57 protein-coding genes (2 of these 57 cut by a window edge) are annotated in these 57,671 nt (G+C 42.0%); 18 read left to right on the plus strand and 39 right to left on the minus strand.

What is annotated here, in order from left to right:
• The 3 genes from AC57BQ_RS16610 to AC57BQ_RS16620 form a co-directional block, all read left to right on the plus strand.
• On the plus strand, window positions 1-258 hold the 3' portion of the coding sequence (locus tag AC57BQ_RS16610; protein ID WP_496407355.1) for a RelA/SpoT family protein. It extends 1,965 nt beyond the left edge of the window; 258 of the gene's 2,223 nt are visible here — the last part of the coding sequence; the start codon falls outside the window, past its left edge; it ends in the stop codon at window positions 256-258.
• A 155-nt stretch (window positions 259-413) separates the two neighbouring features.
• The gene (locus AC57BQ_RS16615) at window positions 414-881 is read left to right on the plus strand and encodes a Fur family transcriptional regulator (protein ID WP_076374169.1); all 468 of its coding nucleotides are present in this window, start codon (window positions 414-416) and stop codon (window positions 879-881) included.
• Window positions 882-919: 38 nt separating this feature from the next.
• Window positions 920-2,197 carry an adenylosuccinate synthase gene (locus AC57BQ_RS16620; RefSeq protein WP_496407356.1) on the plus strand — a complete coding sequence of 426 codons (1,278 nt, stop codon included), beginning with the start codon at window positions 920-922 and terminating at the stop codon, window positions 2,195-2,197.
• 62 nt (window positions 2,198-2,259) lie between these two features.
• Here the strand turns inward: AC57BQ_RS16620 and AC57BQ_RS16625 are convergent, their stop codons facing one another.
• A complete protein-coding gene (locus AC57BQ_RS16625) occupies window positions 2,260-2,754 on the minus strand; it encodes a CPBP family intramembrane glutamic endopeptidase (RefSeq protein ID WP_496407357.1) in 495 nt (164 codons plus the stop codon).
• Between the two features lie 89 nt (window positions 2,755-2,843).
• Between AC57BQ_RS16625 and AC57BQ_RS16630 the strand changes: the two genes are divergently transcribed.
• A complete protein-coding gene (locus AC57BQ_RS16630; protein WP_496407358.1) occupies window positions 2,844-4,109 on the plus strand; it encodes an anthranilate synthase component I family protein in 1,266 nt (421 codons plus the stop codon).
• A 179-nt stretch (window positions 4,110-4,288) separates the two neighbouring features.
• Here the strand turns inward: AC57BQ_RS16630 and AC57BQ_RS16635 are convergent, their stop codons facing one another.
• From AC57BQ_RS16635 to AC57BQ_RS16655, 5 genes are all read right to left on the minus strand, one after another.
• Window positions 4,289-5,014, minus strand: coding sequence for a YqjF family protein (locus tag AC57BQ_RS16635; protein ID WP_496407359.1), 726 nt, complete (start codon window positions 5,012-5,014; stop codon window positions 4,289-4,291).
• Between the two features lie 88 nt (window positions 5,015-5,102).
• Window positions 5,103-5,903 (minus strand): M48 family metallopeptidase, encoded by an 801-nt coding sequence (locus AC57BQ_RS16640; RefSeq protein ID WP_496407360.1) that lies wholly within the window; start codon window positions 5,901-5,903, stop codon window positions 5,103-5,105.
• A gap of 5 nt (window positions 5,904-5,908) precedes the next feature.
• Window positions 5,909-6,556: a glycerol-3-phosphate 1-O-acyltransferase PlsY gene (plsY, locus tag AC57BQ_RS16645; RefSeq protein WP_076374174.1), complete on the minus strand. Its 648-nt coding sequence runs from the start codon at window positions 6,554-6,556 to the stop codon at window positions 5,909-5,911.
• A 106-nt stretch (window positions 6,557-6,662) separates the two neighbouring features.
• Complete coding sequence (nadC, locus tag AC57BQ_RS16650) at window positions 6,663-7,505, minus strand: carboxylating nicotinate-nucleotide diphosphorylase (RefSeq protein ID WP_496407361.1); 843 nt, start codon at window positions 7,503-7,505, stop codon at window positions 6,663-6,665.
• A 153-nt stretch (window positions 7,506-7,658) separates the two neighbouring features.
• Window positions 7,659-8,054 (minus strand): DUF4783 domain-containing protein, encoded by a 396-nt coding sequence (locus AC57BQ_RS16655; RefSeq protein ID WP_496407362.1) that lies wholly within the window; start codon window positions 8,052-8,054, stop codon window positions 7,659-7,661.
• A 190-nt stretch (window positions 8,055-8,244) separates the two neighbouring features.
• On the opposite strand from AC57BQ_RS16655, the gene gpmI reads away from it, so the two are divergent.
• Together gpmI and AC57BQ_RS16665 are read left to right on the plus strand one after the other, a co-directional pair.
• Entirely contained in the window at window positions 8,245-9,768 is a 1,524-nt protein-coding gene (gene gpmI, locus AC57BQ_RS16660; protein ID WP_496407363.1) for a 2,3-bisphosphoglycerate-independent phosphoglycerate mutase, read from the plus strand.
• A gap of 1 nt (window position 9,769) precedes the next feature.
• On the plus strand, window positions 9,770-10,324 hold the full coding sequence (locus AC57BQ_RS16665) for a hypothetical protein (protein WP_496407364.1): 555 nt from the start codon (window positions 9,770-9,772) through the stop codon (window positions 10,322-10,324).
• Window positions 10,325-10,573: 249 nt separating this feature from the next.
• Here AC57BQ_RS16665 and AC57BQ_RS16670 read toward each other — a convergent pair whose 3' ends face one another.
• A complete protein-coding gene (locus tag AC57BQ_RS16670; RefSeq protein WP_496407365.1) occupies window positions 10,574-11,215 on the minus strand; it encodes a tetratricopeptide repeat protein in 642 nt (213 codons plus the stop codon).
• Window positions 11,216-11,584: 369 nt separating this feature from the next.
• Here AC57BQ_RS16670 and lon point away from each other — a divergent pair, with 369 nt between their 5' ends.
• On the plus strand, window positions 11,585-14,059 hold the full coding sequence (gene lon / locus AC57BQ_RS16675) for an endopeptidase La (protein WP_496407366.1): 2,475 nt from the start codon (window positions 11,585-11,587) through the stop codon (window positions 14,057-14,059).
• A gap of 97 nt (window positions 14,060-14,156) precedes the next feature.
• A complete protein-coding gene (locus AC57BQ_RS16680; RefSeq protein ID WP_496407367.1) occupies window positions 14,157-15,107 on the plus strand; it encodes a lipid A deacylase LpxR family protein in 951 nt (316 codons plus the stop codon).
• Window positions 15,108-15,283: 176 nt separating this feature from the next.
• Here the strand turns inward: AC57BQ_RS16680 and arfB are convergent, their stop codons facing one another.
• A complete protein-coding gene (arfB, locus tag AC57BQ_RS16685) occupies window positions 15,284-15,691 on the minus strand; it encodes an alternative ribosome rescue aminoacyl-tRNA hydrolase ArfB (protein ID WP_090467416.1) in 408 nt (135 codons plus the stop codon).
• A gap of 154 nt (window positions 15,692-15,845) precedes the next feature.
• Here arfB and cmk point away from each other — a divergent pair, with 154 nt between their 5' ends.
• Window positions 15,846-16,520 carry a (d)CMP kinase gene (gene cmk, locus AC57BQ_RS16690; RefSeq protein WP_496407368.1) on the plus strand — a complete coding sequence of 225 codons (675 nt, stop codon included), beginning with the start codon at window positions 15,846-15,848 and terminating at the stop codon, window positions 16,518-16,520.
• Here the strand turns inward: cmk and AC57BQ_RS16695 are convergent.
• The 3 genes from AC57BQ_RS16695 to AC57BQ_RS16705 form a co-directional block, all read right to left on the minus strand.
• A complete protein-coding gene (locus AC57BQ_RS16695; RefSeq protein WP_496407369.1) occupies window positions 16,517-16,858 on the minus strand; it encodes a DHCW motif cupin fold protein in 342 nt (113 codons plus the stop codon). The two genes, cmk and AC57BQ_RS16695, sit on opposite strands and share 4 nt — an antisense overlap.
• 18 nt (window positions 16,859-16,876) lie before the next feature.
• On the minus strand, window positions 16,877-17,329 hold the full coding sequence (locus tag AC57BQ_RS16700) for a deoxycytidylate deaminase (RefSeq protein ID WP_496407370.1): 453 nt from the start codon (window positions 17,327-17,329) through the stop codon (window positions 16,877-16,879).
• A 92-nt stretch (window positions 17,330-17,421) separates the two neighbouring features.
• Window positions 17,422-19,053, minus strand: coding sequence for an MFS transporter (locus AC57BQ_RS16705; RefSeq protein WP_496407371.1), 1,632 nt, complete (start codon window positions 19,051-19,053; stop codon window positions 17,422-17,424).
• A gap of 170 nt (window positions 19,054-19,223) precedes the next feature.
• Between AC57BQ_RS16705 and AC57BQ_RS16710 the strand changes: the two genes are divergently transcribed.
• A complete protein-coding gene (locus AC57BQ_RS16710; RefSeq protein ID WP_172336328.1) occupies window positions 19,224-19,880 on the plus strand; it encodes a LysE family translocator in 657 nt (218 codons plus the stop codon).
• Window positions 19,881-20,033: 153 nt separating this feature from the next.
• Here AC57BQ_RS16710 and AC57BQ_RS16715 read toward each other — a convergent pair whose 3' ends face one another.
• From AC57BQ_RS16715 to ubiE, 27 genes are all read right to left on the minus strand, one after another.
• Window positions 20,034-21,941, minus strand: a complete 1,908-nt coding sequence (locus AC57BQ_RS16715) for an amidophosphoribosyltransferase (protein WP_496407372.1) — start codon at window positions 21,939-21,941, stop codon at window positions 20,034-20,036.
• Between the two features lie 205 nt (window positions 21,942-22,146).
• Window positions 22,147-24,123, minus strand: coding sequence for an amidohydrolase family protein (locus AC57BQ_RS16720; protein ID WP_496407373.1), 1,977 nt, complete (start codon window positions 24,121-24,123; stop codon window positions 22,147-22,149).
• A 480-nt stretch (window positions 24,124-24,603) separates the two neighbouring features.
• The gene (locus AC57BQ_RS16725; protein ID WP_496407374.1) at window positions 24,604-25,224 is read right to left on the minus strand and encodes an alpha-ketoglutarate-dependent dioxygenase AlkB family protein; all 621 of its coding nucleotides are present in this window, start codon (window positions 25,222-25,224) and stop codon (window positions 24,604-24,606) included.
• A gap of 361 nt (window positions 25,225-25,585) precedes the next feature.
• A complete protein-coding gene (locus AC57BQ_RS16730; RefSeq protein WP_496407375.1) occupies window positions 25,586-26,893 on the minus strand; it encodes an ammonium transporter in 1,308 nt (435 codons plus the stop codon).
• A gap of 104 nt (window positions 26,894-26,997) precedes the next feature.
• A complete protein-coding gene (locus tag AC57BQ_RS16735) occupies window positions 26,998-28,497 on the minus strand; it encodes an NADH-quinone oxidoreductase subunit N (protein WP_496407376.1) in 1,500 nt (499 codons plus the stop codon).
• Between the two features lie 5 nt (window positions 28,498-28,502).
• Entirely contained in the window at window positions 28,503-30,503 is a 2,001-nt protein-coding gene (locus AC57BQ_RS16740; protein WP_496407377.1) for a mucoidy inhibitor MuiA family protein, read from the minus strand.
• A 3-nt stretch (window positions 30,504-30,506) separates the two neighbouring features.
• A complete protein-coding gene (locus AC57BQ_RS16745) occupies window positions 30,507-32,111 on the minus strand; it encodes a complex I subunit 4 family protein (protein ID WP_496407378.1) in 1,605 nt (534 codons plus the stop codon).
• Between the two features lie 109 nt (window positions 32,112-32,220).
• Entirely contained in the window at window positions 32,221-34,275 is a 2,055-nt protein-coding gene (gene nuoL, locus AC57BQ_RS16750) for an NADH-quinone oxidoreductase subunit L (RefSeq protein ID WP_496407379.1), read from the minus strand.
• A 1-nt stretch (window position 34,276) separates the two neighbouring features.
• Window positions 34,277-35,014, minus strand: coding sequence for a hypothetical protein (locus tag AC57BQ_RS16755; RefSeq protein ID WP_496407380.1), 738 nt, complete (start codon window positions 35,012-35,014; stop codon window positions 34,277-34,279).
• Between the two features lie 2 nt (window positions 35,015-35,016).
• Window positions 35,017-35,322: an NADH-quinone oxidoreductase subunit NuoK gene (gene nuoK / locus AC57BQ_RS16760; protein ID WP_496407381.1), complete on the minus strand. Its 306-nt coding sequence runs from the start codon at window positions 35,320-35,322 to the stop codon at window positions 35,017-35,019.
• Window positions 35,319-35,867, minus strand: coding sequence for an NADH-quinone oxidoreductase subunit J family protein (locus tag AC57BQ_RS16765; RefSeq protein WP_496407382.1), 549 nt, complete (start codon window positions 35,865-35,867; stop codon window positions 35,319-35,321). Before AC57BQ_RS16765 ends, nuoK begins: the two co-directional genes overlap by 4 nt.
• Window positions 35,864-36,451 carry a NuoI/complex I 23 kDa subunit family protein gene (locus tag AC57BQ_RS16770; protein WP_496407383.1) on the minus strand — a complete coding sequence of 196 codons (588 nt, stop codon included), beginning with the start codon at window positions 36,449-36,451 and terminating at the stop codon, window positions 35,864-35,866. The genes AC57BQ_RS16765 and AC57BQ_RS16770 overlap by 4 nt, the downstream gene beginning before the upstream one ends.
• A 155-nt stretch (window positions 36,452-36,606) precedes the next feature.
• The gene (locus AC57BQ_RS16775) at window positions 36,607-37,677 is read right to left on the minus strand and encodes a complex I subunit 1/NuoH family protein (RefSeq protein WP_496407384.1); all 1,071 of its coding nucleotides are present in this window, start codon (window positions 37,675-37,677) and stop codon (window positions 36,607-36,609) included.
• A gap of 176 nt (window positions 37,678-37,853) precedes the next feature.
• Window positions 37,854-38,696 (minus strand): glutamate racemase, encoded by an 843-nt coding sequence (gene murI, locus AC57BQ_RS16780; protein ID WP_496407385.1) that lies wholly within the window; start codon window positions 38,694-38,696, stop codon window positions 37,854-37,856.
• Window positions 38,697-38,763: 67 nt separating this feature from the next.
• Window positions 38,764-39,276, minus strand: a complete 513-nt coding sequence (locus AC57BQ_RS16785; RefSeq protein ID WP_496407386.1) for an OmpH/Skp family outer membrane protein — start codon at window positions 39,274-39,276, stop codon at window positions 38,764-38,766.
• A 47-nt stretch (window positions 39,277-39,323) separates the two neighbouring features.
• Window positions 39,324-39,854, minus strand: coding sequence for an OmpH/Skp family outer membrane protein (locus AC57BQ_RS16790; protein ID WP_496407387.1), 531 nt, complete (start codon window positions 39,852-39,854; stop codon window positions 39,324-39,326).
• A 15-nt stretch (window positions 39,855-39,869) separates the two neighbouring features.
• Window positions 39,870-42,422: an outer membrane protein assembly factor BamA gene (bamA, locus tag AC57BQ_RS16795; protein ID WP_496407388.1), complete on the minus strand. Its 2,553-nt coding sequence runs from the start codon at window positions 42,420-42,422 to the stop codon at window positions 39,870-39,872.
• 63 nt (window positions 42,423-42,485) lie between these two features.
• Window positions 42,486-43,226 (minus strand): undecaprenyl pyrophosphate synthase, encoded by a 741-nt coding sequence (gene uppS / locus AC57BQ_RS16800; RefSeq protein ID WP_090467739.1) that lies wholly within the window; start codon window positions 43,224-43,226, stop codon window positions 42,486-42,488.
• A 392-nt stretch (window positions 43,227-43,618) separates the two neighbouring features.
• Complete coding sequence (locus tag AC57BQ_RS16805) at window positions 43,619-44,146, minus strand: ExbD/TolR family protein (RefSeq protein ID WP_496407389.1); 528 nt, start codon at window positions 44,144-44,146, stop codon at window positions 43,619-43,621.
• Window positions 44,147-44,277: 131 nt separating this feature from the next.
• On the minus strand, window positions 44,278-45,057 hold the full coding sequence (gene porG / locus AC57BQ_RS16810; protein ID WP_496407390.1) for a type IX secretion system protein PorG: 780 nt from the start codon (window positions 45,055-45,057) through the stop codon (window positions 44,278-44,280).
• Window positions 45,058-45,066: 9 nt separating this feature from the next.
• Window positions 45,067-45,948, minus strand: coding sequence for an NAD kinase (locus AC57BQ_RS16815; protein ID WP_090467465.1), 882 nt, complete (start codon window positions 45,946-45,948; stop codon window positions 45,067-45,069).
• Window positions 45,949-46,004: 56 nt separating this feature from the next.
• Window positions 46,005-46,667: a CBS domain-containing protein gene (locus AC57BQ_RS16820; protein WP_496407391.1), complete on the minus strand. Its 663-nt coding sequence runs from the start codon at window positions 46,665-46,667 to the stop codon at window positions 46,005-46,007.
• A 4-nt stretch (window positions 46,668-46,671) separates the two neighbouring features.
• Entirely contained in the window at window positions 46,672-47,433 is a 762-nt protein-coding gene (locus AC57BQ_RS16825) for an alpha/beta fold hydrolase (RefSeq protein ID WP_496407392.1), read from the minus strand.
• A gap of 211 nt (window positions 47,434-47,644) precedes the next feature.
• The gene (locus AC57BQ_RS16830) at window positions 47,645-48,094 is read right to left on the minus strand and encodes a GatB/YqeY domain-containing protein (RefSeq protein ID WP_076374204.1); all 450 of its coding nucleotides are present in this window, start codon (window positions 48,092-48,094) and stop codon (window positions 47,645-47,647) included.
• A 106-nt stretch (window positions 48,095-48,200) separates the two neighbouring features.
• On the minus strand, window positions 48,201-48,959 hold the full coding sequence (locus tag AC57BQ_RS16835) for an SDR family oxidoreductase (protein ID WP_496407393.1): 759 nt from the start codon (window positions 48,957-48,959) through the stop codon (window positions 48,201-48,203).
• Window positions 48,960-49,111: 152 nt separating this feature from the next.
• A complete protein-coding gene (gene porT, locus AC57BQ_RS16840) occupies window positions 49,112-49,855 on the minus strand; it encodes a type IX secretion/gliding motility protein PorT/SprT (RefSeq protein ID WP_496407394.1) in 744 nt (247 codons plus the stop codon).
• A 1-nt stretch (window position 49,856) separates the two neighbouring features.
• Window positions 49,857-50,588, minus strand: a complete 732-nt coding sequence (gene ubiE / locus AC57BQ_RS16845; RefSeq protein ID WP_090467475.1) for a bifunctional demethylmenaquinone methyltransferase/2-methoxy-6-polyprenyl-1,4-benzoquinol methylase UbiE — start codon at window positions 50,586-50,588, stop codon at window positions 49,857-49,859.
• 317 nt (window positions 50,589-50,905) lie between these two features.
• Between ubiE and AC57BQ_RS16850 the strand changes: the two genes are divergently transcribed.
• From AC57BQ_RS16850 to AC57BQ_RS16865, 4 genes are all read left to right on the plus strand, one after another.
• Entirely contained in the window at window positions 50,906-52,276 is a 1,371-nt protein-coding gene (locus AC57BQ_RS16850) for a Gfo/Idh/MocA family protein (RefSeq protein WP_496407395.1), read from the plus strand.
• A 116-nt stretch (window positions 52,277-52,392) separates the two neighbouring features.
• On the plus strand, window positions 52,393-53,127 hold the full coding sequence (locus tag AC57BQ_RS16855) for a 3-keto-disaccharide hydrolase (RefSeq protein ID WP_496407396.1): 735 nt from the start codon (window positions 52,393-52,395) through the stop codon (window positions 53,125-53,127).
• 6 nt (window positions 53,128-53,133) lie between these two features.
• On the plus strand, window positions 53,134-53,964 hold the full coding sequence (locus AC57BQ_RS16860) for a TlpA family protein disulfide reductase (protein WP_496407397.1): 831 nt from the start codon (window positions 53,134-53,136) through the stop codon (window positions 53,962-53,964).
• Window positions 53,965-54,150: 186 nt separating this feature from the next.
• Window positions 54,151-54,879 carry a hypothetical protein gene (locus AC57BQ_RS16865; protein WP_496407398.1) on the plus strand — a complete coding sequence of 243 codons (729 nt, stop codon included), beginning with the start codon at window positions 54,151-54,153 and terminating at the stop codon, window positions 54,877-54,879.
• A 60-nt stretch (window positions 54,880-54,939) separates the two neighbouring features.
• Here AC57BQ_RS16865 and AC57BQ_RS16870 read toward each other — a convergent pair whose 3' ends face one another.
• A complete protein-coding gene (locus tag AC57BQ_RS16870) occupies window positions 54,940-55,428 on the minus strand; it encodes a VOC family protein (RefSeq protein ID WP_496407399.1) in 489 nt (162 codons plus the stop codon).
• A 149-nt stretch (window positions 55,429-55,577) separates the two neighbouring features.
• Between AC57BQ_RS16870 and yihA the strand changes: the two genes are divergently transcribed.
• The 4 genes in view from yihA to AC57BQ_RS16890 are tightly spaced (at most 57 nt apart) and all read left to right on the plus strand, a layout consistent with a single transcriptional unit that may run on beyond the window.
• Window positions 55,578-56,219 carry a ribosome biogenesis GTP-binding protein YihA/YsxC gene (gene yihA / locus AC57BQ_RS16875; RefSeq protein WP_496407400.1) on the plus strand — a complete coding sequence of 214 codons (642 nt, stop codon included), beginning with the start codon at window positions 55,578-55,580 and terminating at the stop codon, window positions 56,217-56,219.
• Between the two features lie 56 nt (window positions 56,220-56,275).
• Window positions 56,276-56,677: an endonuclease domain-containing protein gene (locus AC57BQ_RS16880; RefSeq protein WP_496407401.1), complete on the plus strand. Its 402-nt coding sequence runs from the start codon at window positions 56,276-56,278 to the stop codon at window positions 56,675-56,677.
• A gap of 57 nt (window positions 56,678-56,734) precedes the next feature.
• Window positions 56,735-57,589: a UbiA-like polyprenyltransferase gene (locus tag AC57BQ_RS16885; RefSeq protein WP_496407402.1), complete on the plus strand. Its 855-nt coding sequence runs from the start codon at window positions 56,735-56,737 to the stop codon at window positions 57,587-57,589.
• Window positions 57,577-57,671, plus strand: the beginning of a protein-coding gene (locus AC57BQ_RS16890; RefSeq protein ID WP_496407403.1) for a Crp/Fnr family transcriptional regulator. The gene runs 511 nt beyond the window's last position; 95 of the gene's 606 nt are visible here — the first part of the coding sequence; the start codon lies at window positions 57,577-57,579; its stop codon lies beyond the right edge, outside the window. The genes AC57BQ_RS16885 and AC57BQ_RS16890 overlap by 13 nt, the downstream gene beginning before the upstream one ends.

The following is a 57,671-nucleotide window of genomic DNA, read 5'->3' on the forward strand; positions in this document are numbered from 1 at the left end:
GCATTTTTAACCGGCTTGCGTATTACAGGTATTGACGATGTGGGCCTGATCAATAAACTCACCACGGTAATATCACAGGATTTTAAGGTGAATATCCGTTCCATCACAGTTGATAGTGATAATGGCATTTTTGAAGGCTCGTTAATGGTATACGTAAATGATACCGAGCATTTGGATAACCTGATCAAAAACCTAAAAATGGTTAAGGGTATAACCGCTGTAAACCGTTTCGATTCGGCAATTGAAAAAGCTTCATAAGCAAGAGTCAAGAATCAAGAGATAAGAGTCAGGATGCTTTAAAAACAACATCCTTGTCTCTTGATTCTCATATCTTGATTCTTGACTCTCGTCTCTTGATTCTTATTTCCTGATTCTATCTTTTATTAATAACTTTGGCTCTTTAATAGACAACTATGCCTCAACAGGATACAATAGCGTTGGTTAAAAAAATTTTCGAAGCTTATCTCGAAAACAAAAACCTGCGTAAAACGCCCGAGCGTTTTGCTATACTTGAAGAAATTTATTCACGTACCGATCACTTTGATGTGGAGTCATTGTACATCCACATGAAAAATAAAAAATACCGTGTAAGTCGCGCCACTGTATATAATACCCTGGAGTTGCTGGTATCATGTGACCTGGTGACCAAACACCAGTTTGGTAAAAACATGGCCCAATTTGAAAAATCATACGGCTATAAGCAGCATGATCATATCATTTGCATTGACTGCGGTAAGGTTGTTGAGTTTTGCGACCCGCGCATACAGCAGATACAAAGCATGATGGGCGACATCCTGAAATTTGAGATCAAACACCACTCCCTTAATCTTTACGGCAATTGCACCAAATTAAGAGAGGGTAATTGTGACAGAAAAGCATAACTTTGCCCCCCTTAATATCATACTCTGAATTTACATAAATGGCTGTTGACGTATTATTAGGCCTCCAATGGGGCGATGAAGGTAAAGGAAAAATTGTTGATGTGCTTAGCGCAGGTTATGACCTGATAGCACGTTTCCAGGGCGGCCCAAATGCCGGGCATACTTTGGAATTTGACGGTAAAAAATTTGTTTTAAATACCATTCCTTCAGGTATATTTTTTGAGAACACCATGAACCTGATCGGTAATGGTGTAGTGATCGACCCGATCACGCTGAAAAAAGAATTAGAAAAACTGAAAGATGCCGGGCATGATCTATTAGCGAAAAAGAATTTGCTGATAGCTAAAAAGGCTCACCTTATATTACCAACGCACCAATTGCTTGATGCCGCTAATGAAAAAAAGATGGGCGATGGCAAAATTGGTTCTACCTTAAAAGGTATCGGTCCAACTTACATGGATAAAACCGGTCGTAATGGTTTACGTATAGGTGATATTACTCTGCCCGATTTTAAAGAACGTTACCAGAAACTGGTTGATAAGCATGTATCCATGCTGCAAGCGTTATACGGAGAAGTTGCCGATTTTTCTGAACGCGAAACCGCATTTTTTGAAGCGCTTGATCTGTTACGTCAATTCCCATTGGTTGACTCTGAGCATTTAGTCAACAACTACATCAAACAAGGTAAAAAAGTATTGGCCGAAGGTGCACAGGGAGCTATGCTGGATATTGATTTTGGCTCATACCCTTTTGTTACTTCGTCAAATACAACCGCTGCCGGAGCCTGTACAGGTTTGGGTATAGCACCGCAACAAATTGGCGAGGTGATAGGTATTTTTAAAGCTTATTGCACACGTGTTGGCGGTGGCCCCTTCCCTACCGAACTGGAGGACGAAACAGGCGAAGAATTACGCCGTATAGGCCATGAATTTGGAGCAACCACCGGAAGGCCACGCCGTACGGGATGGATCGATCTGCCGGCTTTAAAATACGCTATAATGCTTAATGGCGTTACCCAGCTGGTAATGACCAAAGCCGATGTATTAAGCGGCTTTGATAAAATATATGCCTGTACCCACTACAACTATCTGGGCGAAAAGATCGATTACATGCCCTACGATATTTGCTCGGTAAGCCCCGACCCAATTTTGAAAGAAATTGACGGCTGGAAAGAAGATCTGACCGGTATTACCGAATTAAACCAGATCCCTGCCAGACTACAATCATATATTGATTATTTAGAGGCAGAACTCGGCGTTCCTGTTAAATATCTATCCGTAGGGCCAGACAGGAAACAAACGCTGGTAATGCACTAATTGCATCAGCTATTCAAAAGCCCTGCATCTTATAGATGCAGGGCTTTTTTTGTTATTTATGGTTAAAGGTATCTGGCTAAAACAGCATACAGGTTATATAAGGCATGCAACAACACAACATATAAAAATGCCTGACGGCCGTTCTTTATCCGCTTGCAATAAATGTAAAGAAAACTCATGATCACTCCGCTAAAAAACATAGCGATCATATAAAGCGGATTATAATAATGGTTTACTCCAAATAATAATGCGGGGATAATGATCAGCAGATATAAACTTTTTATCCCGAATTTGTTCATCAGCTGATTGGGCAAACTGATAAACAACCAGGTTTCCAGCAGTGGCGCAAAAATGCAAGCTACCAACAACTGCTCGGGAACGGACTCTTTATCGATAGGGTTATTGAGCAAGTCAGCCTCTGGAAAATAATGGTCTGCAATAAAGGCAAAGAAAAAACTATTCAGAAAAGATAAAATCAAACAAGCCAAAAAAACATAGTAAAATTTGATCCTACCCGAGATCAGCCCTTCTTTAAAATGATATGCCCGTAATTGCATTGAATAAGCTTTGCATTTATTCACCCAATATAGGATAACAAAAAGACACTTCATGCAGCCTTTTTACTTTACTTGCTTATTTTTGCCGGGTGATTATTCCTGTTCAAGATCTTCCCCTGTTTAAACAAAAAGCGCTGCAATGGGCCTCATCATTTGATGCCGTCTGCTACCTGGAATCCAACGGGTTTAATGACCCCTATGGTAAATTTGACACGCTGATAGCTGTCGGGGAAAAAGATGCAGTAACGGCACAATCAGGGAACGCTTTTGATCAACTGGAAGCTTTCCGACAAAATAACCCGGGATGGATAAGCGGTTTTTTCGGTTACGACCTGAAGAATGAAACAGAACAGCTATCATCTGCCAATCCGGATGGATTACAGTTTCCGGATCTTTATTTTTTTGCGCCTCTACATCTAATTATCATTAAGGATGGCAAAGTGGAGTTCATTAGTGACGAGCCTGAGCAGGTTTTTGACCTGATTGATCAACAAGAGTTAATTATCTATAAGGAACAGCCCGCTATAGCATTAAAATCCCGCTTTAGCCGGCAAGAATATATTGATGCCGTAAAGGGTATTCAGGAACACATTAACCGGGGTGATATATATGTTACCAATTTTTGCCAGGAGTTTTTTGCCGAACATACCACGATAGATCCGCTGGCCATATTTACACAGCTAAATAAGGTTTCACCGAACCCTTTCAGCACCTTTTTTAAGTGGAAAAACAACTATATACTGGGGGCGTCGCCCGAGCGTTTCCTGGCCAAACGTGGCACTAAACTGATATCGCAGCCCATAAAAGGCACCGCCAAAAGGGATGCAGATATACAGGCTGACGAATTGATCAAACAACAGCTACGTAACCACCCCAAAGAGCTGCAGGAAAACGTAATGATAGTTGACCTGGTACGGAATGACCTGACCCGCTCTGCCAAGCAGGGCACTGTGAAAACAGAAGAGTTATTTGGTATACACAGTTTTCAATATGTGCATCAAATGATATCAACCGTGGTATGTGAGCTACAGGAAGGCTTATCGACAGTACAAGCCATTAAAAATACCTTTCCGATGGGCAGCATGACCGGTGCACCTAAGATCAGCGCTATGCAACTAATGGAACAATATGAGCGCAGCAAACGGGGGGTATACTCGGGGGCTATAGGTTATTTGAGCCCGGATAATGATTTTGATCTGAATGTGGTTATCCGTACTCTGCTTTACAACTCAGCAAGGCAATACGTATCATTCCATGCCGGGAGTGCGATCACATACCATGCCGATCCGGTAAAAGAGTATGAAGAATGCCTGCTCAAAGCACAGGCTGTTATGGAGGTTCTGGGAGGTCTTTAGATAAGAAATCTCCCGTCATTGCGAGCGTAGCGTGGCCAACCGACCGGAGGGAGCTCATTAATACCTTTAAAGACAATTAAAAACATTAATAATCCCCGACTTACAGAGTGAACCTGCATACCGGGGATTGCCACGTCGTTCCTCCTCGCAATGACGTATTTTTTAATTTAGACTTCAGACTAAACCACTATCTTATCACCCATCCTCACCTTAATATCAGATCCAGCGGCAAAAAACACCGATACGGGTTCTTTTCTTAAATAGGGTTCAAAAGCTTCGCCATAAAGCCCGGCAACATCAGCTTCAAATACATGATTTTTAACCAGGCCTGTTTGCCAGGAGATATGCTCAACCTGATATTCCATAGTGACGGTGTCTGATAGTTTATTATAACCCCAATAATGTTCAAAAATAAATTCCTCGGCACTGCCTGGTTTAATATCCTGCAATTGATTACTTGCTGTTGCTCCTAATTTATTCCACTTACCTTTAAACTTCCACTCATATAAAAATTGGGTATGACTATCCTGGGTTAAAGTAACCGAGCTGCGCACAGGCATAGCCTGGTAATGTTCTTTATATAAATTATTGGCGATAAGCGCTATCATGCTTTTGGGCACTATTTCACTTACAAAAACAGCACCGCGTTTCCATTCTGTACCGTTAAAATGCTTTACATAAAAGCGCAGGTTTACTTCTTCAAAATTTACATGCCAGGGCCATTTGATGCCAAGTACGCTGGTATCTGCAAATACAAAACCAACCATACTTACCAATGCCTTCCCTTGCCAAAGATCAAGTACTGTACCGGGCGGTAAATAGGCATCTAATATTTGCGGATCAATTTCGTAATTCAGCATCACCAGGTTTTTCCATTGTGCCTGTAAAAATTGACGTTTAGCCATTTTGTGTTGTAAAAATGCAAGTATAACCGGAGAGTGGTGTAATAAAAAAGGTCTCATCGAAAAAATGAGACCTTTTTTATTTCTTGAATTATTTTTTATAATATTTCATAGCCTCTGGTATAAGGCGCTGGATATTCGCGATACGGGTTGCATCAGAAGGGTGAGTGCTTAGCAGCTCTGGCGGAGCGCCACCTTTATTTTGAGCCGCCATACGCTGCCAAAAACCTACAGCCTCATGCGGATCATAACCCGCCATGGCCATAAAAGTGAGCCCCAAACGATCAGCTTCTGATTCCTGATCACGGGAGTATTTTAATAAAACTACTTGGGTGCCCACGCCGTATGCCTGGCTAAAAAGCCCCTGCATTACCTGCGATTGTTTGGCCACCGCAATCCCGGCCAGTGAACCGCCAAATTGTGCCAATGTTTGCTGAGATATGCGTTCCGCAGAGTGCCTGGCTATAGCATGACCGATCTCATGGCCCATTACAACGGCCAAATAAGCATCGGTATTAGCAACAGGCAGCAGACCGCTATATACAGCTACTTTACCTCCCGGCATACACCAGGCATTTACTTCGCTGCTTTGTATCAGGTTAAATTCCCATTGAAAGTTATATTGATTGGCATAGCCATTCTGTTGCAGGTATTGCTCAATAGCTGCAGCCAGATTGCTGCCTATTCTTTTAATCCGCTGAGCGTCGGCACCGCTGCCAACAACCTTGGTTTTAGGATCTGTTAATAATTGTTTGTAGCTGGCTGCTGCCGATTGGTTTACTTCGGCGTCGCCTACCAGGCTTAGTTGCCGGCGACCGGTTAACGGTACTGTTGAACAGGAATACAATGCAATGATAAAGATCAGAGCAAGGGCAGGTCTGAATTTTTTCATGGTGATCAGGTAGTTTTCTTCTTTAAAAAATTAACTTTTGACTCGGTGCCTTTTAGTAAGCGTTCGATGTTTTTTTGGTGCGTTACCAGTATGAGCAAGCAGATGCACATACCATATATAACTACCGACCGGATAGACGTTGGAAAAATAAACGAAACTCCGATAGGATATGTAAAGGCAGCAGCGATAGAGCTAAGCGATACATAACGTGTAGTTAAAAGCACTATTACAAATACCAGAACACATAATAAAGCGGCATGTAAATGAATAGCCAAAATCATTCCAAATAAAGTAGCCACACCTTTTCCACCACGAAAACCTGCAAAAATCGGGAACAGGTGCCCCATTACCGCGGCTATACCTAAAGCAAGCGCGTAATTTGTATAAGCTATAGAGTTTGACGGCCCGGTGGTTGATACACCAATAAAATAAGCCAGATTGGTAGCTGTCCACCCCTTTAAAATATCCAACAGCATTACGGGGATACCGGCCTTTTTACCCAACACCCTGAAAGTATTAGTTGCACCCGCGTTCCCGCTGCCATACTCACGAACATCAATATCATAGAAAGCCAGCCCTATCCAAACGGCCGTAGGTATAGACCCGCAGAGATAAGCCAGAATGAGCGCTGAAACTGAATAAACGGTTATCATTTCCCTGCAATATTACGAAATTGATATGGTACTAAGGGTTAAATTCTAAACTCTAAATCCGAAACTTTAAACTCTAAATCCGAAATCGAACATCCCAATTCCGAAATCAGATCGCTTTAAGACTCAGGTCAAGACTTTTAACAGAGTGAGTTAACGCCCCAACCGATATGTAATCAACCCCACACTCCGCATAACCGCGTATATTATCAATGGTTATACCTCCGGATGCCTCGGTAATGAAGCGGCCCTGAATAATATTGACAGCCTCCCTTAAGTCGGCAAAGTTAAAGTTATCTAACAATATACGGTTTACATGACCGGTTTGCAGAACCTGGTCAAGCTCCTCCAGGTTACGCACTTCTATTTCGATAGCCAGCTTTTTGCCATGGTCGATAAGATATTGATTGGCCCTTTCAATGGCCTGCCTTATACCTCCGGCGTAATCAACATGATTGTCTTTGATCAGTATCATATCATACAAACCAAAACGATGATTAACACCTCCACCAATTCTTACTGCCCATTTTTCAATATAACGCAGGCCCGGAGTAGTTTTACGGGTATCCAGAACTTTGGTTTGGGTATCTTTTAACAGATCGACTATCTCACGTGTTTTAGTAGCGATGCCCGACATGCGCTGCATACAGTTCAATACCAAACGTTCGGCCTTTAAAATACTTTGCGAATTGCCTTCTACCTCAAAGGCTACGTCTTTAGGTTTTATAACGGCGCCATCAGTCAAAAACACGTTTACCTTCAGGTTGGCATCAACTACTTTAAAAATCTCTAATGCCAGTTCAACCCCGGCCAATATGCCTTCGTCTTTTACCAGGAGTTTTGCTTTACCGGTGCTATCGGCAGGAATAGTTGATAAAGAAGTATGGTCGCCATCGCCAACATCTTCCTTTAAAGCCTCAATTATAAAGTGGTGTATTAGTTCCTTATCCAAGAGTATAACTTTTAAACCTCAAAAGTAATAACATTTTGCGGATGTGCAGGTTTTTTTGATCTCCATAGTCGATGGTCGATAGACCATAGTGAATAATGGCTTATTGTTCATAGTTGAACCATGGACTATGGACCATCGACTATGGACTATAAATCACTTCACCTTTTCATTTTCAATACGGAGTTCAATAATGGACATTTTACCACCCGTATCCTTCAGGGTAAGGGCTACCCGGTACAATCCGGCTTCGGTAGTTAAAATAAATACCCCAAAGCGATAATTGGCGCTTGAGTTTACCTTATGTAATAGTTTGATGCTTTTAGGCTTATTTTTTGAGAAAAATTTATCCAATATCAATGTAGCCTGGGCCTGGGAGTAAATATTTTCCTCATCCATTAAAGTGATCTCGACGCTGGAGGCAAATGATTTAGCCAATTCTTTGGCATTGCCCTGCTTTATAAGGTTGGCTACATCATCTATCGGATCGGCCGGTGTAAAGCCGGGCAAAAGAAATAGCATAATAAAGGACGACAGACAAACCAGCTTCATATAATTATTTAATAAACAGAATTTTAAAATAACACGGATTATTAATGGAATCAACGGGGCTATTGACCTTTAAATAAGATATAACTGTTTTTACACGCAATTATTATCAAATAACGGCATAGTATATTCCGCAAACCGAAATTAAAAAAATAATCATATAAAGTACAGCGTTGCCTTTTATATTTGCGATGTGGAAAATCAAAAAAAACTCGCATTAATTATTCTTGATGGCTGGGGTTATGGTCGTAATGACCAGTCGAACGCTATACTTGCCGCAAACACTCCTTTTGTTGATGGTTTGCTGCAGCAATATCCAAATTCAAAATTGGAAGCATCCGGAACCGCGGTAGGTTTACCTGCCGGGCAAATGGGCAACTCAGAAGTTGGGCACATGAACCTGGGTGCCGGCCGTGTAGTTTACCAGGAACTGGGTCGTATCCATAAAGCTGTTGACGATAATGAATTGCCAACCATCCCGGTATTGAAAAATGCTTTTGAATATGCCAAACAAAATAACCGCGATGTACACTTCATTGGCCTGGTATCTGATGGTGGGGTTCACTCCCATATCAGGCACGTAAAAGGTTTATGCGATGCTGCAAAGCAGTTGGAAGTTAAAAATGTATACATCCATGCTTTTTTAGACGGCCGCGACACCGATCCTAAATCAGGATTGGGTTTTGTTACCGATCTGGAGCAATATATCGAAGGATCTGATGTAAAAGTGGCATCGGCTATCGGCAGGTATTATGCAATGGATCGCGATAATCGTTGGGAAAGAGTAAAATTGGCCTATGACCTCCTGGTTAATGGCGAGGGAGAAGCAACCCAACATATTACAGACCTGATCAAAAAATCGTACGAAGAAGGTGTAACCGATGAATTTATAAAGCCAATTGTCAGAGTTGATGCGGATGGTAAACCACTGGCTGTTATTAAAGATGGCGACGTAGTGATCTGCTTCAACTTCCGTACAGACAGGGGTCGCGAGATCAGTATAGCCTTAACACAGAAATCATTCCCTGAATATAATCTGCACCCGTTGGCGATCCGTTATATCACCATGACCCCGTACGACGAAACGTTTAAAAACGTACAGGTGGTGTTTAACAAAGAGGATCTGACCAAAACTTTGGGCGAGATTTTACAGAATGCAGGCAAAACGCAGATCAGAATAGCCGAAACCGAGAAATACCCACACGTAACCTTCTTCTTCTCGGGCGGTCGCGAAAAAGAATTTGTTAATGAGAAACGCTTACTGGCACCATCGCCAAAAGTAGCCACATATGATCTGCAGCCCGAAATGAATGCGGCCGGCATCCGTGATGCTATTATCCCTGAACTGGAAAGCGGCTGGCCCGATTTTGTTTGCCTTAACTTCGCCAACACCGATATGGTTGGCCATACAGGTGTTTTTAGCGCGGTTGTTAAAGCTGCCGAAACTGCCGATGCCTGTACCAAAGCAGTAGTTGAAGCTGGTTTGGCCAATGGCTATTCATTCATTATCCTGGCCGATCATGGCAACGCCGATTATATGATCAACGAAGATGGTTCGCCAAATACAGCGCATACCACCAACCTGGTGCCTTGTATTATTATTGACAAAGACGTGAAACAGGTAAAGGATGGTAAACTGGGTGATATAGCCCCTACCATTTTAAGTATACTGGGCGTAGCTATCCCTGCGGAAATGACCGGGAATGTATTGGTATAAATTGAAATTATTACCCATAACCGCCTTCTTGGGCGGTATCATGCTGATATCCGGCTTGCCATCATGCAGGCCGGATATTAAGCAAAGCGGCGCTGTATTAAAATATGTCGACATCAGTGGCTTTTTCAAAACCGATACCGCAAAGTTGACCAAACTAAATCCCCTTGTCAATAAAACCGTAACCCATAACGGTGTTACAGAAAATAAAACCCTGCATATTACCAATTGGGGACAGGAACTAAACCTGTTCATACAATCGGATATTAACCGGCCTGCCTGGAAAAACAGCTACAGGGTTCAAACTACTGATAGCTTAATAGTGTACCAGGCCAAATATCCTGACCTGCGAACTACCCGCATCGTGATCAAAAAGGACGGTAATAAAATAAAATGGGTACTTGTTTTTAACCATACCAAAAACCTGTTGTATGAAACCAGGGAAAAATTAAGTTATTTTCCGGATTCGGCCTACCTCATCGAGAAATGGCAACACGTTCGGTTAATGGGCCAAAACAATTACCGCATCGAGGGTATTTTGAAAAAAGGTATCAAGTAACGAGTATCAAGTATCAAGATTTCTAAATGTGGCACATATATATAGAACTTGCATATTTAAGCGTCCACGCTTAAATACCAAACAAGTGAGCGTCGACGCTCATCTAAAGCAAAGTTCAAGTGCAGACCCTTGAACTGCCACATTAATAAGAGTCAAGAAAAAAGAGTCAGGAATCCGGCTACATCAAAAATATTCAATCATCAAGTGCTTTTGTCTTGATACTTGATACTAACTACTTGATACTAAAAATCAGTGGCGAGCCACAGTAGGAGCAACGGCCTGCGATAGTTTGTCTTTTGACTGATCGATCAGGTTTGCAATATCCATTCTTCCGGGGTTATCGTTCAGTACCTTTTCAAGGTCGGTTATAGAAGCCTTCAGGGAATTGATACCCCTTGCCCGATCGTAAAAATGTGAGTTATTCTGTAGTTTGAACAATCCGTAATCACGGTAGGCAAGCCCCCTGTTCTGATAGAACTTACTATCATTAGGGTCACTGTTGATAGATATAGCCTTGGTCAGGTCCACAATAGCACCCAACAGGTATAGTTCCTTATCTGACGGTGATGTTTGGTTATCCTTCCCCAGGTAGCTTTTTGCCCGGGCCCTGTAATAGTAGGCTGAAGCATCTGCCGGTTTTATGGCAATAACACGGGTATAAGCAGCTATTGATTTTTTATAATTATCACTATGGTAATAAGAGTAACCCAGCATCCACAGCGCGTTGGCATTGGTTGAATCTGTGATACAAGCCTTCTCCAGGTGTGATACCGCCGATCTGAAATCGCCATCCATCAAAGCCTGCTGCCCCATTTTTACATAGGCGCTTTGTGCCACAGCTGATTCGAGCGAGGACATAATCAGAAAAGATACAATGACCGATAACTTCATTAGCGATTAATAGTGAAACAGAAACGGTATAACATTAACTACCATTACATCGAATTATTATGCCAAAAGGCATTTTTATTCAAAAAAATATCGTTTCTAAAAAAATTCCAGAAGGCTATACTATGACTTTTTTTCATATTTATCAATAAATTCTTATTTAATCGGTAAACTTATAAGTGGTTTGTAATAAACAAATAGCCAAACCATTGCACTGCCATATTGCTTGTTAAGCATTATTACCATAACTTGGCACAGCTCTTGAAACATAGGTAGCTACAAGTAACAACCGCAGTTTTACCTGTATTTAACAGCTTAATGATGATACAGGCTGACAACATGACGGTTTTATCTATATATAAAATATAATTAATGACTTTTGATCCATTTGATTTTAAAAATGCCCTCCCGGTTATAAACGAAGACTCAGAGTTTTTCCCCTTAATGTCTACTGAAGACGAGGAAGAAATGAACAATGAGGAAATGCCGGAGGTATTATCCATACTGCCTTTGCGTAACACCGTTTTATTCCCGGGTGTGGTAATACCGATAACGGTTGGCAGAGACAAATCAATTAAACTGATACGCGATGCCAACAAAGGTAATCGCATGATTGGGGTAGTTGCGCAACAGGATGTGGGGATAGAAGACCCTAATTTTAGCCAGTTGAACAAAATTGGCACCATTGCCCTCATTATAAAAATGCTGCAAATGCCCGATGGTAACACTACTGTTATTATTCAGGGTAAAAAACGCTTCGTTTTAAAAGACGAGGTACAAAGCGAACCTTATATAAAAGCTACTGTTGAACCCTTCAGAGAAATAAAGGCCAAAGAGGATAAAGAATTTAAAGCCATGGTATCGTCTATTAAAGACATGGCCATGAATATTATCCAATTGTCGCCCAACATTCCGAGCGAGGCCGGTATAGCCATCCGCAATATTGAAAGCACTTCATTTTTGATCAATTTTATATCATCAAACATGAATGCCGATATGGCGGCCAAACAACGCCTGCTGGAGGTTGCTAACCTGCGCGAACGGGCCAACATGGTATTAGAACACCTGACGCTCGATCTGCAGATGCTGGAGCTTAAAAACCAGATACAAACCAAAGTGCGTGTTGATCTGGATAAGCAGCAGCGTGATTACTTTTTAAATCAGCAGCTAAAAACCATACAGGAAGAATTGGGTGGTAATTCGCCTGATCTGGAAATTGATGATCTGCGCCAGCGTGCCCTTAAAAAGAAATGGGGCAAAGAGGTAAAAGATCATTTTGCCAAAGAATTGGAGAAACTAGCCAGAACCAATCCGGCTGCAGCTGATTATTCGGTACAGATCAATTACCTTGAATTATTACTTGATCTGCCCTGGAATGATTTCACCAAGGACAACTTTGATTTGAAACGTGCCCAAAAGGTATTGGATAAAGATCATTTTGGCCTGGATAAAGTAAAACAACGCATTATTGAATACCTGGCCGTGCTTAAATTAAAGCACGATATGAAAGCCCCTATCCTTTGTTTGGTGGGCCCTCCGGGGGTTGGTAAAACATCCTTAGGGAAATCAATAGCTAAAGCACTCGGTCGTAAATATGTACGGATGGCTTTAGGCGGGATCCGGGATGAAGCCGAAATAAGGGGTCACCGTAAAACCTATATTGGGGCGATGCCGGGTCGTATCATACAATCGGTTAAAAAAGCTGGTGCGGCGAACCCTGTATTCATATTGGATGAAATTGATAAAGTGGGGAACGATTTCCGCGGAGATCCGTCATCAGCTTTATTGGAAGTACTTGACCCTGAACAGAACAGCACTTTTTATGACCATTATGTAGAGATGGATTTCGATCTGTCGAACGTGATGTTCATCGCGACAGCTAATTCACTAAGCACCATTCAACCTGCTCTTTTAGACAGGATGGAGATCATTGAGGTGAATGGTTATACCATTGAAGAAAAGATAGAGATAGCCAAACAACACCTGTTGCCTAAACAGCGTGAAGCTCACGGCTTAAAATTAAAGGATGTAAGCCTTAAAACCGATGTGCTTGAAAAACTCATCGTTGATTACACCCGTGAATCGGGTGTACGTGCGCTGGAGAAAAAAATAGGCTCGGTAGTTCGTGGCGTAGCCAAAAATATTGCCATGGAAGAGGAATACAATCCTGTGGTAAATAAAAAAGATATTGAAAAAATACTGGGTGCCCCTATTTATGATAAGGACCTTTATGAAGGTAACGACGTTGCCGGTGTAGTTACAGGCCTGGCCTGGACATCGGTTGGTGGCGACATCCTGTTTATTGAGGCCAGTTTAAGCCCGGGTAAAGGACGTTTAACCTTAACCGGCAGCCTGGGCGATGTGATGAAGGAATCGGTAACTATCGCGTTAGCTTACCTGAGGGCACACGCCGATTACTTTAACATCAACCCTAAACTGTTTGATCAATGGGATGTGCATGTGCATGTACCCGCAGGCGCTACGCCAAAGGATGGCCCATCGGCTGGTATAACCATGCTTACCGCTTTAGTTTCGGCATTTACTCAACGTAAGGTAAAACCTAACCTGGCTATGACCGGCGAGATCACCCTGCGTGGACGGGTATTGGCTGTAGGTGGTATCAAAGAAAAAATACTGGCCGCCAAACGTGCCAATATCAAAGAGATCATTTTGTGCAAATCCAACCAGAAAGATATCCTGGAGATCAAAGAAGATTATATCAAGGATCTGAAGTTCCATTACGTAGCGGATATGCGCGATGTAATTGCGCTTGCCCTTTTGGATGAAAAAGTAAGTCACCCAATCGATCTTACCGTTAAGGAGGACGAAAAAGCGGTAGCAAATTAAAAAAAGAGGGGTTAAAAATAATTTAACCCCTCTTTTTTTGTGCATATATAATCAGCTCAATTTTTCTATATTAGGCGCTGATATATTTAACAACCTAATGTTCAATAAACTATTCCTCACACTGTTGTGCCTTTTTGGTTCTATCAATCTATTTGCACAAACCCGCGGTCACGAAATTGCTATACAAACTGATAATGATGGGTACCTGGGTCAGGGCTCAGACAGGTATTACACCAATGGCATCTTCTTTTATTACCGTAAAGCTTTAAAAGCTGATGGCAATCTCCAGAATAAAGTTTTAGGTTTTGAGTTTGGGCAAAAAATGTATAATCCGCAATCGGGCTATGTACCAAATGCCTCTTACATAGACAGGCCTTTCGCAGCTTACTCCTACATTGGTTCAACCCTCAATTTTTTATATAAAAACGAAAGCTCCATTAAGCTGAGCGCTCAATTAGGTATTGTGGGCCCGGCGGCAGGTGGCGAACCGATACAGAGATTTATTCACAGCACCTTTGGGTTTTATGCTTTAAATGGCTGGCAATACCAGATAAAAAACAACGTAGAACTCAATTTAGGAGCCGAGTATAATAAACTTTTGGCAAGGGCCTCATGGATTGATGTGAGTTTGACCTCGTATGCCAACCTGGGTAATGGATTCACCGGCGCCGGCATAGGCCCTTTGATCCGTTTGGGTAATTTCAACCAGCTTTTCAATTCGGTAAGTACGCAAAGTACTGTATCCGCTGCCGATCAAACCGGCTTATTGCACGCTCACGAGATCTTTTTTTACTATAAACCGCAGATCAACGGCGTACTTTATGACGCCACTATACAAGGCCCGCTGTTTAATAAAAACAATGATCCTAACAGCCTCGAGGTTACACAAAACAAAAAGCCTTTTATATTGAGCAACCAGGTGGGGGTAGCCTTTACTACCAGTCGCTTCACTTTTGATATAGCAGCCATTTTCCACACCAAAGATGTGGAAGAGATGTTAAGGTCACATCAGTGGGCCAGCATTACGGGAGCCTACCGGTTTAAGTAGATTGTCTGATTTCGACAACAATTCTATAAAAATCATGGTTTACACTGTAAACCGTTTTTTTATAGCAAAATAAAAATAACTAACTGATTACCAACCAATTAAATAAGTGTAAACCATAAAAAGTGTAAACCATGTAAACCCACTTTTTTTAACAAAATAGCCCGGCTGTTCAAGGATCAATCAAAATCAACCTTCCGGTTTTCCTTTTTGGTGGAGTGTTTCTTTTTGTCATCCAGGCGGGCGGCTTTCGCGGCCTTACTTACTTTGGTGGGTTTACGTACTTTGGGTTTCTGCAATGCCCGGGTAAGTAATAATATCAATCGTTCAATAGCTTTCTCTTTGTTGAGGTATTGGCTACGTTCTTCATCACAGATCACCTGTACTAAACCATCCTTATTTAAGCGGTTTTGTAATTTATCGTTCAGTAGTAATTTCTCCTCTTCGGTAAACAGTTCGGAGCCATCTACATTAAATAAAAGCTCCACCTTGCTCGATACTTTATTTACATTTTGACCGCCCTTACCCCCACTACGCGAGGTTTTATAAGTAATTTCTTTTTGCAGCTCAGATTTAGTAAGGTTCATTGGGCAAAGGTAACTATTTAGGTTAATTGGGTGAATGATTGATTAAGTGAGTTTTACCAGAATTTGCGGACAACTATTCTACCCAATCAACTACTCACTTAATCAACCACTCACCTACCAACCAATCACAATTATTTGTACTTTAGCTACGCTTATGAGTAAAAACATAGTAGTGGCAATTGATGGCTATTCATCATGCGGTAAAAGCACACTGGCCAAAGCTTTAGCTAAAAAACTTCATTTTATTTATGTGGATAGCGGTGCGATGTATCGCGCTGTTGCCTTGTATTTTTTGCGCAACAATATCGACGTGACCAATCGCGATCAAATTGCAGAAGCATTAAAAAACATCCATCTTAACTTTCACTCCCGTGATTACCAGACCCACATCACCCTAAACGGTGAAGAGGTATCTGAGGAGATCCGCCTGATGCCGGTATCTGATAAAGTAAGTGAAGTATCTGCCATTCGCGAAGTGCGTAAAGAGATGGTTAAGCAACAGCAGCGCATGGGGCATTCCAAAAACATCGTGATGGACGGCCGCGATATAGGCACCACGGTTTTCCCGGAGGCTGACGTCAAAATATTCATGACCGCTGACCCCAAAGTACGCGCAGAAAGACGCTACAATGAGATCAAGGATAAGAACCCTGAAATTACATTAGAAGATATATTTGAGAACATTGCTCATCGCGATTACCAGGACACCACCCGTGAGGAAAGTCCGCTTGTAAGAGCCGATGATGCTATTATACTGGATAATACCAACCTCACCCCGCAACAGCAACTGGACTTTGCCCTGGATAAGGTAAAACCGCTTATTGTTTAAGGTTTTAAAAAATCTCCATCGATAATTAACAGCTTCACACCGCCGGCAGAGACAGACCGGTGTGAGCTCAGGTCATCAGACACAATATAGGTCATACCTTTAGTTAAGGTAAAGGCTTCTCCGTTTTGAAGTTCGCTTACAAACTCCCCTTCCAGGCAATGCACAATATGTCCCTTTTGGCACCAGTGATCGGCCAGGTATCCTGCAGAATATTCTACCAGGCGCAGCCTAAGACCATTAAGCAATAATGTTTGCCAAAACGCTGTTCCGGTTTCGCCTTTGTGCTCCGTTTTTTCAACCGATGACCAATCAATAGTTTGAAAAGGTATATTGTACATGGTTTGAGAATTATTTGTTTATCCTACAAACTTTTCGGCCTTAACTCCAAAGTGGTTTAAAAAATCAACCCCTTCATCGCTGGCTAAACCTTTGTATTCGGCGTATGATTTATCAAAATACACATGCTTGATACCTGCCGAAAATATAAGGCGGGCGCAAGGCAGACAGGGCGATAAGGTAGTGTATAATGTAGCGCCTTCGAGTTTAGCGCCATTTTTTACGGCATAGAGTATGGCGTTTTCTTCGGCATGTAAAGCCAGGGAGCAACTCCCTTTTGAATCACGGGGGCAACCTTCGCCAGGCCACTCCTCGTCGCAATTATGGGTATGCGCAGGCGGCCCGTTATAACCGATGGATATAATACGGGTATCGCGTGTTAAAACAGCGCCTACCTGGGCTTTAACGCAGTGTGAGCGCTTGGCCAGATCAGTGGCCAGGTTCATAAAGATGTGATCGAAACTTGGTTTCATAATCTTAAATTATGGAGTCATTAAACGTCATTGGGTCATTACTTCATTTAAAAATGACTTAATGACCCAATGATCAAATAATTGGTAAAATATTAATGTCCGCCCGATACTTCAACATGGTCAAGGTCGATACCCTGGCTGCGAAGTTCACGGCTTACTTTCCAGGCAAAGTACGCCAGGTAAGCAAAACCTAATACCGGTACAATGTATGAGAAATGAATACCACTCATGCCTGGTATAACGTCACCTGCACCATCTGCTATTTTACCTTGCAGTGGCGGGATAATTGAACCACCTAAAATCATCATGATCAAAAATGCCGAACCTTGGCTGGTATATTTACCCAAACCGGTAATAGCCAATGAGAATATGGATGGCCACATGATAGAGCAGCATAAACCACCGCTAATGAAAGCGAAAGTAGCTACCCTGCCGGTAGTGAACAAACCGATCAGCATAAATATAACACCCAGTATACCCAATACAGATAAGGTACGCGTTGGCTTTTGCTGACCAATAAAGAAGGCCACAATAAGCACCGCCACACAAACCGCGTAAACATACAGGTTACTTACATTTACACCTGTCACCGCGTTTACCAGCAATACCAGGCCAAATGCTACAAATGGTACAAGAACGTATAAAACGTATTTGGTTGTTGTTGAAAGATTGAAGGCCCCGATTGAACCTGCAAAACGGCCGATCATCAAGCTACCCCAGTATAAGGATATATAAGGTGCAATGTCTGATTCGTTGAACGATCCAAATTCCGGCGTTTTTAGTAAAGAGCCCATATTACTTTGGATGGTTACCTCGGTACCTACATAAGTAAAAATGGCCAGCATACCCAAAATCAACTGCGGATATTGCATGGCGCCCCAGCCTTCTTTACTTTGTTTGGCAGCGAAAATGGTACCTACAAGCGTAAACACAATAATAGCTAATGAAGCGTAAACAAAATACTGACTCGGGATGCCGATAGATTTACTCAGCGGATCAGCAGCCAGTATCAATAAAAACGCGATGAATATGATAAATAACGGCGTGTTTGCTTTTTGGCTTGATTCAATCTTTTCGTCGCTGGTAACTTTTGGCAGGTTCGAGAACCAGAAGAATATAGCTACAGCTATAAATAAAGCTGCCAGCATATAGTAAAGGTTATTGATAGACGATATTTTAACTTCCGGCTTAACCTCTGAATTTGCAGTACCAAACAGCACTACACTCACCACGATCGGCCCCAATAAGGCACCAATATTATTGATACTACCGGCAAAATTTAAACGATTTGAGCCTGTTTCTGCAGGGCCTAAAGCTACCACAAAAGGATTCGCTGCAGTTTGTTGTAAAGAGAAACCAACAGCTATAATAAAAAATACTGCTAAGATGAAACCAAACGCGCCGCTGGCCACAGCAGGAATCATACCTAATGCACCTACAGCGGATATAACTAAACCTAAGATGATACCATTTTTATAACCCAACTTATTCATGATATCAACCTTACTGGCTTGCGATGCAAAATAAAGTATCAATGAGCCTATAAAGTACCCGCCATAAAAGGTAAAATCGATTAACTGCGACTCAAATTGAGTAAGATGAAAATGCGTTTTACAAAATGGTATAAAGATACCGTTAGATGCGGCTAAAAAGCCCCAGAAGAAAAACACAGTAATCAGCGTGTATAATGCCGAACTGTAATTTTTATTGTCTTTTTGTTCCATTTTTAAGTTTAGTTATACAGAATGTATTTTGAATCGCTAAACATAATTCAATTTTTGTAAATGTTATTATTCTTTTTCAAATTAAATAAATCACAATTTTAAGTTTCGTTGTTTAAGAGATAAAATTGCATATTCGCATGGTTCAAAATTTTGGAACATAAGCCTAAATAATGATAGAAGCTGTTATTTCGGGATTGGGGATAGGATTAGTGTTAACGTTTTTGACTGGCCCGGTCTTTTTTGCTCTTATTAAAACCAGCATCGAAAAAGGTTTTCATGCCGGTGTTGCATTAGCACTCGGCGTAGTTAGCAGTGATGTGGTTTTCGTGGGGGCAATTCTATTTGGCTCCCAATATTTTGATATATCTAATCATACCAAAACCATAGCCGGTGTTGTAGGCAGCATTATATTATTTAGTGTGGGTATACGCTACCTGTTTAAAAAGGGCGAGGTAAACTATGAAAACAAAGTCCCCTCGGGTATTAACCGCGCAGGCTACTTTTTGAAAGGGTTTTTGATGTGCATTTTTAACCCCACTCTCCTATTTCATTGGATCACCGTGATCGGTACCGCGAGTACCGTTTTTCATGAAGGTGTGGCACATCGCTCATTTAAAATCGCGGTAATGTTTGCCACGGTACTTATAGTACAGTTTGGCATGGATATCACCAAAGCTTTTTACGCCAACAAATTGCGCGACAAGATCTCCGTTAAACTGGTTCACCGCCTTAATGAGGTGGCAGGTATAGCCCTGATCATAGCTTCATTAATACTTGTGGATAAACTGGTTACCCACTTTGTTTTTTCGGCACCAGCAGGATCTTAGCCCCCCTTAATTATTGAATTAGTGATTTATTGAATTATTGAGTTTATTTTTCTTCTCAGTTCGCAGTTAAGTTTCAGCTGAAATCAGATATAAAAAAAGGCGATGATCTAAATCACCGCCTTGAATATCATATTATCCCTTTAGGGATAGGGGTTACATATAAGCCCTTTGGTTTTTACCTTCCATCCAGTTTACAAAGGCGCGGTTAACTACCTTGTTACCGCCCGGGGTTGGATAATCACCACTGAAATACCAGTCGCCGGTGTGATCGGGACAGGCAATGTGCAGGTTATCTAAGGTTTGGTATAAAACCTCAACCTTACATTTGATATCTTTCGGCGTAATGATCTGTGCTATACGATCGGAAATTTGCTGATCGGTAAATAAAGAGTAGATCTCTTTTACGTAGTTCTCTACCTCTTCTTTTGGTAGTTTAGCACTATCCTTACATTTCTGGTAAACATCCAGAATGATGTCTTCGCGATCCATCTCTTTCAGCAGGCTGATCGCTGCTTCAAAAGCTACGAACTCACCCATACGTGACATATCGATACCATAACAATCCGGGTAACGAATCTGCGGAGCAGATGAAACTACTACCACTTTCTTAGGACCTAATCTGTCTAATATTTTCAGGATACTTTGCTTGAGCGTAGTACCGCGTACAATCGAATCATCCAGTACTACCAGTGTATCGGTATTCTTTTTGATCAAGCCGTAAGTGGTATCATATACGTGAGCAACCATCTCGCTGCGGTCGGCATCCTGGGTAATAAAGGTTCGAAGCTTTACGTCCTTAATGGCTATTTTCTCTACCCTTGGCGCAATCTTCAATACTTCGGTTAGCTCCTCTTCACTTATCTTGTCATCACGGTTCAGTAACCTATCGCGCTGGTATTTCTTTACATATTTATGTATCCCCTCAACCATGCCATAAAAAGCAACCTCAGCGGTATTTGGTATATAGGAGAATACGGTATTCTGGATATCGTTATCAACCGCGTCCAATATCTGCGGACAAAGTAATCTGCCCAATTGTTTACGTTCGCGGTAGATAGATGAATCGCTGCCGCGTGAAAAATAGATCCGCTCAAAGGAACAGGCTTTCTTTTCCAATGGTTCGCTGAACATATCCTCGGTTATCTTGCCGTTCTTTTTAACGATAAGCGCATGACCAGGACGGATCTCTTTAATTTCTTCAACAGGGATGTTAAAGGCTGTCTGGATAGCAGGGCGCTCTGAAGCGGCAACAACTATTTCATCATTATAATAGTAATATGCCGGACGAATACCTACCGGGTCGCGCATCACAAAGGCATCACCATGGCCGATGATACCGGCAATGGTATAACCACCATCCCAGTTTTTAGCCGACTTACGAAGGATCTTGGCTACGTCCATATCATTGGCTATCAGCTTACTGATCTCCATGTTATCGTCCAAACCTTCGCGTTTGTACTGATCAAACAGGCCCTGGTTCTCAGTATCCAGGAAATGGCCTATTTTTTCAAGAACGGTAATGGTATCGGCTTTTTCTTTAGGATGCTGGCCCAGGTCATACAACTGCTGCAATAACTCATCAACATTGGTCATGTTAAAGTTACCGGCGATAACCAGGTTACGAGTCATCCAGTTGTTTTGCCTTAAAAACGGGTGGCAGCTTTCAATGCTGTTTTTACCGTGGGTACCATATCGCAGGTGCCCCAGTAAAACTTCGCCCGTAAAGCTTACATTTTCTTTCAGCCATTCGGTATCAGCCAGTTTTTCAGGACTTTCTTTCTGAATATCAGCGAATTTCTTCTGGATGTATTCAAAAATATCAGCAACAGCATTTGATGCCATTGACCGGTGTCTGCTGATGTACCGCTTGCCAGGCTCTATGTCCAGTTTAATGGTAGCAACCCCCGCGCCATCCTGGCCGCGGTTATGTTGTTTCTCCATTAAAAGGTAAAGCTTGTTCAGGCCGTACAGAGCTGTTCCGTACTTTTTCTGATAATAAGACAGTGGCTTTAAGAGGCGGATAAATGCCACACCGCATTCATGTTTAATCTGATCGCTCATGATTTGGAATGAGGCTGCAAAGGTATCATTTTATAATGAACTATCCCTATATCAATTGTCATTAAACAGTAGTTTGTGGATAAGTTACCAAAACGTTAATTTCTTTACGCAGTAATTATCTAAACCACTATTCTAACCGCCCAAATTTAAACTATAATCCATTGAAATACAATCACGGTCAAGTAAAACTCATCTCCCAATCAACCTATTTTCCAAAGCCTACCATCTGGTGCAATTTTACCGGATCATAAACCTGGCCACCTTTTATCACAACCGAAACATTACGAATATCCCTGATATTTTTTACCGGGTCGCCATCAATAATGATCAGATCGGCCTGTTTGCCTGCCTCTATTGATCCGGTTTGTTTATCAACTTTCATTACTGTGGCCGGAATAATAGTGGCTGTTTTTATAGCCTGGGCGGGTGTAAGTCCGGCAGATACATAAAGCTCCAATTCGCGATCAAGGCTATAGCCTGGGAAACCCATATCCGTACCGGCTACAATAGGTATACCCGCGTCATACAGTTTTTTTACTGCCTGCAGCATGCTCGTCAGCAATGGTTTAACTTTAGCTACCTGCTCCGGCTCTTCTCCCATATTTTTAAACAAGGCCTGCAGTGGCAGCGGGAGGTTATAAAATGCAGGCTCGAGCTGTGTGATATCATCCTTTAAATTACGGAAGGCCAGCTCATAAACACCTATTGTTGGATCGATAACCACATGATGCTGTTTGATAAAATCAATAGCGGCTATACTCTGCGGATCATCAAAGTCAACCGAGCGGTCTGCATTTTTTTTCATGATCGAATAAACATATTGCATATGGTTCACCATATTCATTCCTGAGTCAACGCCCTGTTGCAGGGTCATTCCGTTGGGTATGTGCCCGGTTACCGTTAAACCCAGGCGATGTGCCTCGTCGCAAATTACTTTAACTATCTCTGGCTTTGCCGAACTGTATATTTTTATCTGAGCAAAACCATTCTCCTTATAGCGATCAACCGCTTTGATGGCTTCCTCTTTGGTATCAGCCTGTATAATTCCTAAGGCCTTTGGGCCTTTGCCATCAATAATACCGGCTTTTAATATATTAGGCCCAACCCCGGTACCATTATCAATAGCACTTTTTATGGCATTAATATATTCAAACTCATTGCCGCAATCCCTAACAGTAGTAACACCGGCAGCCAGGTAGGCGGGCCCCCATTCGGCTTGTTCAAAGTGGGAGTGCATATCCCACAGGCCTGGTAAAATAGTTTTGCCTTTAGCATCTATCACTTTTGCACCTGCCGGAATGGTTACCGATCCGGCTTTGCCTGTTCGTACAATAATACCTTTACTGATCAGTATAACCGCATCGGGGACGCTTGTACCGGTTACCACATCGTATAAATTGCCACCCGTTACAGCTATTGTTTCATCGGCTGTGCCGGCTTGCCCGGTGGCTTTTGCAAACAATTGCATGCCGTAAGTGGCCGCCTTGGTGATAAGTTGTGGCAATAGGGCTTCATACTGGGCACGCATCATTTCCAGCTTATCCCCTTCCGCATCGTTGGTGATCAGGCAGATCAGGTTACCTTTATCATCGGCCCAAAGCAACTCATTACCCCAAACCAAACCACTGATGGTAAACCGGTCGAGGGTTAATGATCTACCATTAAAGCTCAGTTCATCCGTCCCTTCTTTTTTTATCTGAACCGAACCAAACGGCAGGGTATAGATACTCTCGGGTTCATGTTGTTTTTTCCAGTACTGAAGGAGCACCTGCTGTACAGTTCCGGGCGAATATCCGGCTACGGTAAAACTGGAGGGTAATACCTTTTGTGTATAGGACGAATCATTAACCCGGATAGAGGCTTCGCCGCCATGTATGGTAACTTTGTCATCTACCTTGGAGAACCTGGAAGTACTTCCTTTTATAGTAAGCTCCAGTGGATCATTAACGGGGTTTACTTTTAACTCTGCCGTTAAAGGCACCGGCGAACCCCGGTCAACAAATTTAAAGTCGATACTGTATTGGATGGCATCTTTATGTCTATGCACCACATAGGTTTCTTTACCTATTTTTTGCGCAAACTTGTGCAAAAAGAAGGTGCCGCTATCGGCTGGGATATTAGTTTGAGCATTTACATTTATAAAAAATAGCGAAATAATAGTAAACAGGATGGGCTTTTTCATAGATGGAAAGGTATAGTAATAGGTATGATAAATGTATGACGAAGTTTTAAAGGTATATGTTACAATACAACTTAAAAAGATAATTTATAAAACTAAAAAAATAACTTGTGTATTGGCGAATTTGCGGAGCATATGACATCACGAAAATCCGGGCAGTGCTCCCATCAAAAAAACTTTTTAAACCTTAAATTTTAACAAATTTCTGGTCGAAAATGGCGTAAAAGCAGTCAAAAACTCATTCAAAACCATCGATTTTAACACTTTTTAACAAATTTTAACACAATTTTGATACGTTTTGAAAACTTTAAAAAGTATTAAACTATTGATTATCAAAGAACTAAATACAAAAAACTTTGCTTTTGTGCCCTTTTTCCCTTAACAAAACAGCCCGGTTTTCTCTTTTCTCAGAGAAAACCGGGCTGCTATTTATATAAAGATACGAAAATTAACGCTTAAATCCAACAGCCTTAAATAGCCTTGTTAGTATTTAATATCCCTGAAAGTAATATTGATACGCGGGCCTGCTTCGCTGGTAGTTTTAGGGACCTGGTGCAGCCAATGGTGCTGCGTTTCGCCCTGCATAATTAGCAGGCTGCCGTTGCTGAGCGCCATGGATACTTTGGCGTTTTTTTGCTGTTTGTGCTTAAACTGAAAAGTGCGTGTAGCCCCAAATGATGCCGAAGCGATAACCGGGTTGCCGCTCAGTTCTTTTTCATTATCGCTGTGCCAGCCCATGCTATCTTCCCCGTTACGGTAAAAGTTGAGCAGGGCCGAGTTAAACTGCTTATTGCATTGCTGTTCGGCCGCTTCTTTGATCTGGAGCAATAAGGGTGTAAAGGGCAAGGGCGTATTCACCACGCCGGAGTAAGTGTAGGTCTTGTCGCCATCGGCGTACCAGGAAGTGAGGCGTGGAAAATTGACCGATTTACCATAGATCTTCATCTTATCCTGTTTCCAAAGAATGGAATGTTTCAACTCATCAAACACATCATAGACACCATCCTCCTGGTAAAAATTTGGATATAAGAACACCTCCCCATCCAACGGCAAAAGGTTTTGATGGGCAGGGCTAAATATATTCAATTGATTATCGGCGTTCATTTTTTAAATAGAGGCAAGAATCAAGAGCCAAGAATCAAGAAAAGGCTCCATGAGTTCCACATCTACAAATTTAGACAAGGAATATGGATCACAGTTTAATATCATACACATACTTGTTATTTTTTCTCCGGCGCTGTTCGAAGTCTCCCGACTTCGAACAATTATGCTGGTAGTTTGCAACTACCGATATTGCTTCATGTAGTCTAAAGACTACGAACATAGTCGTCCGAAGTCAGAGACTTCGAACAGCGTGTTTTTTTTTGCTCCCCAAATCCTTATTCCAAAAATCCTTAATCCATAAAAAAATCCGGCTTTGCAGCCGGACCTCTCATATTTATGTAATTGGTTTGAAATTCAATAATTAAAGTTTTTCGCCATGCTGGCTGATGTCCAGACCTAAAACTTCATCCTCGGCCGAAACCCTTAGCGGCGATATCATATCTGTAATTTTAAGCAACAGTAAGGAACCAAAGAACGAGAATATGGAAACACAAATCAAAGCCACTAACTGCACTAAAAATAAATGTGTTTCGCCAAAGAACAGACCGTTACCGGTCGCGTTGCCCGCATTTACATGCTGATTGGCAAAAACGCCGGTAAGCAGCATACCCACCATACCACCAACACCATGGCAAGGGAATACATCCAGCGTATCATCAATAGAAGTACGTGTGCGCCACTCCACCACCAGGTTACTTACCACGGCAGATATAATACCGATGGCCAGTGAATGCGGCACGGTAACAAACCCGGCGGCTGGTGTAATGGCTACCAGGCCCACTACGGCACCAATACAGGTACCCATAGCTGAAGGTTTGCGTCCGCGCAGCATATCAAAAAATATCCAGGTAATACCGCCTGCGGCAGATGCTGTTGTGCTGGTAGCTAAAGCGGTAACAGCTAAAGCATTCGCGCCAAATGCCGAACCCGCGTTAAAGCCAAACCAGCCGAACCATAAAAGCCCCGTACCGATCATGACATAAGTGATACGTGCAGGTGAATGGTTAGCCTCGTTACGGCGTTTTAAATAGATGGCCGAAGCCAATGCGGCCCATCCGGCCGACATGTGTACTACGGTACCGCCGGCAAAGTCTAACACACCAAATTTGGCCAGTATGCCATCCGGGTGCCAGGTACAGTGTGCCAACGGCGAAAATATAAATATCGAGAACAGGCAAAGGAAAATGATGTAAGAGTTGAAACGGATCCGCTCGGCAAAAGCACCGGTAATCAACGCGGGTGTAATGATAGCGAACTTCAACTGATACATGGCAAACAACAACAACGGAATGGTTGGCGCGGCTTTCCAGGTGGCGTTGCCCAGCATACCCTTCATCATAAAATAGGTAGAAGGGTTACCGATGATACCATAAATGCTATCGCCAAAGGCCAAACTGAAGCCAAATATGCCCCACAACACCGTAATAATTACCATACAAACGATGCTCTGCAGCATGGTTGATATCACGTTCTTTTTGTTAACCATCCCCCCGTAAAAGAAAGCAAGACCCGGCGTCATGATCAAAACCAGGGCCGTCGACATCAGCATCCAGGCAATATCGCCGGTATTAAAATGAGGATTGCCCGAATTTTTAAATTCTACAGAAGGAAAAATAAAGGTTAACGTTAAAATGACAAGAATTACTAAGAAAGGAAAATACCGTTTCATGGAAATATTAGAATTGCTTTGTAAAACGGCCTGAAAGTATGATTTTAATTATAAAAAAACGAAGAATATTAAGTTTTTGTTAAAAAATTACGAAAATTGAAAAATTAGAGGGATTGAAGCACCCAATGAGGAAAAATACCCAGTAAAATCAGGATAAAACTTATGAATATTGATAAAATGAGCAAATTCACAGATTTTTTGTTGCTTATTTCGGCCATTTCCTTCCTTTTCAGAAATAAATTCAAAGGGATCTTGATGTAGTAAAACAGCGAAACAACCGTAGTTAAGGCCCCGGTAACCATCAGCAACATTAACCAAATGTTATGGGTTTGCTGATAAACACCATATACTGCCGAAAACACAAACAGCTTCCCGGTAAAACCGGCGGTTACCGGCAAACCGGTTAATGAAATGAGGATGATCACAAAGCAAACGGAGGCTATGGGATATTTAAGACCAAATCCGCGATAATCTTCCACATCTTCGGCACCGGTTTCGTTAGCAAAATAAGTAGCCAGCGCCAGGGCGCCAATATTGGCCAGCGCATAAATCAGCAGGTAATAAGTTAATACCGATACACTTTGTAATGACAGAACTGTAACCGCCATCAGCGCGAAACCGGTATGGCCAATGCTGGAGTAGGCCAGCATCCTTTTGATATTGGTTTGCAGCACAGCCGCAAAGTTACCCGCTATCATGGTAATGATGCCAATAACGGAAAGTGCTATGCTCATATTAAAGCCAGTCCAAAGTCCAGTAAACATAAAGGGCGAAAGGAAATTGATGAGCAAGGCAAAAGCTGCTATTTTGGGTACGGTTGACAGGTACGCGGTTACCGGCGTGCTTGCACCCTGGTACACATCGGGCACCCAAAAATGGATAGGCACAAAGGATAATTTAAACCCGATGCCTATTAAAACCAGGATCATGGCAAAGGAGGTGCTGATAGGATTAACACCCGACAGCTGCTCAATGGTATGATGGAATATAATATCCAAAGAACCGCTAAAGCCATATAATAACGAGATACCATACAGCATCATAGCTGATGACGCGGCCCCGAACAGTACATATTTCAGGCCGGCCTCGGTACTGAAGGCATTTTCTGTACGGTAAGCAACCATGAGGTACGAGGCTATAGAAACCATCTCGATAGCCAGGTAAATAGATAACAGGTTTACCGCCATCACCATTAAATGCAGGCCGAATATGGATGCGATGGCTATAGAATACAGATCAGACAGGCCCTTCTGGTGGCCGTTCAACTTATTATCCCAGCTAAAATACAACAACAGGATAAACGACAGCAGATCAATGATCAGCTTAAAGAATATGCCGCTGCGAATAAGCAGCAGCATATTACTGAATATCAAATGCCCGCCATCAAGCACCAGTGCAAACTGTTTCAGGTCAAGGTACATCACCAGCACTAAACCTGCGCAGGCTACTATGCGGCACAGTTTTAAGGAGTGCTTACCAAATATCAGGTCGGTTATCATCACCACAATAAACAGCGCTGCCAGGTAAATCTCGGGCATAAAAAAGGCTAAGCTGCCAAAAACAGACGATAAAGACGCGGATATATGGGGTAGCAGATCGTGCATTTATTTTATTGAACTATTACAGATTGATTTTTAGGGTACTTAACCTGGTATTTTAATTGTATTTTTTTATTGTCCTGCGAATTTAGCATGAAATTCCAGGAAAGTTTGCCTGTAAGGGCATCCAATTTTGCACCGGAGATCTCCTGCTGATCTACCTCAATGGCCGAATTTTGTGAAACCGGTACCTGGTCTTCCACCAATAAACTTACAGGTTGCGTTTTGCGGTTCTTCACCTCGATGAGCCAGTTGCGCGTTTCCTTTTTATTGGAGCCGAATGATTGGCGCTCAGTGAGGTCTTTTTGCAAGGTCCGGGTCACCACGATATTTTTATCAGTACCTAAGGACAGGTTCAGCGTATCGGCGGTAGCCTGGGTATTGATCAGTGATTTGCCGATAAACGTACCTTCAAAAAACAGGTTAGCCTCTCCCGAAAGGAAATTATACTTGTTCCAGTTGGTGAGCTGCGCGGTTAAAAACACATCGGTACTTACTTTGGGTGCTACAAAATACTGATAGCTGGCATTCAGATCAAATTGCCCAATCTCTACAGCATACTGTTTACCATCACTTGGTACAGAATATGGATTGGCGATATTAAACTCAACGTTGGTTTGGTTTTCGACCGGTTTAACTTCTACCGGGATGGATTGTACACTGGCTACGCCGCGTATACGAACGCCCGGAGCTATGCCAGCAAGGGCCCCGGTTAAATCTTTTTTATCCTGCGTTGCATAACCATAAGTCACTACCTCATTTAAATTATTGGCCGAAGGCGACATCGTTACATTGATGAGCGGCATATTGGCCGGTCTTTCCACAGCTTCGTATCCAACATAATTAAAAGCAAGATCCGGACTATTTGGAGGTACCTGCAGGCTATAAAACCCCTGGGCGTCGCTAACCGTACCGATGGATGTTCCTTTAATCCTGATACTCACGCCGGCTAAGCCATTACTTGTACCGGCTTCAAATACTTTACCGGTTACTTTGGTAATAGGTCCGCTTGTACCGGTGGAATACATACCCAGGCTCAAATAATTGGGTGTAAGCTCGGGTTTGTTACCACTAATAGTTGGATTGCCGGTAGATAACGTTACTTTAATATTTTTCCAGTCCTCGCCGCTTTGTTGTGATACATTAGCTTTGTAGGTGATATTGATAGGGCTGTTTACGTTTTTTGCCCGGATATCATAAGTTGGATACCAACTGGCATTCTGCACCACATAATTCAGGGTAAAGGTTGATTGCAAAGCACTCTTAGCCGATACCGTTACCAAAACGTTGCTAGTTATTTTGCTGCGGCCGTTAATGATACCTACTATCCGTTGGTTGATCTTGTTCAGTTCCTCGGATAAGACAGCAACCTGATCATTGATATCCTGTTCTTTTTGCTTTATCTCGGTTAAGCGTGCTGTTTGAAAATCAAGCGCCTGCTTTAACTTGATGACATCTAAACCATTCTTTTCGCCGCCGCCCACCTGGTTTTTGCCCAGCATATTTTTCTCTTCTTCGTAAACCGGGATCAGGCTGTTTTTTAAGGAAATTTTATAATTGATGGCTTTTGACTGGGCTTCCAGGTCGCGGATCTCCTTTTGTTTAAGCTCATCGTTGGCGTTATCGAGCTCTTGCTTAACAGAAAGTATGGTAAACTCTCCCCCGGCGCTTACCTGCAAACTCTGTACATCCATACCCGGCGACATATTACCGAACACTAATGTGGATGTACCCGGGCTAACGCTAACCAGCGCCGTGCGCGTTATTTGCGCGCCATTTAAGAAAACGGTAACCTTTTGAACTTTAGACGCTATTTTTTGTCCTTCATCGGCTTGGGATGCCATCGCCATAAAAAGAAGGATTGCGGCGGTAGATAATTTTTTGAACATCATGTTTTCGGTTAAATACATATCATCTGTTAATTGGCCCGCGCCCTGTATTAAACCGGCGGGGTAAACTAAAGATGCATGGCTATGCATTTTTCCATAAAAGCATTGATGCTTATTCACCATTATTTATTTAAGCTGTAAAAACTGAACGAAGGCCAGCACCGAATCATTGATCTTATCAAAAACCAGCGAGGGCATAATGCCTAAAGCCAGGGCAATCAGTGCCAGTGGTGCCAGTGTTAGTTTCTCTCGCAGGTTCAGGTCGGTTAAAGCTATTTTCCAAACGTTGCCGCCTTTTAACGATTCGGTGCCAAAAAACATGCGCTGTAATGTCCATAAAAAATAGGCGGCGCTCAGCAGTATGCCTACAGAGCCGCAAATGGCCATCCAATACGGCAGTAAACCATTTACCGATGGCGATTTAAAGGCCCCGGTTAAAGAAAATGCCTCGGCCACAAATGCCGAAAACCCGGGTAAACCCAGCGATGCAAAAAACGCGATCATCACAAAAGCGGTGTATTGTGGCATCAGCGTGCCCAATCCCCTGAAATGGTTGATACCGCGGTCGTGCACCCGATTGTACAGTACGCCCACCAAAAAGAACAGCATGGTTGATAAAAATCCGTGACTTACCATTTGCATTACCGCCCCGCTGATACCTTCGGCGGTTTGGGAGGCGATACCTAAGAGTACAAAACCCATATGCGATACGGAGGAGTAAGCGATCATGCGTTTCAGATCTTTCTGGGCCAGGGCATTGAAAGCTCCGTATAAAATGGAGATCACGCCGAGTAGTCCCAACCAAAACGCACCGGTGGTGGCTACCTCGGGGAAGATGCCCAAACAGATACGGATAATACCATAGCCCCCTATTTTGAGCAGGATACCTGCCAATATGATAGATACCGGGGTTGGCGCTTCTACGTGCGCGTCGGGCAGCCAGGTATGCAGTGGTACCACCGGCACCTTAATGGCAAAGGCGATAAACAAGACCACAAAACCAACCGTTCGTGCCGGCATACCTAATATGGTTTGATGACCGGCTATAGAAAATATAGATTGCCCGCTGTAATTAGCCGGGTTCATCATCTGTATAATATTAAAAGTGTGGTTGCCTGTAGCAGGATCGGTAACCGAAAGATAGAGGCCTACCATCACCAGTAGCATAAATACCGAGCCGAATAAGGTATACAGGAAAAATTTGATAGCGGCATATTCCCTTCGTGCCCCGCCCCACATCCCGATGAGGAAGTATAAGGGCAACAGCATTAACTCATAGAACAGGTAAAACAGGAAGAAATCCAAAGCGCAGAATACACCGATTACGGCCATATCCAGCAATAAAAACAGCAGGAAGAAACCTTTGAGGTTACTCTTGATCTCCCAGGACGACAACGTAGCGATAACCAATACCAGTGAGGTCATCACCAGCAGACTGATGGACATGCCATCGATACCTACAAAATAATCGATCTGCATTTTGCCCATGCTGCCCAGGTTAAGGGAGATCCAGGGGAGTTTTTGTACAAACTGGAACTGATCTTCATGATTGATACCACCATAAGCCGCGCCTGTTTTAAAATGCAGGTACATCCATATACTGATACCCAGTTGTATGAGGGTTGCCGCCAGGGTGAGGTACTTAAAACTGCCGCGTAATGACGATGGCAGCAACATAATGATGAAGCCGAACAGTACAGGTACCAGTAATAGTAAGGTTAATATATTCATGCGAATTTAAATATCGGGGTCAAGAACCAAGAGCCAGGAATCGAGAAATCATATTTCAATTTTAAAACCACTACTCTTGGTTCTTGATTCTTAACTCTTGATTCTTTCATCATATCAGTATTTTTAAAATAAACAACAGCAGTACGATCACCAGCATGCTAAACAGGTAATATTGTACTTTACCGCTTTGAAACTTACGTGCAAAATTGCCAATACTCTGCACTATAGCGGCCAATAAATGCAAAAATCCATCAACGATATACTCATCTGTCCAGGCGGTTAATTTGGCGATAGCGCCGCTGATGCGCGCCAGCAGATGTAAAAAACCATCCACAACTGTACGGTCGATCCAGAAGCAAACGCTACCCAAACGCAATACCTGGTTTACGATGACACGTTTATATAAATCGTCTATATACCATTGATTATAAGATAAGCGGTAGAAATATCCTCTTTGGGAGAAGGCGAAACCACTTTCCCCTGCATATACCCGGTAAGCCGCAAACAGTACCAGCAGGCTGATCACATTTACGCTGATGGGTACCAGGCTGTGATATATACTCTCACCGGCGGTATGGGCTGAAGATTTTAAACCCTCAAACAACCAGGCATGCTCATAGGAGAATGGATTAAGAGAAAACAGCGGAAATAAACAGCAAACAGCCAGCAATACCAAAGGTAAAGTATATGACCAGTTGCCATCGCTTAGATGCAGTTTAACACCCGGATTATTTTTGAGCAGGCGAAAATCGCCAAAGAAAACTTTAAATATGAGCCGGGCTACATAGAATGCGGTAAGCCAGCTGGTGAGCAAGGCCATCATCGGGATGATCTTAAACCAGGCGTTGTGGCCATCGCTCCATTCAAAGGCCTGTATCAGGATACCATCTTTGGATAGATAGCCAGAAGTAAGCGGTAAACCCACCAGAGCCAGTGCGCCAATAACAGCGGTTATAAAAGTAAGCGGCAGTTTTTTGCGCAGACCGCCCATATGCGTGATATCCTGCGGATCGATGTCCAGGTGGTTATCATCTTTGATATGCTGCATCTGGTGTATCACAATACCGGCTACCAGGAATAGCAGACATTTAAAAAACGCGTGCGTAGCCAAATGGAACAGTGAAGAAGCATATGCCCCTACCCCCATCGCCAATATCATAAAACCCAATTGTGATATAGTAGAGTAAGCCAGGATCCGCTTCAGGTCGTTTTGCGTAAGCGCGATGGTTGCCGCCATAAACGCGGTGAAGCAGCCAATGCAGGCCAGTATAGTCAGTTCAGTTTCGGTGAACATGGGGTAAACCCTGCCCAATAAGAATACACCGGCGGCCACCATCGTTGCGGCATGGATGAGGGCCGATACCGAAGTTGGACCTTCCATGGCATCGGGCAGCCAGGTATGCAGCGGGAATTGCGCCGATTTGGCTGCTACGGCCAGGAAGATACCGGCACAGGCTACATATTGCCAAAGGGCAGGTATCTGTCCAACAGGCCCGATCCATAAACCATTTTTTATGACAGATTGTGCAATCAAGCCTTTCCCGGCAAATATGGCATCTATATCAAAAGTATGGAATTGAGCAAACAGGATAATGATGGCACTCAGCAAGCCGATATCACCTATCCGGTTCATGATAAATGCTTTTTTATTGGCTTGTATGGCCTTGTCTTTCGTGAACCAAAACCCGATGAGCAAGTATGACGAAAAACCAACCAGTTCCCAAAAGGCATAGAACAATATCAGACTATCTACCACCACCAAGGCTAGCATACTGAAACAAAAGAAACTCAGGTAAGTAAAATAACGACTGTACCTGTCGTCGTGCTTCATGTAGGCTGTAGAATAGATATGTACCGGCAAGGCGATGACCGATACCAGCAACAGCATCAATACCGAAAGGTTATTAAGCAGGATGCCGGCATAAACCTGGGTTTCGCCAATGGTGAACCAGATGCGCTGCGCATGTACCTGCGGGTTATTCCATACCGTTGCAAATACCCGTGCCGATAATACACAGCTTAATAAAATGGCTATGGTCGAGATCCAGCCGGCGGCTTTGCTTTTTACAGGCAGACAAAAGTTTATCAAAGCAGCAAGCAGCGGCAATGCTACGGCTGCCACTGTATAGTTTAAACTTTGTATGGAGTGTAAAAAGTCTTCCAATTTATTTGGTATCTATTTTAACAAATGAAGGTGTGCGGCCATATCCCAAAACGTATTTCAAATTAAGATCCAGAACCTTATCATCTGAAAATAATTCGTATATTTTTTTTACCCTGTCGTCTGTTGATACAGCGTATTTTTCCCCGTTAATGATAAAAGCCAAGCCACTATCATTTTGGTGGTGTTTATTGAGATACGTTTTATATCCTGACGAAAGCCTGCTCAGCTTCTTTTGATATTGCTTAATGGCAAAATTCCGGGTAACGGCTGTTAAGATTAATTTGTTTTTTGATGGATCAGCAGCTATTTTTTTTTCATATTTTGAACTTAAAATACGACGGCCCAATCGGGCTATTTCCATCTTGTTAGATCGCCTGCCATCTAAAATATAATCCGTAATATCATTTTCGCCCGGGGAAGACCCTGCTGCAGGCTTGCCAGGAATACGGGGAGCCCTCATCGAGATCTGAATGGCGCCATTCCTTCCTTTTTTTCCAAATAGCGCCACTGCCTCAGCGGCCTTTAGTACTTTAAACTGGATAATATTATCCGTATTTAAACTGTCTAATATTCCGTTGTAAACTCTCCCGTTAATCGTAATATACGATCTGTTGCTGTCGATAACCGCGCTGCACATGACCATCTTCTTTTTGGGCCCATCAACATAAAATGTATCCCGCTTTTGGGCGAAAGCACCGGTACAGGTCAGTAAGAAAATTATAACCACCAATCCTTTCATGCTCAATCCCTCAGTTTATTAATATCATTCGGATCAATGGTTTTATACCTGCGATAAACGTTCAGGATAATAGCCAGCGCCACCGCTGTTGTGGCCGCGGCCAGTACAATAGCAAACAAAGCGAATATTTGTCCGCTGTTGTTTACTTTATCATATTTACCAAAAGCTACCAGGTTTAAAATAGCGGCGTTCAGGATCAGTTCGATACCTATCAATATCTGTATGGCGTTCCGTTTAGAAACAGCCATGTATAAGCCAATACAAAACAGGGCCGCGCTTACTACCAGGAAATCGGTGAGTGTAATCATGCTTTGCCCTCCTTACGTGATAAATGGGCCGCCCCTACCAAAGCTACTAGTAATAAGATCGATATGGCTTCAAAGGGCAACAGGTAACGGGTCATTAAATTAACCCCGATATTATCGATCATGATATCCTTCGGGCTGATCTCATTTTTAAGACTGATCGCATCCCTAACCCATGGCAGGTTATCAGCATCGGCCTTAAACAGCACATTAATCAATACAATAAAAAACACCGCTGCTAAAAGTATGGCTGGAAGTTTTTTAATGCTAAAAAACTTCCCTTCCTGTTTTTGCAATACGTTCAGGGTTTCTTTGCCCGAAAGCATAAAGGCAAACAGGATAAGCACCAGTATTCCCCCAACGTAGATCACCACCTGGGTTACTGCCACAAAATCGGCCAGGGCCAGCACATATAAGCCTGCCAGCGAAAACAGGGTAACAAAAAATACAAATATGCTGCGCACCAGGTTTTTGCTGGAAGCCGCGTACAATGCCGAAGCAATGGCTATGAAACTTAAAAAGTAAAAGAGTACACGAACCAGGGTCATGCTTCGCCCTCCTTTTTCTGCATGGCAGCCAGTTTAGCTGCCTGCTTTTCGGCCTGTTGCTGCTCAAACAAAGCACGCTTCTCGGCAGCAACTTCCGGCGGCATGTCAGAGAACTGATAGGTAAGATCGCTCAGCTGAAATACCGTTTTATCATACTGATTGGTCATCACGATGCACTCTGTAGGGCATACTATGGTACACAGGCCGCAGTACATACACTTGGCCATATCAATATCAAACTTGGCGGCATAAAGGCGCTTGGTGGTACCATCAGATGTTTGTCCGATGGCTTCCGTAGCCTTGATCGATTCGATATCGATACAGTTAACAGGGCATACCTTGGCGCACAAGTCGCATACGATACAATCGTCCATTTCCACATCAAGCTGATAGCGGCCCACCTCGGGCACAGGCAGCTGCTGTTTGGGATATTGGATGGTGTTGGTACCTTCCAGCTGTTTAAAGTAATTATCGTCGCTTACGGTTGTGATCTTCCTGGCCGCATTAGAGGCAAAAAGATGCTTCAAGGTAAGGCTTAAACCTTTCCATGCCGTAGTAAAACCGTTAATTAATCTTTTAAGCATCGACCGTTGATTTGTATGATTACGTTGATTTCGCTGATTTTTTGATTTTGATTTTGTCTGAACCTTGATTTATTGGATTCAGGGATTATCGTGATTTTCTTTTCTTATTTATTTTTTATCTTATTTCTTGATTCTTATCTCTTGCCTCTCCCCAACTACATCAGCCAAAGCCTCCACACGCCTGATATCAGCATGCAGGCGAAGGCCAGCGGTGTAAGCACTTTCCAACACAGGTTCATCAACTGATCGACCCGAAAACGGGGCAATGTCCACCTGATCCACATTTGCACGCCCACCAATGCCAGGGTTTTCAAACTTACCCAAAAAATACCCCAGGCCATACCTGTTGTCCACGTGGCTAAATGTACCGGACCTATATTGGGTAACGGCGTATTCCAGGCCCCTAAGAATAGGATAACCCCGATCATGGATACCAGGAACATCATCGAATATTCGGCCAAAAATACCAATGCAAACCTGATGCCTGTAAATTCTGTATGGAAACCTGCTACCAGTTCCGATTCTGCTTCAGGGATATCGAAAGGTGCCCGGTTACTTTCGGCCAGTGAGGCTATAAAATAGATCACAAAAGCGATGATCAGATGCGGAGCCCGAAAAATGTTCCAGCTAAACAAACCACCTATCGCCGATACATCCCAAAAACCCGCGAACTTTATTTTTTCGCCGGCCAGGATACCCTGCTGAATGGCTACGTCCTGTAGGTTGAGCGTTTGCGCTATCATCACCACCGATATAATGGCAAAACCTGCCGGTATTTCATAGGAGATGATCTGCGCGGCAGAGCGCATAGCGCCCAATATGGAATATTTGTTGTTTGATCCCCAACCCGCCATCAGGATGCCCAGCGTTTCCACAGAGATGATGGCAAAAATGTAATATATACCCAGATTTATTTTCGAGGGGATAAGACCCGGAGCCCAGGGTAATGCTGCAAAACCCATATAAACAGCAATAAAAATTACCGCCGGTGCCAGCATAAACAACCATTTATCGGCAGCAGCCGGAATGATGAGTTCCTTCTGGATCATTTTCAATATATCGGCCAGGGTTTGGAGCGAGCCAAACTTACCAGTTTCTGTTGGGCCAAGCCTGTCTTGTATAAATGCCGAAATTTTACGCTCGGCATAAACGCCAAACAGCGCAAAAAAGGCCGAAAAGCTAAATAACCCAATAGCTACAATAAAATATATGAGATAAGTATTCAAGGGGGTCTATTTGCTTAAACCGCAAACTTACTAAATGTTATAATATTTTAGGCCGGGTAAGTTATATTAAGTTGGTGGGAATTGTGGGTGATGAAAGGGTGTCATTGTGAGAGCCTCACCCAACCCTCTCCAAAGGAGAGGGCTTTAAACACTTTCTTGAGATGGTGTTTTTTACTTTAACATTTTACCAGATCATTGGCCGATATAAAAGTTGATTTTACCGGGGCCGAGAAAAATACGGAGGCGTGATGATCAAAATCGGCCGTATCATCGGTGGTGGTAAAAAATTCTTTGGTTTGGTTCCTGCTTAGCTTGGTTTCTATTTCGGGGTGGCGCTGCAGGTAGTCAACCAGGCTTTTGGCAACGATATCGCCCTGAGCCACCACTTTAACATGCGCGGGCAGATTAGCCTCTATTTTTTGTTGTATAAGCGGGTAATGAGTACAGGCCAGTAAAATGGTATCAATTTGAGGCGATTGTGTCATGATCTGATCCAGATATAACTTCACAAAGTAATCGGCTCCGGGCTGGTCGTACTCGCCGTTCTCGATCAAGGGAACCCAAAGCGGGCAAGCCTGCTGATGAACTTTGATATCAGGAAAAAAATGTTGGATCTCCAAAAGATAGGAACCTGATTGCACGGTTCCTTTGGTGCCCAATACCCCAATTTCTTTAGTGTTGCTATAATTGCCTATCACTTCGGCCGTTGGGCGTATCACCCCGAGTATTCTTTTCTCAGAATCAACGTTTTTGAGATCTTGCTGCTGAATAGTACGCAGGGCCTTTGCAGATGCCGTATTACAGGCCACGATGATGAGTGGGCAGCCTTGTTCAAATAGCCATTGCACGCATTCCCAGGTATACTGATGAATAGTATTAAATGAGCGGTTACCATACGGCGCCCGGGCATTATCACCCAGGTATATATAGTCATACTCTGGAAGTTGCTCTATAATTGATTTGAAAACAGTAAGGCCGCCAAAGCCCGAATCGAAAATACCTATAGGTTGACGCTTCATATACAAAAATAAAAAAAGCGTCACGTAAATACGTGACGCTTTTTTTTAAATGACTAATAATTGATGCTTATTTTAATCCTAATTTCAATTTTACAGCAGCCATCAGGTCATCAGCATCCGGAGATACCAATAAACTTACCTGTGAAGAATCCAATACGTAAGCGTATCCTTTTTCTTTAGCAACAGCATTAACTGCAGCAGTAGCTTTATCAATTAGTGGTTTACCCAATTCTTGTCTTTTAGCATCAACTTGTTGTTGCGCGTTATTTTGGTAATCCTGCATACGTTTTTGCAGATCCTGTAGTTCGTTACCTTTTACGGTGCGCACTGCATCGGTCATAGTAGCTTGATTTTTTTGAAACTCCTGACCTTTTGTAGTGTACTCATTATTCATGCTGGTAAGCTGATCAATAAATGTTTTTTGATAAGCCTGCATCTGAGTGGTCACAGTTTTAGTTTCAGGCATCATGTCAATTAATTGGTTAAAATTAATGTGCCCGATCTTAGTCTGCGCATTGGCAAAGTTGCCCGCAAATAACATACCTACTGCAACTAAAGCAACTTTAAATAGTTTTTTCATTTTTCTTGTCCTGTGTTTAATAATAGTCTGTTTATTTATTCAAAAATTTATTTAGCAAATACTCCGGGCTTAAGCCCTAATTTGGTGATCACGTCGTTACTTCTGTTATAACGCGGATTGGCGTACAACATAATTACTTCGCTGTTTTTATCAAAGATCATGTCCAGGTTATCGCCTTCGGCAATTGCTTGTACAGCTTTAGACACACGATCCTGGATTGGTTTAATCAAAGCGTTACTCTTTTGTGAAAGTTCACCATCGGGCCCGAATTTTTGACGTTGAAAATCCTTTGCGGCTTTTTCTTTATCAACAATTTCGGCCTCACGGCGTTTTTTCATATCGGCCGTCATTAAAACCTGGTCGGCCTGGTATGCTTTGTACAGGCGGTCAATTTCCTGAAAACGGCTATCCACTTCTTTTTGCCATTGATCAGATAATGCTGCCAGCTGTTTTTGTGATGACGCGTACTCGGGCATATGTTTTAATATATACTCCGAATCAACGTAAGCAAAACGTTGCGCGTAAGCTCCCGTAATTGCTGTTAACGTTAAAAACGCTATTAAAATTATCTTCTTCATATATCTCTATGCAAATTAATTAAATCCGCCGGATAAACTCTGAGAAATTGTAAAATGGAATTGGCCCCTGTTTGCGTCAGGCTGACCTGGTATTTTATCAAATCCGTAGCCATAATCTAATCCAAGCAAGCCAAATATAGGTAAAAATATTCTTGCGCCAACACCTACTGAACGCCTAACGTTAAACGGATTGAACTGACTAAAGTTATTCCAAACGTTACCACCTTCGGCAAAAGCCAGTAAGAATATGGTAGCCGACTGGCTGGCAATTACCGGGTGACGCAGCTCCATTGTGTATTTATTGTAGATGGTACTACCGGTGTTTGTATTTTGATTTTCGGTTGAACCTTCAGGTACTATCGAGAAGTTTTGATAACCCCTTAAACCGATGATCTCGCTACCTTGTAAAAACTGGTAACTCTGCATTCCATCACCACCTAATTTGAAACGCTCAAATGGCGACGGGCCTACATCTTTATTGTACATGCCCAGGAAGCCAAACCTCACTTGCGACATCAGTACGAATTTACCAACCAGTTTAGAGAACCATTGCGCATCATACTTAAATTTATAATACTCCACAAAGTGATAGCGCTCCTCAGGAGTTGCTATTTTATAGTTGATATTATTAAATAAAGAGTATGGAGGCGTTGCCTGTATGGTAAGTTTAATATTTGAACCCTGTGTTGGGAAAATTGGCACATCAATAGAGTTGCGGCTTAATTCCTGGGTTAACTTAATGTTGTATGAAGTACCATTGGTAAATAAATAACCGGTATAGTTATCCAGGTTATAGTGATCCACGTTTAACGAGTAGTTTAACTGGAAGTAGTTATCTGGCCATTTTAAACGTTTACCTAAAGTAACACCAACACCGTTTATACGCAGGTTATTGTATAATGGGCTCGATTTAGGATAATACTGCCCGGTAGAGCTACCTTGTGTATAAGCTGACAGCGCAAAGTAGATAGGTTTTTTACCACCTAACCAAGGCTCAGAGAAAGTGAACGAGAAGTTCTGATAAGTACGTCCGCTTGACTGGCCACGTAAGCTTAGTTTTTGACCATCGCCTTTTGGCAGTGGTTTGTATGCTTTGAGGTTAAAGATATTTCTTAACGAGAAGTTGTTGAACGTTAAGCCCAGTGTACCCACCAACTGGCCACCACCGAAACCACCCGATAACTCGATCTGATCTGACGGTTTTTCAACCACGTTATAAACCAAATCAACTGTACCATCCTGCGGATTGATGTTAACCGGTTTTGGTTCTGTTTTTTGCTCATCAAAGTTACCCAGCTGACCAATTTCACGTGAACTGCGGATCAATAACTCTTTGTTGAATTTTTGACCTGGCTTGGTTTGAATTTCACGCATAACCACTTTATCATTGGTTACATCGTTACCTTTTAAGCTTACGCGGTTAATGGTGTATTGCGGGCCTTCGTAAACCCGGATGTCCAAATCAACTGTATCGTTGTAAACTTTAACCTGTACCGGATCGGCGGTGTAGGTTAAATAACCATCATTAAGGTATAATGACGAAACGTCATCATTACTTGGGGTTGGGCCCACCAATCTTTTGTTCAGCTCATCTTCGCTAAACACATCACCTTTTTTAACGTGCAGTATTCTGTTTAGTAATTCGGTAGAGTATTTGGCATTACCAGACCATTTTACATTACCAAAGTAATATTTAGGGCCTTCGTAAACTTTAATTTTCACGTTAACGGTAGTTGCATCGTGACTCCATACAGAATCACTTACGATCTCTGCATCGCGATAACCTTTACCTTGCATCGATTCAACCAAACTTTGCTTGTCTTCTTCGTATTTATCTTGTTTGAATTTTTTAGACCCAAACAGGTTGTACCATTTCTTTTCGCGGGTCTTTTTCAAAAAGCCTTTCAGTTTTTTTGATGAAAATGCCTTGTTGCCTTCAAAAACAACTTCGTTTATTTTTACTTTGGTTTTTTTATCAATAGCAACATCCAGTATCACGCTATTGGCATCTCCCGGATCTTTACGCTGGGTAAGTTTCACGGTTGTGTTCAAAAAGCCTTTTTCGCCAAAATGCTTTTTGATGATAGCGGTTGTTGTATTTATTAAATTTTCGTTGACGATTTTCCCGGTGCGGTCATTCAGTTTCTTCTGTACGTCTTCAATTTCACCTTTACGTATACCTGTAATGTGCAGGCGCGATAAACGCGGGCGTTCAGAAACAGCTATCTCCAGGTAAATGGTATCCTGGTTAATTTTAGTAATGTTTAACTGTACATCGTCAAATAAGCCCTGGGAGTATAATGTTTTTATAACCTCGGCATTACGCTCGCCCGGCAGGTTGATACGGTCGCCCTTGGTTAATTTTGAAAGTTGTATCAAAATATCTTTGTCCAGATACTTTGCCCCACTAACAGAAATACCTCCAATAATGTAATCCCGGGGATTAAGATAACTTAAACTATCGGCCGGTATCGATTTTGTCAGTGGTGTTCTCTGAGGATTGGAAACCTGGGCAAACGCGGAGGTAACAAAAACAGAGAAAAGAATAGCAAAAAGAAATTTATACATTCGAATATTTTAGTGGGCTAAAATTAATTTATACAGTTGTTAAAAAGTGTTAAAAGTAAAAATTTAGTTAACTTGCTCACTTGTCATACCAAAACGGCGCTCCCGTTTCTGATAATCAAGTATAGCCTCGTACAAATCTTCCTTTCTAAAGTCGGGCCAAAACTTAGGTGTAAAATACAACTCAGCATAGGCAATTTGCCATAATAAATAGTTACTTATACGGTATTCACCGCTTGTTCTGATCAATAATTCAGGATCGGGCATATCACCGGTAAAGAGGTTATTCTCAAAAACATCCTCGTTGATATCCGTTATTTCCAATTCGCCTTTTTGTACCTTAATGGCTATATTTTTAGCCGCGCGTACAATTTCGCGACGCGAACTGTAGCTTAATGCCAGCGTAAGCACTACCCCGGTATTTGCCGATGTTTTTTCCATAGCGGCGGTAAGCTCCCTGTTACATTTATCAGGTAACATATCCAGGTCGCCTATGGCATTAAGTTTAATGTTGTTTTTCATAAAACCGGCTATTTCTTTATGAATGGTGCTTACCATTAATTCCATAATGGCCATAACCTCCAATTTGGGCCGGTTCCAGTTTTCGGATGAAAATGTATAGAGTGTTATGTATTTTATACCTAATTTATCAGCGCCTTCAACAACATCCCTAACAGAAGTTACCCCGTTATGATGGCCAAATACTCTTAATTTGCCTTTTTCTTTTGCCCAACGGCCATTGCCATCCATAATAATGGCAACGTGTTTTGGTAGCCTTAACAAATCAATCTGATCCAAATATCCCATACTGTTCATTATCAAAAGCTACTCTGTGAATGTCCGCAAAAGACATGCTTGTGTTTTAATTTTATCAATGCTATGACTAAATAAAATATTTGTTCAACGCCAACCCTCAAAAATAGCACCCGGCCATACAATTGTAAAAATTCAAATTGCCGGTTTTTTCAGGGTACAAAGGTAAAACTTACTTTGTATTTTTTTAGTATGCGGTATGAAAAGAAAATGTTATTATCAATAATGCACTAAAATGATGCAAAAAGCACACAAATAACAGGTTAAGTAATGATTTATTACACTTATTTAAAATCAAAATTTAAAGGCCAGGCATCAAAAATCATCGAATGATCATGGTGCCCAGCCTTTAAATCTGCTTATTTTAAGTTGTAAAACGGATATTGTTAATAAATTCCTTTTTGTTTGAGCATATCGGTATCGTGTGGGTCAATATCTACAATAGCGTAAGTAGACACATTGGTTATGGTGAGTTCGTCTAAAACGTTAACCAGGTTATTGTACACCGAATGATCGGATGGTTTTACCAGTACAATCATGCTTTTACCGGTTTTATCGAGTACCGATTTACCGGTTTCAAGCAATACTTTACGGATACCTTCTTTATTAAATCCTGTAACAGCTGGTGCAATGAATGGATTTTTCAACTCGCCCAGGTAATACATGAGCTGGTTATTTTTACCCAGGCACACAGTAAGGCTACGGCTTGACGGAATCGGAACATCAGTTTCTCCAGTTTTATCAGGCATAGTCAGATCCATCGCTTTGGGTTTTGCCAGGGTAGTTGTCATAATAAAAAAGGTGATCAGCAGGAATGCCAGATCAACCATAGCGGTAAGGTCAACGCGAAGGTTCATTCTTTTGCGTTTGTGTGTCCTGCCTGTTTTTGGGGTTGAAGGATTTAACTCAGCCATGATCTTAAAGTTTAAGGTTAATAATAAACACCCACAATTATTGGCGTTTATACATCAAACGTAAAATTTAATTTCGATATTGTGTATAAAACAAAATATAATTTTGTTTTATACACAATAAACCATACAAGCTAATAGTAGCACCGCTGGGTAACGAAGGTATAGGAGATGGTAAAGCCTAAAAAGAAATAAGTATCACGGGGTTTAAAGTCGCCACGCTGGGAGCCTATCGCGTTTTGAGGTTTGCCTACTTCACCCGAACGATCGGCAAGGGCCCTGGAGTAGTCATTTGGCAATTGACCAGGATTGGCATATTTACCGCTTACATCATCCAGGTAATCGGTAAAAGTGTAGCGGTAACCCAAATCGCCGGCAACTGTCCATTTAGTATTAAAATTATATTTTATACCTACACCATATGGAATTACAATAGTGTTTTTACCGTATGTGGGTTCATTTTCGGTTCTTAATTGTCTTAACCCGTATGATTGTCCGTTATAATTAGCACGTGGGGCATAAGAGGTTATACCAACACCCGTGTATATATAAGGTGTGTACTTATGCGGACCTGCATCGGGGATGTAGTTCATAAAGTTAAACTCACCGATAAGACTCAACTCTTTTAAAGGATCATTAAAACTCAAATTACGATCCCTGAACTGCTGACTGTTTGATTTACTATCATCGGCGCTGATCTTACCGTAAGTAAAATTCAATTTTGCCGAAAAATAACCATCGAAATTACGCGCAACAAATAAGCCACCGGAGATGCCACTTATTTTAACCGGATTGTTGGGGTTAAGATCGCCGATATATCCTGCGCCGCCAAGTGCACCGCCAACCTCCCAGGTTTGAGCCTGCAATTGATAGGATATAAATAAAAAAAATAGAAGTGTTAAAAATTTGGGCATTAAGCAAATTTAGTAATTACGGGCATCTAAGCCCCATAATAATTTGTTTCTTAACGTGGTTAAGTAACTTTCATTATTTAAACGTACCAAATTCAGCTGAAAATCAGCCTTTTGAACGTGAAATTTAACAGTTTGATCTAATGCGGCCACGCGCGAATCGCATGATACCAGATAGTTGGCACTGCGGCTCTCTACTTCAAAACATAGTTTACTGCTGTCAGGTATAATAATTGGCCTTACATTAAGGTTATGGGGTGATACCGGTGTTAGCACAATACTGTTTGACTGTGGGAATATAATTGGCCCGCCGCAACTTAATGAATAAGCAGTTGATCCGGTTGAGGTAGATATAATAATACCATCGCCCCAATAAGAGTTTAAAAACTCATCGTTCAAAAACACATGGGTGATGATCATGGCTGCATCGTCGCGCTTATGGATGGTTACATCGTTCAGGGCGAAATTATCCTCACCAAAAATTTTCATGGTTGAATCAATGGTTAGCAACTCACGGCAGTCAAGCGAAAATTCTTTATTTACTACTGCATGTATAGCTGCTGTGATGTCATTTTTATTGATGCTGGCCAAAAACCCAAGGCGACCAAAATTGATACCGATCACAGGGATACCAGAATCGCGGATCACGGTTACCATGTCAAGTAGGGTGCCATCACCCCCAAGGGTTAAAAAAAGATCTATAAACCCTTTTATAGAATCGGTATTTTCAAGTACGCTATACTTTACGCTGCTTATTTTATCCTGCAGATATTCATTGAGCTGGTGATGAACATATATCTCGACATTGTGGAGTGCCAGGTTATCAAATACCTGCTGGATATAAGGTATTACAGACGGATCATTAAAGGGTCTGCCGTAAACTGCTATCTTCATTTATGATTATTATTTGACGATGGACCATGGACCATCGTCCATGGACTAACTCCATTTTATAGATTAAGGTAATTCATTAGTGAGTCGTACCGGTCTTTTGCGTTATCGTTATTATCGGTATTGTTAAAAGTAGCTTTTACATCATACTCATAACGCAAAAAGGTAGCTATTATAGCCGAAATATCCTGCTTGTTTACTTTAAGGGTCACTTCCATTTTGGTGGAATCCGGAAAAGTTTGTACGTATGAACTTAGTATCTGGGCATTGTCCGACTCTACAATTTGTGCCATGTGAGCTAGCGAGTTATTTTTATTACCAATCTCCAATACGATGATACCACCCGGCTCAGCTACCGCGGTGATCTTTGCAAAATATTCTGTGATAGCATTGACGGATATCAAACCAAGATAGTTTCGTTTAGCATCAAGCACCGGGATAGCAGTAAGCTGTCGCTCATAAAACATGCGTATCACATCATATATATGCTGATCTTCGAGCACATATGGGTTTACCTGCGATAAAGCCAGCGCCCCAATAGCAGTCTGGTAATCGCTCTCGCCTACCAGGTCATCCTCGGCTACCAGGCCCAAAAACTGTTCTTCGTTCACAATAGGCAAATGTCTGAGGCGGAACTCCACCATGCGATCAAGTACTTTCTGTATCGTATCAGAAGTGTGTACCGGCGGAATAGCACCTGCCATCAGTTCAATTGCTACCATGATATTAAATTTTTAGTTTTTCCAAAAATCCAGTTAACAACCTGTTAAATTCCTGCGGGCGCTCCATCATCGGCGCATGTCCGCATTTATCTATCCAATGTAATTCGGCATTAGGCAAAAATTCATTAAACTCTAAAGCCACCTCGGGCGGCGTTATTTTATCATCCTTACCCCATATCAAACATACCGGAAGATCCATTTTATGCAGATCTTTCTTCATGTTGTGCCGGATAGCCGATTTTGCCATAGCCAGCAGCCTTACCACACTGTGCCTGTCGTTAATTAACTTATATACGTCATTAACCAGCTCATCGGTTGCCACAACAGGGTCATAAAAAGTATATTGCACTTTTTCCCTTACAAAATCAATGCTCTCGCGCCGTGGGAACGAGCCCCCAAACGCATTTTCGTATAAACCGGAACTACCGGTTAATACCATGGCTTTAATATTTTCGGGGTGAGCTAAAACATAAATCAAAGCTACGTGCCCGCCCAATGAATTACCAAGTACCGTTATATTACTTAACTGTTTAAACTTTATAAATTTATGTACAAATTTTGAAAGACTCTTTACACCTGTGGTTAAAAGAGGCATATCGTAAATTGGAAGTATAGGTATAATAACACGATATTCTGACTTGAACTCTTCAACAACTTCTTCCCAATTGCTCAGCGCCCCCATTAAACCATGTAATAACAACAACACCTCACCTTCGCCCTCATCTATATAACTAAACCCGTGTTCCTCTTTAAGCACGAAATCCATATAAAATTCTAATATTAATTTTTTAAAACTTTCTATACCGAAATCAAATTCGGTACAAATTCTATTATTCCGCCATAAAATTAGTTTATTACGGATGAGTTACAACAATTATAGTAATAAATTTCTAAGTCTTGAGTCGGAAGTTTTGAGTCTCGGGTTCTGAGTTTGAAATTCAGAGCCTAAAAGCATGTTATTGACTCAAAACCCAAGACTAACCCAGCAATTGTCTTACTACTTCAGATATGGTTTTACCATCGGCCTTACCGGCAAGCTCTTTATTGGCGGCTCCCATCACTTTTCCCATATCACTGGTTGATGTTGCGCCCAACCTGCTGATCAGTTCCTGCAGATAACCTTCAATTTCAAAACGGGTCATTTGTTGAGGTAAATACGGCTCTATCACCTTCATTTCTTCTATTTCAATCTCATAAAGATCTTCGCGGTTTTGTGTTTTATAGATATCCGCCGATTCTTTACGCTGTTTGATCAACCTTTGAAGTACCTTGATCTCTGCCTCGGCAGTAAGCTCCTCAGCCGCCCCTTTTTCAGTTTTAGCCAATAACAAAGCTGATTTTATAGCACGGAGCCCTCTTAAACGATCGGCCTGTTTGGCCAGCATAGCCAGCTTAATGTCCTGGTCTATTTGATTTATTAATGACATTTTATAATTAGTGAATTATTGCGTTTTGAATTAGTGATTTGTGAAAATAGTATTATTATTTCATCATCTGCACATCTGAAATTTGCACATCTGCACATTTAACCTCTTATTTTCTGAATATATTACCTGCTGTAGCTTGTGCGGTTGGCATAATCACCAGATCGTTAATGTTCACATGCGCCGGGCGCGATGCAACAAACCAGATGGTTTCGGCAATATCATCAGCGGCAAGCGGCTCAAAACCTTCATATACCTTTTTGGCCCTCTCTTTATCTCCTTTAAAACGGACCTCTGAAAATTCCGTCTCCACAGCTCCGGGATGTACAGCTGTAACCTTTATACCATGCGATAACAGATCAATACGCATCCCTTTATTTAAGGCATCAACTGCGTGTTTGGTAGCACAATATACATTACCATTGGCATATACCTCTTTGCCCGCTATAGAGCCCAGGTTTATGATATGGCCATATCCGTTACCGATCATCCAGTTGGATACTACGCGACTTACATAAAGCAGGCCTTTTACATTGGTATCAATCATGGAATCCCAATCATCATAGCTGCCATTTTGTATAGGATCAAGTCCCTGGCTTAGTCCGGCGTTATTGATCAATACATTAACCTTTTTCCATTCGGCAGGTAAGCCTTCCAGGTTTTCGACTACCTGTTCCCGGTTGCGTACATCAAATGATGATACCGCAACCTCCACATTATATTTATCATTTAAATGGTGAGCTACCTTTTCCAGGCGGTCAAGCCGGCGACCGGTCAATATCAAATTATAGCCTTCGCGGGCAAATACATGTGCGCAAGCCTCGCCAATACCGGCGGTAGCTCCTGTAATCAATGCAATTTTAGTCATGGTACGTAGATAACTATTGCGGCGAAATTATGTTTTTTACTTTAAACTATTGTCGGGCAGGGGTAATGAAAGTGCCTCACCCAACTCTCTCCAAAGGAGAGGGCTTGAACAACCAGGGAAAGTCTCCTCCTTTGGGGGAGATTTAGAGGGGGTCATTCAAAAAACAAGCTGAACATAATAGTATGCAGCGACAATTTACTGATAGGAGCCGAGAATGGTTGATTTTCAGGAAGCAACACATTGCCAAAGGAGTTGGAGATCTTGATCTCGGGCGAAAGTTTAAAAAATTCAAAGTAGATATCGCAGCCTAAACCGGCTTCATATGATCCGTAACCACTCACATTTTTAACCAGCTTATCCATCAGGTCAAAGTTAGCATCATTCTTTTTTGCCGCGATAGAATGGGAATACTTAACCCCTCCCAGCATATAGGCTCTGAAATTACCTAACCTGTCTGATTTTAGTTTAAACGACAAAGGGGCATCAACCGTGGTTGTTTGAACCCTCTTAGTTACATCCGGGTTTTGAGCAGGGTCTTGATAGGTATAAGTCAAAGCCCTATCCGCAAAAACCAATGATGGCGTAAAACGCACTTCCAGGTGGTCGGTTAAGCTATAACGGGTAACAAAGCCAACCGCGAAGCCGGGTGTGCTTTTAGAACTGATACTATTTAAAGGACTGGTTAAAAACTGGCCATTATCAGGATTGGTAAACGGAGTGCGCCAGTCTGGCTTTTTAACGATCTTGAAATCGCTGCTTACATAAGTAAAACTAAAACCAAAGCTAAAATCCTGCAGATCGGCCCCGCCGCCCCATGCCGGTACCCTGTCTTGTGCAAACATTAATTTGCTGCAACACATCAGTATAAATATAACCAGGTACCCTTTTAAATTCATTTTATTTAATGCCTGTATATATAGAACATATGCCAAACAACAATGGCCGGTGTTTGGTATTTTTAAACCCAACTTTTTCCATCAGGCTAACAAAACTTTTTCCATCCGGGAAAGCCGCTACCGACTCCGGCAAATAGGAATAAGCTCTTGCATCCTTACTAAACAGTTTACCAATACCAGGTGTAATATAATTGAAATAAAAATTATACAACTGTTTTACCGGGAACACACGCGGTTTTGAAAATTCCAGTACCACCGCTTTTCCCCCTGGTCTTAATACTCTTTGTATATCGGCCAGGCCTTTTTCCAGGTTTTCAAAATTACGCACGCCATAAGCTACGGTAACCGCATCAAACTCATCAGCCTCAAAAGGCAACTTTTCCGAATCACCCAGTTTTACTTCAAATTTGTCGCTAAGGTTACGTTTTTGTATCTTCTGTTCGGCAATATCAAGCATTCCGCGCGAAATATCAACACCAATTATTTTTTCGGGGTTAAGCGCTTTTAAAGCCTCAAACGCGAAATCGCCGGTACCGGTGGCCACATCCAGTATCAGTTTGGGTTTATCTTTTTTTAATTCGTTGATAGCCTTTTTGCGCCAGATGATATCGATCCCCAATGACATGAAGTGATTAAGGAAATCATAAGTTTTGGATATATTATTGAACATATCGGCCACCTGCTCTTTTTTGGTGGCCTGCTGATCGTGGTAGGGTGTTATAGTTTTGCTCATTTGTATTTGATGGCAAAGATAGTGATTGTATGCTTATTAGTTAATGGTTCATAGATCATAGTTCATGGTAGCTGCTAATTGGTTGATGATTACATTTTTCTTCTTCTTTTCTATGATCAATGAACCATCAACTACGGTCTATGAACTATTAACTATGATCCATGAACCACAAACTATGAACTATCAAGTCAATTCATTAATTTTAAAAACCAATTATTACCAAAATAAGTGAACAGGTTTATTCTCCTTAAAAGTATAACCAGCGTTCGTTAGTGCTCTTTAAATTAATTATTGTTATAAAATTCATTTCCTGATCTATGAAAGAAAAACAAGAATCGTCGCGCCGTAGCTTTATTAAAAAATTAGCCACCACCACAGCTGCCGTTGCCGCGGGTACCAGCGTGTTTGCTGCTGACCATCCGCTAAAACCTTTTTCCATACTGAAAAGACCCTTAGGGTACAGCCTAAACGACCAGATCAACATCGCGTTGATAGGAGCTGGTGGGATGGGTACGCAGGATGCCATTGTGGCCCTGCAAATTCCGGGCATAAAGCTGGTGGCCGTTTGCGACCTCTATGATGGTCGCCTTAAAGATGCCAAAACCCGTTGGGGCGCCGATATTTTTACCACAAAAGTTTATAAAGAGATACTGAACCGCAAAGATATCGACGCGGTAATTATTGGCACACCCGATCACTGGCACCAGCAAATATCTGTTGATGCCATGCACGCGGGTAAACACGTGTATTGCGAAAAACCTATGGTACATGGTATTAGCGAAGGCCCTGCTGTAATTAAGGCTCAAAAAGAAACCGGTAAAATTTTCCAGGTGGGCAGCCAGGGTGTATCATCATTAGGTAACGAGAAAGCACACGAACTATTAAAAAGTGGCGCTATTGGGGAGTTAAACTATGCCGAAGGTTTCTGGGCTCGCCGTGAGCCGCTGGAAGTTTGGCAATACCCCATTCCTGATGATGCATCTGCACAAACAGTTGATTGGGAAACTTACATCAGCAATACCAAAAAGCGCGATTATGATTCCAAACGCTTTTTTCGCTGGCGCAATTATACCGATTATGGCACCGGCATGGCTGGTGACCTTTTTGTACACCTGTTCTCCAGTCTGCACTTTATCACCGATTCTGTTGGCCCCAATAAGATCTATGCAGCGGGCGGGCTCCGTTTCTGGAATGACGGCCGCGAAGTACCTGACGTGTTATTAGGTACATTTGACTATGGTAAATCGGCGGCTCACCCTGCCTTTAACCTATCCTTACGTTGCAACTTTGTAGATGGTACCAGCGGTACTACTTACCTGAAACTGGTAGGCAGCGAAGGCTCCATGGATATCACCTGGGATAAAGTAACGCTGAAACGGAACAAGACCTTTGGTTCCGACGATCCATTTTACCTGGATAAACTAAAAAAAGCAGGCAGTGGTTATGCTGAGCGTAAAAAGATGGTACCACCCGAAGAGATTGTTTATGATGCCGAAAAGGGATATAAAGGTGGCCCATATGATCACATGAATAACTTTTTTAATGCGATCCGTAATAACGGTAAAGTAACTGAGGACGCCATTTTTGGCTATCGCGCGGCGGCTCCTGCCCTGTTGTGCAACGATAGTTATTACAACAACAGCCCTATGTTCTGGGATCCTGAAAAAATGCAATTGATTAAAAAGTAAATAGTTAATGGTTCATAGATCGTGTTAGTTCCTGGTTCATGGTAAAAGCTCAATTAACTATGATCTATCAACTATGATCCATGAACCATCAACTATGAACATTACACTGAATAAACATGAAACAACAAATAAAAAAATTTGGTTTGATATTGGCCGCGGCAGGCCTGGTTTGTGTGCAAACTTCGGGTATCCCGGTAAATGGCCCTGCACCTGTAAAAAAGCTTACACCCAAAGGTGGCTGGGTAAGTTTGTTTGACGGCAAAAGCCTGAAAGGCTGGCATGGCTTTAACAAAAAAGGCCCCGTAAAAAACTGGACCATTGTTGATGGCGCACTGGTATGCCTGGGCGCTGCCCAGGGCGATACCGGTGGTGATATTGTTACCGATAAAAGTTACGCCAATTTCGAACTCTCCTGGCAATGGAAAATTGACAAAGGCAGCAACAGCGGCGTATTATACCATGTGGTTGAAGACCCTAAATTTGATGCGACCTACGTTACCGGCCCCGAATACCAGATCATTGACGATAATGGCTGGCCCGATAAACTGGAAGACTGGCAAAAAACAGGTTGCGATTATGCCATGCATCTGCCCAACGATAAAAAGAAGATCATGCCCGTTGGCGAATGGAACACCAGCAAAATTGTTTTCAACAAAGGGCATGTAGAACATTGGCTCAATGGCGCTAAAATTTTAGAATTTACCGCCTGGGATGCCGACTGGCAAAAGAAAAAAGCCGAAGGCAAATGGAAAGATCATCCAGACTATGGCAATGCCAAAACCGGCCTGATAGCCTTGCAGGACCATGGTCACAAAGCCTATTTTAAGGATATTAAGATAAGGGAGTTGTAACAGGCTATGATCAAATCAAGATATTTTTGGGTGGGTGCCATATTATTAGCCGTTATCCCGATGTTGATTCTGGATATGAGCGAACACTATGTGGCCTGGCAAAAAGAGGTAAGAGAACCTATTATTGAGGTTGTACAAAATTTTGCGAACGTTAGCAGGGAACAAAAGGCCGGAATGTTAGATACCATATTTGAAAAAAATAAAAGCATAATACAGCTTTCTGCTTTAAAGGGAGGTGTTAGCCTTATTCTTTTATTAGTTGGGATCTACCTGTTAAGACAGTACGCCAAAACCGAAAAAGCATCATTTTTAAAACCCTCTTTACCAATTATAGGCTTAGCGGTTGTTTTTATGCTAGCTAAAATAGCTTTAGCTATGGCTATAAATACCCAACCGGGCGCAAAATTTATTACGGTTGATGCAGGCGAAACATCTTTTAAAAGCATCATTAATAAAAACTTTAAAGGCAAGGTGGTTTATGTTGATTTTTGGGGAACTACCTGTGGCCCATGCCTTATTGAGTTTGATAATTTCACCCACCCGATAAAAGAACATTATAAAAACAACGATGGGATAGCCTATTTGTACGTGGCCAATGGCACCCGGTATTTATGGAAGAAACAAATTGCCCAGCATAAAATTGACGGCTACCATTTGTTTTTGGAATATGATGAATATAATAAACTGTATCGTGATGCATTAAATAACAATAGCGCAAATGTACAGATGCCTCATTATTTGATTGTGGATAAAACCGGCAATGTTGCTGTAGCGGATGCTGAAAGACCAAGCGATGCGGATAAGCTTTATACGGAACTGGATAAATATTTGAAGTAACAAAAAAAACAATAGTCACCACGTAACGGTGGTTCGGGGAAAAAAAATAAAGATATTAAGATAAGGGAGCTATAATATACTCACCTAAAAAATAAAAGAGCGGGCAATGCCCGCTCTTTTATTTTTTAGAAGGCCATATCAATGTATATCTGTACCTTGTGGCCCTAAACAAAACTTAGCCTTATCATGAAAAAGTCCCCCTTAATTCTGATCTGCTTATGTTTGTTAGCTGTATTCAGCGCAAAAGCACAAGCCACCTACCAACCCGGTTTCGCGATATTAAATGACGGAACACGCATAAGCGGACTCATTTCTATGGATCCTGAAGACCCTTGGTCAAACCAACATTGTATTTATCTTAAAGATTCCGCAGCCGTTGTCGCAAAATCAGAAAAAGGAGTAAAGGAAAAAAAATACAATGCTGACGAACTTAAATATTATAAAATTGGAGATCGTACATTCACCAAGATCCATTATGTTGATCTACAAAATTTGCAATCGAAAAGTCTTGGATCAAACTATCACATGTTGGAAATATTGGTTACAGGAAGAATCAACGCTTACAGATTTTATCCTTATCCACAAGATACCTTTATAGGTTCTGAAGAATCTATAAAGGAGCAAATTAAACGCGACCATGATGACAAGCTTAAGCACTGGAAGTTTTTAGTTCAGAAAGACAACCAGGGCAAATACGACAATATATTTGACTCCAATCTGGAGAAATATTTTGAAGACACCCCGGAAGTACTGGAAAAATACAAAAAGGGCGAATACGGCAATGAACCGATATCTGCAAAAAAGGGTTTAGCTGCGAGAATGCTAAGTATGGCAAAAAAAGCAACTTACATGCCCATGAAATGGGAAGGGTTAGTAACCGCCATACAGGATTATAATCAAAAAAATGCCAAATAAGTTGCGTACTATACAAAGGTGCAGTTCCCTCATCAACTGCACCTTTGCATGATAGTTTAATTAGTTGAGCAATCCCAGTAACCCTTCTATATCCAGTCTGCGGGTGTACATGCCCAAATTACCGTTCTCATCCATCGGCCATTGTTCTTTGGGTCTGTCCCAATACAATTCAACACCGTTTTGATCGGGATCATCCAAATAAATAGCTTCGGATACGCCATGGTCTGATGCACCGGTGATCTGGTATTTGGCATCGATCAGCCGTTGCAATGCCACTGCCAGGTCTTTCCGCTCCGGGTACAAAATGGCGGTATGAAACAAACCAGGTGCATATTCAGGTGCCGGTGGCGCCCCTTTGCTTTGCCAGGTATTCAGGCCGATGTGATGGTGGTACCCTCCGGCAGATATAAAAGCAGCCTGGTCGCCATAAGCAGCCATCTTTTCAAAACCCAGCAAGCCGCAATAAAAATCAAGCGACCGCTGCAGATCGCTCACCTTTAAATGTACATGACCTATACGTGTTTGGGCAGGAATTTTATAATCGCTCATTATAATACATGTTTAAACATTAAATTTACTTATTATTGCAATTACAATTGTTGAGGTATTGTAAAACAAGTTAATCGGGGTATGTTAACACAAACCTAAGCAACTTTAAAGCTCATCAACGCGCAATTAAAAATAATTACCTTTGCAGCATGATTGTTAAATCGGCCGAATTTATTTGCAGCAATACCCAGATCTCCAAACTACCACCACCGGTAAAGCCCGAATATGCTTTTATCGGCCGCTCAAACGTGGGTAAGTCGTCATTGATTAATATGCTTACGGCAAAAAAGGGATTGGCCAAAACATCGCAAACACCTGGTAAAACTCAGCTCATTAACCATTTTTATATCAATGAGAGCTGGTATATTGTAGATTTGCCGGGCTATGGCTATGCAAGGGCCTCCAAAACCAATAAAGCCAACTGGAGCAAATTCATCCACACCTATCTGGATAAGCGCGAAAGCCTGCAATGTGTAATGGTATTGATCGACAGTCGCCTGGAGCCGCAAAAGATCGACCTGGAGTTTTGTAACTGGCTTGGCGAAAAAGGTTTATCATTTGTACTGATATTTACTAAGGCTGATAAGCAATCAAGTGTCAAGACAGATCAGAATATCGCTAAATTTAAAAAAGCTATGTTAGCTACTTTTGAAGAAGCACCACATTATTTTGTTACCTCATCAGAAACCCATCTGGGTCGCGAGGAGATACTAGCTTTTATAGATACTATTAATAAGGATTTTGTAGTGCCATTTTTTAATTCCCCTCTTGAGAGGGGGAGCGATGGATAGCGGGGTGGAAGGGGTGTGTTATGAAACATAAAAGTATTTAATAGAAAAGCTATTTTATGCCACGTACCATTATTCCATACAACCCTAAACTAAAAGACTTAGCCCGCAAGCTGAGAAATGAAAGCACATTAGGTGAAATATTACTTTGGAAAGAGCTAAAAAGCAAGCAATACTTTGAATATGATTTCCATCGTCAAAAGCCTCTACTAAGTTATATTGTAGATTTTTATTGTAGTGAGCTAAATTTGGTAATTGAAATTGATGGTCATTATCATAATCATGAAGAAAAGGTTAAAGCTGATGAATTAAGAGATCACGAACTTGCCAAATACAAATTAACGGTGATTCGTTTTAGTGAGAATGAGGTACGAAAAGATATCGTTAACGTTTTAAGAACGATTGAAAGGTATGTTGTAGAACACACCCCTTACCCCTCTCAAGAGGGGAGCATAAAGTAAAAAACATATTGTAGAACACACCCCTTACCCCTCTCAAGAGGGGAGCATATTTAAAACATGAAAAAGTACTTATCATTAGTAACATTTGCACATACCATTTTTGCTATGCCATTTGCCTTTATTGGCTTCTTTTTGGCGGTTACCACTACACAACATCAGTTCGACTGGCGTAAACTGGTGCTGATGGTACTGTGCATGGTATTTGCCCGCAACTCGGCCATGGCCTTTAACCGCTATCTGGACAGGGATATCGACGCGCAAAACCCGCGCACCAAACAGCGCGATATACCTTCGGGTCGTATCAGTGCCCCGGCGGCTTTAACTTTTACGCTGGTTAACTGCGCGCTATTTATCGCGGCTACCTGGTTTATCAACCCCTTGTGCTTTTATCTGTCGCCAGTGGCTTTATTTGTAGTGATGGGTTATAGCGCTACCAAACGCTTTACAGCGCTTTGCCATTTGGTATTGGGTTTGGGTTTATCATTGGCTCCTATCGGCGCTTACCTGGTAGTGACCGGAGCCTTCGCCTTAACACCTTTATTCTTCTCGCTTTCGGTTTTATGCTGGGTGAGTGGCTTTGATATTATTTACGCCCTGCAGGATGAAGATTTTGACCGCAGCCTCAAACTGCACTCCATCCCGGCATACTTGGGTAAAGTAAACGCTTTAAGATTGTCCACCTTTTTACATGTGCTTTCGGCAACCTTTATTATTATGCCGGTATTCTTTACACATGTAGGTTTCTTATATTATACAGGTATCGCATTCTTTTGTGCCATGCTTATTTATCAGCACCTGCTGGTAAAACCAAATGATCTGAGCCGTGTAAATTTTGCTTTCATGACCACCAACGGCATTGCCAGCGTGGTATTTGCCGCATTATTTCTGTTAGACAGGGTATGGATACATTAACCGCGCTTAACCAATTCAGGGAGCATATCAGTGTGTTCGTTCCTTTAAATGAAACGGAATGGCAGATCTTGATACCCTACCT

It is taken from the genome of Mucilaginibacter sp. BGA-UO-ETr-C110, from assembly GCF_059567985.1.

Excerpts from the sequence above, each read along its gene's own strand:
- AC57BQ_RS16615 (WP_076374169.1), top strand. The coding sequence starts at position 414 with ATGCCTCAACAGGATACAATAGCGTTGGTTAAAAAAATTTTCGAAGCT.
- AC57BQ_RS16620 (WP_496407356.1), top strand. The coding sequence starts at position 920 with ATGGCTGTTGACGTATTATTAGGCCTCCAATGGGGCGATGAAGGTAAA.
- AC57BQ_RS16625 (WP_496407357.1), bottom strand. The coding sequence starts at position 2,754 with ATGCAATTACGGGCATATCATTTTAAAGAAGGGCTGATCTCGGGTAGG.
- AC57BQ_RS16635 (WP_496407359.1), bottom strand. The coding sequence starts at position 5,014 with ATGGCTAAACGTCAATTTTTACAGGCACAATGGAAAAACCTGGTGATG.
- AC57BQ_RS16640 (WP_496407360.1), bottom strand. The coding sequence starts at position 5,903 with ATGAAAAAATTCAGACCTGCCCTTGCTCTGATCTTTATCATTGCATTG.
- plsY (WP_076374174.1), bottom strand. The coding sequence starts at position 6,556 with ATGATAACCGTTTATTCAGTTTCAGCGCTCATTCTGGCTTATCTCTGC.
- AC57BQ_RS16655 (WP_496407362.1), bottom strand. The coding sequence starts at position 8,054 with ATGAAGCTGGTTTGTCTGTCGTCCTTTATTATGCTATTTCTTTTGCCC.
- AC57BQ_RS16670 (WP_496407365.1), bottom strand. The coding sequence starts at position 11,215 with ATGAAGTTATCGGTCATTGTATCTTTTCTGATTATGTCCTCGCTCGAA.
- lon (WP_496407366.1), top strand. The coding sequence starts at position 11,585 with ATGACTTTTGATCCATTTGATTTTAAAAATGCCCTCCCGGTTATAAAC.
- AC57BQ_RS16680 (WP_496407367.1), top strand. The coding sequence starts at position 14,157 with ATGTTCAATAAACTATTCCTCACACTGTTGTGCCTTTTTGGTTCTATC.
- arfB (WP_090467416.1), bottom strand. The coding sequence starts at position 15,691 with ATGAACCTTACTAAATCTGAGCTGCAAAAAGAAATTACTTATAAAACC.
- cmk (WP_496407368.1), top strand. The coding sequence starts at position 15,846 with ATGAGTAAAAACATAGTAGTGGCAATTGATGGCTATTCATCATGCGGT.
- AC57BQ_RS16695 (WP_496407369.1), bottom strand. The coding sequence starts at position 16,858 with ATGTACAATATACCTTTTCAAACTATTGATTGGTCATCGGTTGAAAAA.
- AC57BQ_RS16700 (WP_496407370.1), bottom strand. The coding sequence starts at position 17,329 with ATGAAACCAAGTTTCGATCACATCTTTATGAACCTGGCCACTGATCTG.
- AC57BQ_RS16705 (WP_496407371.1), bottom strand. The coding sequence starts at position 19,053 with ATGGAACAAAAAGACAATAAAAATTACAGTTCGGCATTATACACGCTG.
- AC57BQ_RS16710 (WP_172336328.1), top strand. The coding sequence starts at position 19,224 with ATGATAGAAGCTGTTATTTCGGGATTGGGGATAGGATTAGTGTTAACG.
- AC57BQ_RS16715 (WP_496407372.1), bottom strand. The coding sequence starts at position 21,941 with ATGAGCGATCAGATTAAACATGAATGCGGTGTGGCATTTATCCGCCTC.
- AC57BQ_RS16720 (WP_496407373.1), bottom strand. The coding sequence starts at position 24,123 with ATGAAAAAGCCCATCCTGTTTACTATTATTTCGCTATTTTTTATAAAT.
- AC57BQ_RS16725 (WP_496407374.1), bottom strand. The coding sequence starts at position 25,224 with ATGAACGCCGATAATCAATTGAATATATTTAGCCCTGCCCATCAAAAC.
- AC57BQ_RS16730 (WP_496407375.1), bottom strand. The coding sequence starts at position 26,893 with ATGAAACGGTATTTTCCTTTCTTAGTAATTCTTGTCATTTTAACGTTA.
- AC57BQ_RS16735 (WP_496407376.1), bottom strand. The coding sequence starts at position 28,497 with ATGCACGATCTGCTACCCCATATATCCGCGTCTTTATCGTCTGTTTTT.
- AC57BQ_RS16740 (WP_496407377.1), bottom strand. The coding sequence starts at position 30,503 with ATGGTGAATAAGCATCAATGCTTTTATGGAAAAATGCATAGCCATGCA.
- AC57BQ_RS16745 (WP_496407378.1), bottom strand. The coding sequence starts at position 32,111 with ATGAATATATTAACCTTACTATTACTGGTACCTGTACTGTTCGGCTTC.
- AC57BQ_RS16755 (WP_496407380.1), bottom strand. The coding sequence starts at position 35,014 with ATGAAAGGATTGGTGGTTATAATTTTCTTACTGACCTGTACCGGTGCT.
- nuoK (WP_496407381.1), bottom strand. The coding sequence starts at position 35,322 with ATGATTACACTCACCGATTTCCTGGTAGTAAGCGCGGCCCTGTTTTGT.
- AC57BQ_RS16765 (WP_496407382.1), bottom strand. The coding sequence starts at position 35,867 with ATGACCCTGGTTCGTGTACTCTTTTACTTTTTAAGTTTCATAGCCATT.
- AC57BQ_RS16770 (WP_496407383.1), bottom strand. The coding sequence starts at position 36,451 with ATGCTTAAAAGATTAATTAACGGTTTTACTACGGCATGGAAAGGTTTA.
- murI (WP_496407385.1), bottom strand. The coding sequence starts at position 38,696 with ATGAAGCGTCAACCTATAGGTATTTTCGATTCGGGCTTTGGCGGCCTT.
- AC57BQ_RS16785 (WP_496407386.1), bottom strand. The coding sequence starts at position 39,276 with ATGAAAAAACTATTTAAAGTTGCTTTAGTTGCAGTAGGTATGTTATTT.
- AC57BQ_RS16790 (WP_496407387.1), bottom strand. The coding sequence starts at position 39,854 with ATGAAGAAGATAATTTTAATAGCGTTTTTAACGTTAACAGCAATTACG.
- bamA (WP_496407388.1), bottom strand. The coding sequence starts at position 42,422 with ATGTATAAATTTCTTTTTGCTATTCTTTTCTCTGTTTTTGTTACCTCC.
- uppS (WP_090467739.1), bottom strand. The coding sequence starts at position 43,226 with ATGGGATATTTGGATCAGATTGATTTGTTAAGGCTACCAAAACACGTT.
- AC57BQ_RS16805 (WP_496407389.1), bottom strand. The coding sequence starts at position 44,146 with ATGGCTGAGTTAAATCCTTCAACCCCAAAAACAGGCAGGACACACAAA.
- porG (WP_496407390.1), bottom strand. The coding sequence starts at position 45,057 with ATGCCCAAATTTTTAACACTTCTATTTTTTTTATTTATATCCTATCAA.
- AC57BQ_RS16815 (WP_090467465.1), bottom strand. The coding sequence starts at position 45,948 with ATGAAGATAGCAGTTTACGGCAGACCCTTTAATGATCCGTCTGTAATA.
- AC57BQ_RS16820 (WP_496407391.1), bottom strand. The coding sequence starts at position 46,667 with ATGGTAGCAATTGAACTGATGGCAGGTGCTATTCCGCCGGTACACACT.
- AC57BQ_RS16825 (WP_496407392.1), bottom strand. The coding sequence starts at position 47,433 with ATGGATTTCGTGCTTAAAGAGGAACACGGGTTTAGTTATATAGATGAG.
- AC57BQ_RS16830 (WP_076374204.1), bottom strand. The coding sequence starts at position 48,094 with ATGTCATTAATAAATCAAATAGACCAGGACATTAAGCTGGCTATGCTG.
- AC57BQ_RS16835 (WP_496407393.1), bottom strand. The coding sequence starts at position 48,959 with ATGACTAAAATTGCATTGATTACAGGAGCTACCGCCGGTATTGGCGAG.
- porT (WP_496407394.1), bottom strand. The coding sequence starts at position 49,855 with ATGAATTTAAAAGGGTACCTGGTTATATTTATACTGATGTGTTGCAGC.
- ubiE (WP_090467475.1), bottom strand. The coding sequence starts at position 50,588 with ATGAGCAAAACTATAACACCCTACCACGATCAGCAGGCCACCAAAAAA.
- AC57BQ_RS16850 (WP_496407395.1), top strand. The coding sequence starts at position 50,906 with ATGAAAGAAAAACAAGAATCGTCGCGCCGTAGCTTTATTAAAAAATTA.
- AC57BQ_RS16855 (WP_496407396.1), top strand. The coding sequence starts at position 52,393 with ATGAAACAACAAATAAAAAAATTTGGTTTGATATTGGCCGCGGCAGGC.
- AC57BQ_RS16860 (WP_496407397.1), top strand. The coding sequence starts at position 53,134 with ATGATCAAATCAAGATATTTTTGGGTGGGTGCCATATTATTAGCCGTT.
- AC57BQ_RS16865 (WP_496407398.1), top strand. The coding sequence starts at position 54,151 with ATGAAAAAGTCCCCCTTAATTCTGATCTGCTTATGTTTGTTAGCTGTA.
- AC57BQ_RS16870 (WP_496407399.1), bottom strand. The coding sequence starts at position 55,428 with ATGAGCGATTATAAAATTCCTGCCCAAACACGTATAGGTCATGTACAT.
- yihA (WP_496407400.1), top strand. The coding sequence starts at position 55,578 with ATGATTGTTAAATCGGCCGAATTTATTTGCAGCAATACCCAGATCTCC.
- AC57BQ_RS16880 (WP_496407401.1), top strand. The coding sequence starts at position 56,276 with ATGCCACGTACCATTATTCCATACAACCCTAAACTAAAAGACTTAGCC.
- AC57BQ_RS16885 (WP_496407402.1), top strand. The coding sequence starts at position 56,735 with ATGAAAAAGTACTTATCATTAGTAACATTTGCACATACCATTTTTGCT.